The 55,083-nt window shown below is 60.9% G+C and carries 60 protein-coding genes, 1 tRNA gene and 1 pseudogene (2 of these 62 cut by a window edge); 33 read left to right on the top strand and 29 right to left on the bottom strand.

Going from position 1 to position 55,083, the window contains the following annotated elements; all coding sequences use genetic code 11:
• Positions 1-510 carry the 5' portion of a YebC/PmpR family DNA-binding transcriptional regulator gene (locus K3728_05285; GenBank protein UWQ96647.1) on the bottom strand. The gene continues 258 nt to the left of window position 1, outside the view, so only the first 510 of its 768 coding nucleotides appear in the window; the start codon lies at positions 508-510; the stop codon falls past the left edge of the window.
• Positions 511-645: 135 nt separating this feature from the next.
• On the opposite strand from K3728_05285, the gene K3728_05280 reads away from it, so the two are divergent.
• Positions 646-2,421, top strand: coding sequence for an SLC13 family permease (locus K3728_05280; GenBank protein UWQ96646.1), 1,776 nt, complete (start codon positions 646-648; stop codon positions 2,419-2,421).
• Between the two features lie 146 nt (positions 2,422-2,567).
• On the opposite strand, the gene K3728_05275 is transcribed toward K3728_05280, so the two are convergent.
• The 3 genes from K3728_05275 to K3728_05265 form a co-directional block, all read right to left on the bottom strand.
• Positions 2,568-4,349, bottom strand: coding sequence for an SLC13 family permease (locus tag K3728_05275; protein ID UWQ96645.1), 1,782 nt, complete (start codon positions 4,347-4,349; stop codon positions 2,568-2,570).
• A 139-nt stretch (positions 4,350-4,488) separates the two neighbouring features.
• Positions 4,489-5,292, bottom strand: coding sequence for a TIGR00282 family metallophosphoesterase (locus tag K3728_05270; protein UWQ96644.1), 804 nt, complete (start codon positions 5,290-5,292; stop codon positions 4,489-4,491).
• Between the two features lie 9 nt (positions 5,293-5,301).
• On the bottom strand, positions 5,302-5,880 hold the full coding sequence (locus K3728_05265; GenBank protein ID UWQ96643.1) for a 5-formyltetrahydrofolate cyclo-ligase: 579 nt from the start codon (positions 5,878-5,880) through the stop codon (positions 5,302-5,304).
• 76 nt (positions 5,881-5,956) lie between these two features.
• Between K3728_05265 and K3728_05260 the strand changes: the two genes are divergently transcribed.
• The 9 genes from K3728_05260 to K3728_05220 all read left to right on the top strand — a co-directional run bounded on the left by K3728_05260 (position 5,957) and on the right by K3728_05220 (position 13,844).
• Complete coding sequence (locus K3728_05260) at positions 5,957-6,571, top strand: VOC family protein (GenBank protein UWQ96642.1); 615 nt, start codon at positions 5,957-5,959, stop codon at positions 6,569-6,571.
• Complete coding sequence (locus K3728_05255) at positions 6,568-7,038, top strand: GNAT family N-acetyltransferase (protein UWQ96641.1); 471 nt, start codon at positions 6,568-6,570, stop codon at positions 7,036-7,038. The genes K3728_05260 and K3728_05255 overlap by 4 nt, the downstream gene beginning before the upstream one ends.
• A gap of 79 nt (positions 7,039-7,117) precedes the next feature.
• Positions 7,118-7,825, top strand: coding sequence for a molecular chaperone DjiA (locus tag K3728_05250; protein ID UWQ96640.1), 708 nt, complete (start codon positions 7,118-7,120; stop codon positions 7,823-7,825).
• Between the two features lies 1 nt (position 7,826).
• Entirely contained in the window at positions 7,827-8,828 is a 1,002-nt protein-coding gene (locus tag K3728_05245) for an endonuclease/exonuclease/phosphatase family protein (GenBank protein UWQ96639.1), read from the top strand.
• A 27-nt stretch (positions 8,829-8,855) separates the two neighbouring features.
• Entirely contained in the window at positions 8,856-9,206 is a 351-nt protein-coding gene (locus K3728_05240) for an AAA+ family ATPase (GenBank protein ID UWQ96638.1), read from the top strand.
• Between the two features lie 160 nt (positions 9,207-9,366).
• Entirely contained in the window at positions 9,367-11,190 is a 1,824-nt protein-coding gene (locus K3728_05235) for a M3 family oligoendopeptidase (GenBank protein UWQ96637.1), read from the top strand.
• The gene (locus tag K3728_05230) at positions 11,187-11,669 is read left to right on the top strand and encodes a GNAT family N-acetyltransferase (GenBank protein UWQ96636.1); all 483 of its coding nucleotides are present in this window, start codon (positions 11,187-11,189) and stop codon (positions 11,667-11,669) included. Before K3728_05235 ends, K3728_05230 begins: the two co-directional genes overlap by 4 nt.
• 23 nt (positions 11,670-11,692) lie before the next feature.
• A complete protein-coding gene (locus K3728_05225; GenBank protein ID UWQ96635.1) occupies positions 11,693-12,571 on the top strand; it encodes a M20/M25/M40 family metallo-hydrolase in 879 nt (292 codons plus the stop codon).
• An 85-nt stretch (positions 12,572-12,656) separates the two neighbouring features.
• Complete coding sequence (locus K3728_05220) at positions 12,657-13,844, top strand: membrane dipeptidase (GenBank protein UWQ96634.1); 1,188 nt, start codon at positions 12,657-12,659, stop codon at positions 13,842-13,844.
• Between the two features lie 15 nt (positions 13,845-13,859).
• Here K3728_05220 and K3728_05215 read toward each other — a convergent pair whose 3' ends face one another.
• The 6 genes from K3728_05215 to K3728_05190 all read right to left on the bottom strand — a co-directional run bounded on the left by K3728_05215 (position 13,860) and on the right by K3728_05190 (position 18,139).
• On the bottom strand, positions 13,860-14,165 hold the full coding sequence (locus K3728_05215; protein ID UWQ96633.1) for a DUF4389 domain-containing protein: 306 nt from the start codon (positions 14,163-14,165) through the stop codon (positions 13,860-13,862).
• Between the two features lie 72 nt (positions 14,166-14,237).
• Positions 14,238-15,206, bottom strand: coding sequence for a Gfo/Idh/MocA family oxidoreductase (locus K3728_05210; GenBank protein UWQ96632.1), 969 nt, complete (start codon positions 15,204-15,206; stop codon positions 14,238-14,240).
• 24 nt (positions 15,207-15,230) lie between these two features.
• Positions 15,231-15,665 (bottom strand): hypothetical protein, encoded by a 435-nt coding sequence (locus tag K3728_05205; protein UWQ96631.1) that lies wholly within the window; start codon positions 15,663-15,665, stop codon positions 15,231-15,233.
• Position 15,666: 1 nt separating this feature from the next.
• Positions 15,667-15,804, bottom strand: a complete 138-nt coding sequence (locus K3728_05200; GenBank protein ID UWQ96630.1) for a hypothetical protein — start codon at positions 15,802-15,804, stop codon at positions 15,667-15,669.
• Positions 15,805-15,986: 182 nt separating this feature from the next.
• Positions 15,987-16,883, bottom strand: coding sequence for an RNA polymerase sigma factor RpoH (rpoH, locus tag K3728_05195; GenBank protein UWQ96629.1), 897 nt, complete (start codon positions 16,881-16,883; stop codon positions 15,987-15,989).
• Positions 16,884-17,131: 248 nt separating this feature from the next.
• On the bottom strand, positions 17,132-18,139 hold the full coding sequence (locus K3728_05190) for an RluA family pseudouridine synthase (GenBank protein ID UWQ96628.1): 1,008 nt from the start codon (positions 18,137-18,139) through the stop codon (positions 17,132-17,134).
• Between K3728_05190 and K3728_05185 the strand changes: the two genes are divergently transcribed.
• Positions 18,138-18,452 carry a hypothetical protein gene (locus tag K3728_05185; GenBank protein UWQ96627.1) on the top strand — a complete coding sequence of 105 codons (315 nt, stop codon included), beginning with the start codon at positions 18,138-18,140 and terminating at the stop codon, positions 18,450-18,452. The genes K3728_05190 and K3728_05185 overlap by 2 nt on opposite strands.
• Before the next feature lie 18 nt (positions 18,453-18,470).
• Here K3728_05185 and K3728_05180 read toward each other — a convergent pair whose 3' ends face one another.
• The gene (locus K3728_05180) at positions 18,471-19,601 is read right to left on the bottom strand and encodes an amidohydrolase (GenBank protein UWQ96626.1); all 1,131 of its coding nucleotides are present in this window, start codon (positions 19,599-19,601) and stop codon (positions 18,471-18,473) included.
• Between the two features lie 190 nt (positions 19,602-19,791).
• Between K3728_05180 and K3728_05175 the strand changes: the two are divergent.
• Positions 19,792-20,070, top strand: a pseudogene (locus K3728_05175) (M20/M25/M40 family metallo-hydrolase).
• Positions 20,071-20,335: 265 nt separating this feature from the next.
• On the opposite strand, the gene K3728_05170 reads toward K3728_05175, so the two are convergent.
• Positions 20,336-20,412, bottom strand: a tRNA-His gene (locus tag K3728_05170).
• Between the two features lie 49 nt (positions 20,413-20,461).
• Complete coding sequence (locus K3728_05165) at positions 20,462-20,950, bottom strand: GNAT family N-acetyltransferase (protein ID UWQ96625.1); 489 nt, start codon at positions 20,948-20,950, stop codon at positions 20,462-20,464.
• Positions 20,951-21,021: 71 nt separating this feature from the next.
• Between K3728_05165 and K3728_05160 the strand changes: the two genes are divergently transcribed.
• Complete coding sequence (locus tag K3728_05160; GenBank protein UWQ96624.1) at positions 21,022-21,219, top strand: hypothetical protein; 198 nt, start codon at positions 21,022-21,024, stop codon at positions 21,217-21,219.
• A gap of 30 nt (positions 21,220-21,249) precedes the next feature.
• On the opposite strand, the gene K3728_05155 is transcribed toward K3728_05160, so the two are convergent.
• Positions 21,250-21,708: an MmcB family DNA repair protein gene (locus K3728_05155; GenBank protein ID UWQ96623.1), complete on the bottom strand. Its 459-nt coding sequence runs from the start codon at positions 21,706-21,708 to the stop codon at positions 21,250-21,252.
• 104 nt (positions 21,709-21,812) lie between these two features.
• Here K3728_05155 and K3728_05150 point away from each other — a divergent pair, with 104 nt between their 5' ends.
• The 4 genes from K3728_05150 (at position 21,813) to K3728_05135 (ending at position 24,949) form a co-directional block, all read left to right on the top strand.
• On the top strand, positions 21,813-22,133 hold the full coding sequence (locus tag K3728_05150) for a metalloregulator ArsR/SmtB family transcription factor (GenBank protein ID UWQ96622.1): 321 nt from the start codon (positions 21,813-21,815) through the stop codon (positions 22,131-22,133).
• Complete coding sequence (locus K3728_05145) at positions 22,130-22,537, top strand: SRPBCC domain-containing protein (protein ID UWQ96621.1); 408 nt, start codon at positions 22,130-22,132, stop codon at positions 22,535-22,537. Before K3728_05150 ends, K3728_05145 begins: the two co-directional genes overlap by 4 nt.
• A gap of 320 nt (positions 22,538-22,857) precedes the next feature.
• On the top strand, positions 22,858-24,150 hold the full coding sequence (locus K3728_05140; protein UWQ96620.1) for a hypothetical protein: 1,293 nt from the start codon (positions 22,858-22,860) through the stop codon (positions 24,148-24,150).
• Positions 24,143-24,949: a hypothetical protein gene (locus K3728_05135; GenBank protein UWQ96619.1), complete on the top strand. Its 807-nt coding sequence runs from the start codon at positions 24,143-24,145 to the stop codon at positions 24,947-24,949. The genes K3728_05140 and K3728_05135 overlap by 8 nt, the downstream gene beginning before the upstream one ends.
• On the opposite strand, the gene K3728_05130 is transcribed toward K3728_05135, so the two are convergent.
• The 7 genes from K3728_05130 to K3728_05100 all read right to left on the bottom strand — a co-directional run bounded on the left by K3728_05130 (position 24,938) and on the right by K3728_05100 (position 30,796).
• Positions 24,938-27,049: a methyl-accepting chemotaxis protein gene (locus K3728_05130; protein ID UWQ96618.1), complete on the bottom strand. Its 2,112-nt coding sequence runs from the start codon at positions 27,047-27,049 to the stop codon at positions 24,938-24,940. The two genes, K3728_05135 and K3728_05130, sit on opposite strands and share 12 nt — an antisense overlap.
• Before the next feature lie 61 nt (positions 27,050-27,110).
• A complete protein-coding gene (gene nusB / locus K3728_05125) occupies positions 27,111-27,596 on the bottom strand; it encodes a transcription antitermination factor NusB (GenBank protein UWQ96617.1) in 486 nt (161 codons plus the stop codon).
• Positions 27,593-28,141, bottom strand: a complete 549-nt coding sequence (locus K3728_05120) for a 6,7-dimethyl-8-ribityllumazine synthase (protein UWQ96616.1) — start codon at positions 28,139-28,141, stop codon at positions 27,593-27,595. Before K3728_05120 ends, nusB begins: the two co-directional genes overlap by 4 nt.
• Complete coding sequence (gene ribB, locus K3728_05115) at positions 28,141-29,271, bottom strand: 3,4-dihydroxy-2-butanone-4-phosphate synthase (protein UWQ96615.1); 1,131 nt, start codon at positions 29,269-29,271, stop codon at positions 28,141-28,143. The genes K3728_05120 and ribB overlap by 1 nt, the downstream gene beginning before the upstream one ends.
• A gap of 78 nt (positions 29,272-29,349) precedes the next feature.
• Positions 29,350-29,910, bottom strand: a complete 561-nt coding sequence (locus K3728_05110) for a hypothetical protein (protein UWQ96614.1) — start codon at positions 29,908-29,910, stop codon at positions 29,350-29,352.
• Positions 29,910-30,131: a hypothetical protein gene (locus K3728_05105; protein UWQ96613.1), complete on the bottom strand. Its 222-nt coding sequence runs from the start codon at positions 30,129-30,131 to the stop codon at positions 29,910-29,912. The genes K3728_05110 and K3728_05105 overlap by 1 nt, the downstream gene beginning before the upstream one ends.
• A gap of 74 nt (positions 30,132-30,205) precedes the next feature.
• Entirely contained in the window at positions 30,206-30,796 is a 591-nt protein-coding gene (locus K3728_05100; GenBank protein UWQ96612.1) for a riboflavin synthase, read from the bottom strand.
• Between the two features lie 156 nt (positions 30,797-30,952).
• Here K3728_05100 and K3728_05095 point away from each other — a divergent pair, with 156 nt between their 5' ends.
• The 3 genes from K3728_05095 to K3728_05085 all read left to right on the top strand — a co-directional run bounded on the left by K3728_05095 (position 30,953) and on the right by K3728_05085 (position 35,561).
• Positions 30,953-32,242: a capsule biosynthesis protein CapA gene (locus tag K3728_05095; GenBank protein ID UWQ96611.1), complete on the top strand. Its 1,290-nt coding sequence runs from the start codon at positions 30,953-30,955 to the stop codon at positions 32,240-32,242.
• Between the two features lie 181 nt (positions 32,243-32,423).
• Positions 32,424-33,497, top strand: a complete 1,074-nt coding sequence (locus K3728_05090) for a polysaccharide biosynthesis/export family protein (protein ID UWQ96610.1) — start codon at positions 32,424-32,426, stop codon at positions 33,495-33,497.
• Between the two features lie 9 nt (positions 33,498-33,506).
• Positions 33,507-35,561 (top strand): capsular polysaccharide biosynthesis protein, encoded by a 2,055-nt coding sequence (locus K3728_05085; GenBank protein ID UWQ96609.1) that lies wholly within the window; start codon positions 33,507-33,509, stop codon positions 35,559-35,561.
• 67 nt (positions 35,562-35,628) lie between these two features.
• Here the strand turns inward: K3728_05085 and ribD are convergent, their stop codons facing one another.
• The 3 genes from ribD to K3728_05070 form a co-directional block, all read right to left on the bottom strand.
• Positions 35,629-36,726, bottom strand: a complete 1,098-nt coding sequence (ribD, locus tag K3728_05080; GenBank protein UWQ96608.1) for a bifunctional diaminohydroxyphosphoribosylaminopyrimidine deaminase/5-amino-6-(5-phosphoribosylamino)uracil reductase RibD — start codon at positions 36,724-36,726, stop codon at positions 35,629-35,631.
• Between the two features lies 1 nt (position 36,727).
• Positions 36,728-37,198, bottom strand: a complete 471-nt coding sequence (gene nrdR, locus K3728_05075) for a transcriptional regulator NrdR (protein UWQ96607.1) — start codon at positions 37,196-37,198, stop codon at positions 36,728-36,730.
• Between the two features lie 246 nt (positions 37,199-37,444).
• Positions 37,445-38,086 (bottom strand): hypothetical protein, encoded by a 642-nt coding sequence (locus K3728_05070; GenBank protein ID UWQ96606.1) that lies wholly within the window; start codon positions 38,084-38,086, stop codon positions 37,445-37,447.
• 204 nt (positions 38,087-38,290) lie between these two features.
• Here K3728_05070 and rpmB point away from each other — a divergent pair, with 204 nt between their 5' ends.
• The 3 genes from rpmB (at position 38,291) to K3728_05055 (ending at position 39,669) form a co-directional block, all read left to right on the top strand.
• Positions 38,291-38,581 carry a 50S ribosomal protein L28 gene (gene rpmB / locus K3728_05065; GenBank protein ID UWQ96605.1) on the top strand — a complete coding sequence of 97 codons (291 nt, stop codon included), beginning with the start codon at positions 38,291-38,293 and terminating at the stop codon, positions 38,579-38,581.
• A 141-nt stretch (positions 38,582-38,722) separates the two neighbouring features.
• Complete coding sequence (locus K3728_05060) at positions 38,723-39,079, top strand: hypothetical protein (GenBank protein ID UWQ96604.1); 357 nt, start codon at positions 38,723-38,725, stop codon at positions 39,077-39,079.
• A 38-nt stretch (positions 39,080-39,117) separates the two neighbouring features.
• Positions 39,118-39,669, top strand: coding sequence for a copper chaperone PCu(A)C (locus K3728_05055; protein UWQ96603.1), 552 nt, complete (start codon positions 39,118-39,120; stop codon positions 39,667-39,669).
• Positions 39,670-39,768: 99 nt separating this feature from the next.
• On the opposite strand, the gene K3728_05050 is transcribed toward K3728_05055, so the two are convergent.
• Both K3728_05050 and K3728_05045 read right to left on the bottom strand, forming a co-directional pair.
• The gene (locus tag K3728_05050) at positions 39,769-40,032 is read right to left on the bottom strand and encodes a hypothetical protein (protein ID UWQ97455.1); all 264 of its coding nucleotides are present in this window, start codon (positions 40,030-40,032) and stop codon (positions 39,769-39,771) included.
• 270 nt (positions 40,033-40,302) lie between these two features.
• Positions 40,303-41,556, bottom strand: a complete 1,254-nt coding sequence (locus K3728_05045) for a hypothetical protein (protein UWQ96602.1) — start codon at positions 41,554-41,556, stop codon at positions 40,303-40,305.
• Between the two features lie 462 nt (positions 41,557-42,018).
• Here K3728_05045 and lepA point away from each other — a divergent pair, with 462 nt between their 5' ends.
• The gene (gene lepA / locus K3728_05040; GenBank protein ID UWQ96601.1) at positions 42,019-43,818 is read left to right on the top strand and encodes a translation elongation factor 4; all 1,800 of its coding nucleotides are present in this window, start codon (positions 42,019-42,021) and stop codon (positions 43,816-43,818) included.
• 165 nt (positions 43,819-43,983) lie between these two features.
• Complete coding sequence (locus K3728_05035; GenBank protein ID UWQ96600.1) at positions 43,984-45,006, top strand: hypothetical protein; 1,023 nt, start codon at positions 43,984-43,986, stop codon at positions 45,004-45,006.
• Between the two features lie 364 nt (positions 45,007-45,370).
• On the opposite strand, the gene K3728_05030 is transcribed toward K3728_05035, so the two are convergent.
• The gene (locus K3728_05030) at positions 45,371-46,129 is read right to left on the bottom strand and encodes an alpha/beta fold hydrolase (protein ID UWQ96599.1); all 759 of its coding nucleotides are present in this window, start codon (positions 46,127-46,129) and stop codon (positions 45,371-45,373) included.
• Positions 46,130-46,243: 114 nt separating this feature from the next.
• Here K3728_05030 and K3728_05025 point away from each other — a divergent pair, with 114 nt between their 5' ends.
• The gene (locus tag K3728_05025) at positions 46,244-46,615 is read left to right on the top strand and encodes a hypothetical protein (protein UWQ96598.1); all 372 of its coding nucleotides are present in this window, start codon (positions 46,244-46,246) and stop codon (positions 46,613-46,615) included.
• A gap of 18 nt (positions 46,616-46,633) precedes the next feature.
• Here the strand turns inward: K3728_05025 and K3728_05020 are convergent, their stop codons facing one another.
• Positions 46,634-47,545, bottom strand: a complete 912-nt coding sequence (locus K3728_05020; GenBank protein UWQ96597.1) for a pirin family protein — start codon at positions 47,543-47,545, stop codon at positions 46,634-46,636.
• An 88-nt stretch (positions 47,546-47,633) separates the two neighbouring features.
• Between K3728_05020 and K3728_05015 the strand changes: the two genes are divergently transcribed.
• Positions 47,634-48,143 carry a hypothetical protein gene (locus K3728_05015; protein UWQ96596.1) on the top strand — a complete coding sequence of 170 codons (510 nt, stop codon included), beginning with the start codon at positions 47,634-47,636 and terminating at the stop codon, positions 48,141-48,143.
• Positions 48,144-48,324: 181 nt separating this feature from the next.
• Here K3728_05015 and K3728_05010 read toward each other — a convergent pair whose 3' ends face one another.
• Entirely contained in the window at positions 48,325-49,758 is a 1,434-nt protein-coding gene (locus K3728_05010) for a Glu/Leu/Phe/Val dehydrogenase (protein UWQ96595.1), read from the bottom strand.
• A 273-nt stretch (positions 49,759-50,031) separates the two neighbouring features.
• Between K3728_05010 and K3728_05005 the strand changes: the two genes are divergently transcribed.
• The 6 genes from K3728_05005 to K3728_04980 all read left to right on the top strand — a co-directional run.
• Positions 50,032-51,885, top strand: a complete 1,854-nt coding sequence (locus K3728_05005; GenBank protein ID UWQ96594.1) for a hypothetical protein — start codon at positions 50,032-50,034, stop codon at positions 51,883-51,885.
• Positions 51,882-52,424, top strand: a complete 543-nt coding sequence (locus K3728_05000; protein ID UWQ96593.1) for a hypothetical protein — start codon at positions 51,882-51,884, stop codon at positions 52,422-52,424. Before K3728_05005 ends, K3728_05000 begins: the two co-directional genes overlap by 4 nt.
• Before the next feature lie 12 nt (positions 52,425-52,436).
• Positions 52,437-52,991 (top strand): pilus assembly protein, encoded by a 555-nt coding sequence (locus K3728_04995; GenBank protein ID UWQ96592.1) that lies wholly within the window; start codon positions 52,437-52,439, stop codon positions 52,989-52,991.
• Between the two features lie 124 nt (positions 52,992-53,115).
• Positions 53,116-54,369 (top strand): sarcosine oxidase subunit beta family protein, encoded by a 1,254-nt coding sequence (locus tag K3728_04990; protein UWQ96591.1) that lies wholly within the window; start codon positions 53,116-53,118, stop codon positions 54,367-54,369.
• Between the two features lie 13 nt (positions 54,370-54,382).
• Complete coding sequence (locus tag K3728_04985) at positions 54,383-54,646, top strand: sarcosine oxidase subunit delta (GenBank protein UWQ96590.1); 264 nt, start codon at positions 54,383-54,385, stop codon at positions 54,644-54,646.
• Positions 54,643-55,083 carry the beginning of a sarcosine oxidase subunit alpha family protein gene (locus tag K3728_04980; protein UWQ96589.1) on the top strand. Its footprint extends 2,490 nt past the window's final position, so 441 of the gene's 2,931 nt are visible here — the first part of the coding sequence; the start codon lies at positions 54,643-54,645; its stop codon lies off the right edge, out of view. The genes K3728_04985 and K3728_04980 overlap by 4 nt, the downstream gene beginning before the upstream one ends.

The following is a 55,083-nucleotide window of genomic DNA, read 5'->3' as shown; positions in this document are numbered from 1 at the left end:
GCCGTCGCCCTCATTGGTTTCCACGTCTTCCGCGCCCGCTTCGATTGCAGCCATCATCATCGTGTCAGCGTCGCCCACAGAAAGCGGATAGGTCACCTGCCCTTTGCGGTCGAACATGAAACCAACGCTGCCGGTTTCGCCCAGATTGCCGCCGTTCTTGGTGAACGTGGAGCGCACGGTGGAGGCGGTGCGGTTCTTGTTGTCGGTCATCGTTTCCACGATCACCGCGACGCCGTTGGGGCCATAGCCCTCATAGCGGATCTCGTCATAGTTCTCCGCATCGCCGCCGGTCGCCTTGGAAATCGCCCGTTCAATCACGTCCTTAGGGACGGAGACGGATTTCGCCTCTTTCACCGCCAGACGCAGACGCGGGTTCTTGTCCGGGTCCGGGTCGCCCATCTTGGCTGCCACGGTGATTTCCTTGGACATCTTCGAGAACACCTTCGCGCGCAGCTTGTCCTGCCGCCCCTTCCGGTGTTGGATGTTTGCCCATTTTGAGTGGCCTGCCATGGGTCGCTCCCGCCTTTATGAATAACCTGTCGGAGGCCCATATACGGCACGAGCGCCCCCCCGTGCAATGGCCCCCGCCGCCAGCCGCCCCGCTATCCGCGTGACGCGGCGTGGCAGCCCCGCTAATGTTCCCCCATGACCACAGATCAAATCATCCTCTTCACCCTCTTCGGAGCCGTCTTCGCCCTGCTACTTTGGGGACGTTTCCGCTATGATATGGTGGCTTTCTCCGCCCTCATGCTCGGCACCGTGTTGGGGGTTGTTCCCGCCTCAGATGCCTTCGCGGGTTTCGGCCACCCCGCGACGCTCGTGGTGGCGCTGGTGCTGGTGGTCTCGGCGGGCCTTGTGCGTTCGGGCGCGGTGTTTCTGATTACCCGCACCTTGGTGGATGCCTCTCGTTCCTTGGGGGCGCATATCACGATCATGGGGGCGATCGGCGGCGTGTTGTCGGCGTTCATGAACAACGTCGCGGCCCTTGCCCTGTTGATGCCCGTCGATATCGCGACCGCCCGGAAATCAGGCCGCTCTCCGGGCCTGTCGCTGATGCCGCTATCGTTCTGCACCATCCTTGGCGGTATGGTCACACTGATAGGCACGCCGCCCAACATCATCATCGCCACAATCCGTGAAGACCAGTTGGGCGCGCCTTTTCGCATGTTCGATTTCGCCCCCGTCGGCGGTGTCGCGGCCATCGCGGGCCTCGCCTTTGTGGCGCTGATTGGCTGGCGCCTAATCCCCAACCGTGACAGCGGCGTGGGCGGCGACCAACTCGAAGCGCTCGCCCCCTACATTGCCGAACTACGCCTGCCCGAAGACAGCAAACTGGACGGCACCCGCCTGCGCGACCTCCAAGGCGCCGCGGAAGAGGCCGACGTGGCCATCCTCGGCATCCTGCGCGATGGCAAACGTCGCTTCGGCACCGGGCGCAATCTGACCCTCAAACACGGCGACGTGCTGGTGCTAGAGGCCTCTCCCGAAGCGCTGGACGAATTCCGCGTCGGCCAGAACCTCGAAACCGCCGAGACAGAGAACGCTGCCGCCAATGCCATCGGCGACGGGGTCAGCTTCATCGAGATGGTGGTCCCTGACGATGCCCGTATCGCTGGCAAAACCGCCGAAAGCGTGGGGCTAGCTTGGCGCCAACGCACCACGCTGATGGGCATCGCGCGCAAAGGCACCCGGATCACGAAACGCCTGCGCAAAACGGTGGTGCAACCGGGCGATATCCTCCTGCTCCTCGCGCCCTCCGACAGTGCCGATGACGTGGTCAAATGGCTCGGCGGCCTTACGCTGGCGGACCGAGGCCTCACCGTCACCAACGATAGCAAAACCTGGGCCGCCATCGGTCTCTTCGCGGCCGCCGTCATCGCGGCGTCCCTTGGGATCGTCTACCTGCCCATCGCCCTTGGCATCGTGGCCGTGGGCTACGTTCTGATGAAAATCCTGCCCCTGTCCGAAATCTACGACCACATCGAATGGCCCGTCGTGGTGCTTCTGGGCTCCATGATCCCGCTCGGCGCGGCTCTCGATAGCTCTGGCGGCACCGAGCTCATCGCCAATTCCCTCGTCAGCCTCACCCAAGGGATGCCCGCCTGGGCGATCCTCACCGTTTTGATGGTCGTCACCATGACCATGTCCGATGTTCTCAATAACACCGCCACCGCCATCGTCGCCGCCCCCGTTGGCATCACCATGGCTCAATCTCTTGGTGTCTCCCCCGACCCTTTCCTGATGGCCGTTGCTGTCGCCGCCTCCGCCGCCTTCCTCACGCCCATCGGCCATAAGAACAACACGCTGATCCTTGGCCCCGGCGGCTATGGCTTCGGCGACTATTGGCGCATGGGCCTCCCGCTGGAAATCATCGTGGTCGCCGTCTCCATCCCCACAATCCTTTTGGTCTGGCCTCTCTGACAACCACCCCAATCGCGGCCTCCCCCTTCATCTTGGCAAGTACACCTCTGGGGGTCGCGCCTCCTTCAGGAGGCGCCTAAGGGGGCTAGCCCCCTTCTTAAAAATCGAATGCAGCTTTAGCTGCTCCGGTCTTGAAATGCCTCTTCCTACAGGGGCCAGATCAACGGGATCGTCAGGCAGACGACCACCCCCAACGACAGGTTCAACGGTACGCCAACCTTCAGGAAATCGCTGAACGCATATCCACCCGGACCGTAGACAAGCATATTCGTCTGATACCCAATCGGCGTTGCAAAACAGGCCGACGCCGCGATCATCACCGCAATCACCAAGGGCCTCGGGTCCACGCCCGTGGCTTGTGCCAAGGCAATCGCGATCGGGGCCATGATCACCGCAATCGCGTTATTCGATACCAGCTCTGTCAGCACAGTTGTGATGTAGTAGACCGCGAACAACAGCACCCATGTGGGCGCGCCCTCCAACCACGGGGCCATCGCCCCCACAATCAGGTTGATCCCGCCCGTATGATCCAACGCGGCCCCCACGGCGAGCATGGCGAAGATCAGCGCCAGCAAGCGGCCCTCGATGAAGCTGAACGCCTCTTCCGCGTCGATGCAGCCGGTCAACAAAACAACCGCCACGGCCACCACAGCCAGCGCCAGGATCGGGGCCACGTTCAACGCCGCCAACACCACGATCCCCGCCATGGCGGCAATCGCTATGGGGGATTTCTCGCGTCGGTAAGCCCGCTCCGAGGGATGCGTGACATCGACCAGATCCATATCCGCCGCCAAGCGCTGAATGTCTGCCGGATCTCCCTCCAGCAGCAGCGTATCCCCGATCCTGACCACCAGATCATCCAATTGCGTGCCGATGTTCTGGTTCCGCCGATGCACCGCCAATGGATACACCCCGTAGCGCCGCCGCAAACGCAGGTTCCCAAGGGACCGGCCGATCATTTTGCACCCCGGTGTGATCAGCACCTCGACCGTGGCCGTCGCCACCTGGCTCAGCTTATCGACCGTTTTCAGCTCCTTGGAGGCCTGCAACCCCAGTACCTCCGCCATATCGGTGCGCAGAACGACGCGGTCGCCCTCTTCCAGGGTCACCGCCTTCATATCGCGCCGCAAAGAGGCATCGCCGCGCAGCACGTCGATCAGGCGCACCCCGTCGCGGCGGAACAAGTCCACCTCTTGCACCGCTTGTCCGATCAGGGCCGAGCCCTGTGGCACCGCCACCTCGGTAAAAAACTTCGGCCTGGAGCTTCTGCCCCCCAACAACGATGCCATCGACGCCCTGTCCGGCAGCAAAAACCGCCCAATAAACGTCAGATAAATCATTCCCCATGCCACAACGACCAAGCCGATGGGAGTAACCTCGAATATGGTCAACGGCGCCAACCCCTGCGCCCTTGCCACCCCATCCACCAACAGGTTGGTGGAGGTGCCAATCAGCGTCAGCGTGCCCCCCATGATCGCCGCATAGGACAGTGGAATAAGAAACTTGGACGGTGATTTCCCGAGGATCTTCGAGATCTGAACGAAGACCGGGATCATGATGACGACAATGGGCGTATTGTTCATAAACGCCGACCCCACCGCCACGAACGCCAGCAAGCTGGCCACCGCAACGGCAGGCCTTGCCTTGGCATTGGCCTCGGCGAACTTGGTCAGCCGGTCCAGTGATCCGGTGCGCACCAAGGCCCCCATGACAATGAACATCGCCGCGATGGTCCAAGGCGCGGGGTTAGACAGCACGTCAATCGCGTTGTCATAGGGCAGCAGCCCCAAGATCAGCAAAACCGCGCAACCGCCAATGGCGACGACTTCCGTGGGCCACCGTTCCCACAGGAACATGGCGAACATGAACAGCAGGATCGCGAGGGTCAAAAGCCCCTCTCCGGTGTCTGATAGAGGCAAGGTCAGCATGATCTCTCCAGCAAGATGCGCGGATCAAGCATCCTCCAAGCGTCCCGCGCTCGCAAGGGTTTACGCGCCTTTCCGGCTTGGCTGCACAAGGAAGACGCGCAACTGCCCCATCCCTAGGGCCAGCAGCCCCTGCACCGGCCTAAGGCGTGGCCGATTGAAGGCGCCCGCCCTCTCGGATCGGGGTAATTGTCTTGGCGTGGCCGGTCTGGTCGTCGGTTTCAACCAAAACGCCAGAAAGTGTCGCCTCGCCCGTCGCCGGACTAAAGCGATCCTTCGGCATTCCGGTGATGAAGCGACGCAGAGGTTCGGTCTTTTCCATCCCGATAACCGAGTTGTAATCGCCGCACATGCCCGCATCGGTCATATAGCCGGTGCCGCCGGGCAGGATCATCGCGTCGCCCGTGGGCACATGGGTATGGGTGCCCACCACAAGGCTGGCACGCCCATCGCAGTAATGACCGATCGCCATTTTCTCTGAGGTCGCCTCGGCGTGGATATCAATGATCCGCACTTTCGCCTGCCCGCCAAGGGTCCTTAACGCGCTCTCAAGGGCTGAGAACGGATCATCGAAGGGGCGTTTCATGAACACCTGCCCCAGCGCCTGCGCCACCAGAACCTTACGCCCCTTCACATCAAACAGCCGCGCCCCTTTGCCGGGGGCGGATTTGGAGAAGTTCAGCGGGCGCACAATACGCGGCTCATGCTCGATGAATTGCAGCATGTCTTTCTGGTCAAAGGCATGATCGCCCAAAGTCAGACAATCGGCCCCGGCATCCAGCAGGGTCTTTGCATGCGCGCCCGACAGCCCCATGCCAGAGGTCGCATTTTCGCCGTTAACCACCACGAAATCGAGCTTCCAGTCAGCCCGAAGCCCCGCCAAACGCTGAGTGATCGCCGCACGTCCTGCGCGGCCCATGACATCGCCAAGATAAAGAATACGCATCCGAAGGGCTTAGGCGGGCTTGGCCGCGGCGGCAAGGGGGCCGTTTTCGGTAATCAACGCATCAAGCGGTTGATCGGTGGGTTCTTGCGGAACTTCGGGCAGTTCCTGCGCGGCGAAGGCAAAGCCAATGGCTCGCGTGGGGGCGGCGGCGCGAAGCTGTTCCAGCGTGCGGTCGTAAAAGCCGCCGCCATAGCCCAACCGGTTAAGCCCCGCGTCAAAGGCCACCAGCGGCACGATCAGCGTATCGGGCGTTAACCAATCACCCTTGGCCGGGACGGACGCCCCGAAAGGACCGGGGATCATCGCAGTTGTGGGCGTCCATTCCTGAAACGTCAGGGGCTGGCCGTTGGCCTCGATGATCGGCACGCAGATACGCGCACCGGCCTTGTGCAGCGCCTCCATGGCGGGCAACGGCGAAAGCTCGGTCCGCATTGCCATATAGCCCGCGATAATGCGCCCCTCCGCCGGGCCGATGGCGGCCAGAAGATGCCTGGTGGCCGAGGGAACAAGGGCCGAGGCCTCGGCGTGGGCGGCTTTGCGGGCGGCGAAGGCTGCGGCGCGCGCAGTGGCTTTGAGGTCCTGGATCATGGGGGCATCAAACGCCAAGCACGGCGCAAGTGCTAGGTGCTTTCCGACGCGGGGCGCATCGGTTACGACTAGGCCCATGCTGACCTTCGATCATATCGCTGTCTCTGCCGAGACCTTGCCCCGTGGCATCAAAGACGTGGAAGCCAGCCTTGGCCAACCGCTGCTTCCCGGTGGGGAACATCCCGACATGGGCACCCACAACCGCCTTTTGTCCTTTGGGCCGGAAGAATATTTTGAGGTGATCGCCGTCAATCCCGACGCCGATGGGCCGGATCAGCCGCGGTGGTTCAACCTTGATAACTTCAAGGGCCAAACGCGGGTGACGAACTGGATCTGCCGCTGCCCCGATATCGAGGCCGCGATTGCCGCCGCACCCGAAGGGGTTGGTGTGCCATGGCGGTTACAACGCGGGGATTTGCGCTGGTCCATGGCGGTGCCCAAGGACGGGAAGCTGCCGTTCGAGGGGCTGTTTCCGGCGCTGATCCAATGGCACGGGCACGTGCATCCGGCCCCCTTGTTGCAAGATAGCGGCGTGCGGCTGAAGGAATTGCGGCTGCATTCCCCCGACGCGGCCGCCCTTCGGGCGGCGCTCGACCCGCTCCTCCGTGACGCACGCGTCATCGTCCTCGCCGCTGAAACGGCTCGGATCGAGGCGCGGTTGAGCACGCCGTCGGGCGACGTAACCCTATGATTGAACGGGCCCGTGCCAGCGACGCGGCGGCGGTTTTGGCGCTGTGGAATGAGGTAATCTCTCAGACCACGATCACGTTCACCTCCACCCCAAAAACGGCGCAGCAGATCGCTGACTTGATCGCCACCCAGCCGGTTTTCATTGCCCGTGATGGCGACGATACCTTGGGCTTTGCTACCTATAGCCAGTTTCGCGGCGGCGACGGCTATCGCCTGACGCAGGAACACGCGATTTACCTGACCCAAGCCGCTCGAGGGCGGGGCATGGGTAGGGCGCTTTTGGCCACGGTTGAGGACCACGCTAGGGCGGCGGGAAACCACTCACTTATCGCGGGAATTTCGGGCGAGAACACGGGCGGACTTCGTTTTCACCAAGCGATGGGATTTGAGAAAGTCGGACAAATCCCGCAAGCGGGGCATAAGTTTGGTCGGTTTCTGGACCTCATCTTGATGGTTAAGCTTCTTTGACAGGCGAATCCGTGTGAAATCCTTGTGAACACGTGATTTTGCTCTGCCGCTTTTGGGTCGCTGCGGGTAAGCTGACGCCATGTCGCTCTGGACCCGCATATCCGAGGCGCTGGAGGCGCTGCGCCAAGGTGAAAGCCTGTCGGAGGTCTTTGGACGTTTGCGCACCCCGCCTGAACGGACGGTGGCCTTTACGATTGCGGTCATTGCGCTGTCGGCCAAAATGGCCAAGGCCGACGGTCTGGTGACCCGCGATGAGGTGACCGCCTTTCGCCGCGTGTTCCACATCCCCCCCGCCGATGAACCCGCCGCGGCGCGGGTCTTCAATATGGCGCGCGAAGACGTCGCGGGATTTGAGCACTACGCCAGCCGGATCGCAGGCATGTTCCGGGTCGAGGGCAAGCCCTGCGGCGCGGACAGCGTGTTGTGTGACCTGATGGAAGGTCTGTTCCACATCGCCACCGCCGATGGCGATTACCATCCGGCAGAAGACGCGTTCCTTGCCCGTGTGGCCGAGATTTTCGGGATGGACGACATCGCCTTCCGTCGCCTACGCGCGCGGCACGTGCCAGACATGGCGCCCGATCCCTATAGCGTGTTGGGCGTGTCGCCCGATGCCCCCCTTGATGACATTCGCGCAATCTACCGGGCCGAGGTGCGCCAGATGCACCCCGATCAGATGATTGCGCGGGGCGTGCCGGAAGAAGCCGTGAAGATGGCCGAACGGCGGATGCAGGCGATTAACCAAGCGTGGGAAGAGATTCAGGATAGCCGCCGGGAAATGGCCTGAAATGCGCATTGCGACCTACAACGTTGAATGGTTCTTCAAGCTGTTTGACGATGCCGGGAACCTTCTACGCGATGGCGATTGGTCGGGGCGTTGGAACGTCACCCGGGCCGCCCAAATTGACGCCTTGAGCCGTGTGTTTCAAGCCCTCGACGCCGATGCGATTTTGGTGGTGGAGGCCCCGGATACCAGCCGGGGCCGCGACGGGACAATTGCGTTGCGCAACTTCGCGGCCCACGCAGGGCTTCGCGCGAGAGAGGTATTGGTAGGCTTCCCAAACACGACACAGCAGGAATTGATGCTGCTTTATGATCCCGATGTCATCTCCGCACGCCATGATCCCCTGACCACGGGCGCACCGCAGTTTGATGGCGAATTCGCGATTGATCTGGACATCGACGCGACCGAAGATCTCGTGCGGTTCTCGAAACCGCCGTTGGAGGCTGCGCTGGAAACGCCTGTGGGACCGCTGCGCCTGATTGGCGCCCATGTGAAATCCAAAGCCCCCCACGGGGCGGTGACAAACGCCGATGTCATGCGGCTGGCGATTGCCAACCGGCGCAAGCAACTGGCCCAATGCATCTGGCTCCGCCGTCGGGTGGCGGCGCATCTGGATGCCCGCGAAACGCTGATCGTGGCCGGAGACCTGAACGACGGGCCGGGTCTGGATGAATATGAGGCGCTGTTTGGAAGATCGGGGCTGGAGATTGTGCTGGGAACAGCAGAGCCCGCGGATCGGCGGCTGTATGACCCCCACGCGGCCGAGGCGTTGCAGTCAAAACTATCAGCCGCGCCCACGACGGCACGGTTCTTCAAACGTCATGAGAACCGGTATCTTCAGGCACTGTTGGATTACATCATGGTGTCGCCCGCTTTGCGGCCTCGGGCGGATCAATGGCGGATTTGGCACCCCTTTGATGACCCTGAGTGTTGGGAGCGAAAGGATTTGCACGAAGCTTTGCTGACGGCGTCCGATCATTTCCCCGTAACGCTCGACTTGATCTGAAGGGGGGGCTGCCCCCATGTTGAACCTATGAAACACGCAGTCTCCGTAGGGATTTTGGCTGGCGCGCTCGCGATTGCAGCACCCGCAGCCGCACAAGATGACAGTGACTTGAGCGAAGGTCTTGGCCTGTTGGGCGAAGGGACTCGGCTGATCTTCGAGGGGTTGATGGAAGAGATGCGTCCGATGCTGGAGGAAGCGCGGCCGTATTTTGAGGATGAAGTGCTGCCGTTCCTGAACCGCATGGGCGAGTTGATGGACGATGTGACCTCGTACGAATTGCCCGAACGTCTGCCCAATGGCGATATCATTATCCGCCGGTCCCCTGATGCGCCTGAGTTTGTGCCTGAGGTGGGTGAAGACGGAGAGGTCGAGTTGTAGGCGCCGCTACGCGCCGCAAGGGGGCGCGGCCCCCTTGGCGGTTTTCCCAAGGAAAACACGCCTACCCCCGCGATATTTGAGAAAAGATGAAGGGGCGGGTTGAGACCTTGGCCGCGCGGGCGCATATCTGTGACGACGCTTGTTTTTAAGAGGAATTCCCATGCGCCTGTCGTTTCCCGCCCCCGCCCGCGATGCTGTGTCTGACACCGGAGGCGCGCCGTTGGAGGGTTTGCCGGAGTGGGATTTGAGCGACCTTTATGAAGGCCAGGACGCGAGCGATCTGAAGCGGGACTTGGATTGGTTGGAGGGGGCGTGCCGTTCCTTTGCCACCGATTACGAAGGGAAGTTGGCCGACTTGGACGCGGCGGGTTTGCTGGAATGCACCTTGCGCTATGAAAAGATCGACATGATCGCCGGGCGCATCATGTCTTTCGCCGGTCTGCGGTATTACCAGAAAACGACCGATGGCGAGCGGGCGAAGTTCATGTCCGACATGCAGGACAAGATCACCACCTACACCACGCCGCTGGTCTTTTTCTCTCTAGAGTTCAACCGCATTGAGGATGCGCCTTATGAGGCGATGATGGCGGAGAACGGAGACCTTGAGCGCTATAAGCCGGTGTTTGACCGGATGCGCGCGATGAAGCCCTATCAGTTGAGCGATGAGTTGGAGAAGTTTCTTCACGACAGCTCGGTCGTGGGGTCGTCGGCTTGGAACAAGCTCTTTGATGAGCAGATCGCGGGTCTGGTGTTTGAAGTCGATGGCGAGAGCATGGGCATCGAAGCGACCCTGAACCTTCTGACCGACAGTGACCGGACGCGGCGTGAGGCGGGTGCACGGGCGCTGGCCGAGAAGTTTGAAGAAACCGCGCCGCTGTTTGCGCGGGTTCACAACACCTTGGCGAAAGAAAAAGAGATTGGCGATCGGTGGCGCGGGTTGCCCTCGCCGCAAGCGAGCCGTCATTTGGCCAACCATGTGGAGCCTGAGGTGGTGGAAGCCCTGCGCAATGCCGTGGTCGCCGCCTATCCGCGCCTGTCGCATCGCTATTATGCGCTGAAGGCCAAGTGGATGGGGTTGGACAAGATGCAGGTCTGGGACCGCAATGCCCCCCTGCCGATGGAAGAAAACCGCATCGTAGGATGGGACGAGGCGCAGCGCGTCGTGTCCGAGGCCTACGCCGCCTTTGATCCGCGGATGGAAGAATTGGCGCGGCCCTTCTTCACCGACGGCTGGATTGATGCCGGCGTGAAAGAGGGCAAGGCCCCCGGCGCTTTTGCCCACCCAACCGTGAGCGACGTGCACCCTTACGTGATGCTCAACTACCTGGGCAAACCGCGCGATGTCATGACCCTCGCGCACGAGTTGGGCCACGGCGTTCACCAACGCTTGGCCGCAGGGCAAGGTGAGATGTTATCCTCTACCCCGCTGACATTGGCCGAAACCGCATCTGTATTCGGCGAAATGCTGACCTTCCGCAAGATGCTGTCCGAGGCCAAGGACGATGCTGCGCGCAAGGTGATGCTGGCGGGCAAGGTCGAGGATATGATCAACACCGTCGTGCGCCAGATCGCCTTCTACGATTTCGAGTGCAAGCTGCATGACGCGCGTCGAAATGGTGAGCTGACTGTCGATGACATCAACGCCCTGTGGATGTCGGTGCAAGGCGAAAGCCTTGGCCCAGTATTCGAGTTCATGGACGGCTATGAGACCTTCTGGGCCTACATCCCGCATTTCGTCCATTCGCCCTTCTATGTCTATGCCTATGCCTTCGGTGATGGCCTCGTGAACGCGCTTTATGCCGTCTATGAGGAAGGCGAAGAGGGCTTTGAAGAGAAGTATTTCGACATGCTGAAGGCGGGGGGATCAAAGCACCACAAGGAGCTTTTGGCGCCCTTCGGGCTCGACGCCAGCGATCCGGCGTTCTGGGACAAGGGCCTGAGCATGATCGAGGGCTTCATTGACGCGTTGGAGGCGATGGAGTGAGCGCGAGTGAAGGCGGCGTGACCCTGCGCCGCCTGACCGATACGGACCGCGCGGCCTTTGCCACAATCACGATACCGCCTGCACAAGAGACCTTTGGCGGGCGGCCCGAGGCAGCCTTCGATGATCTGCCAGAGCACATGGACCTTTACGGGATCGAAACCGCCGAAGGGCCTGCGGGCCTTTTCAGGATTGATCGGGGCTACGGGGCCTATGATTTTGCCGCCCAAGATGAGGTTGGTTTGCGGTATTTCATCGTCGACCATCGCCAACAGGGGCGCGGAATCGCAGCGGCGGCCTTGGGGCAATTACCAGACGTGCTGCGCCGCGATTACCCCGATGCGCCTTCCATTGCTTTGACCGTGAATTGCCGCAACTTGGGCGCTTACCGTGTCTATGAACGGGCCGGGTTCAAGGACACAGGTGCGCTCTATCTGGGCGGGGGCGCAGGACCGCAACATATCATGCGGTTGGGCCTGTGACTCTGGACCGACGGCATGTCCTGATGGGTGGGGCCGCCGCCCTGCTTTCCGGCCCCGTGGCCGCGCAGGCTGATCCGATTGCGGCGCTGGTCGATCAAGTCTCGACCGATGCGCTGGCGAACGTGATCCACGGGCTGACACGCTTTCCGACGCGCTTCACAGGCCATCCCAACTTCCCGGTTGTCGAAGGCTGGGTCTATGATCTGATGGCCCAACAGGGCGATGTCACGCGGTTTGGGTTCCAGATGCCCTCCGGCAAGACACGGCACAATTTCATTCTGGGCGATGCCAGCGATACACGCGGGGTGATCTTGATCGGGGCGCATTACGACAGCGCCTCGGAAGATCCGATGAACAACGCGCCCGGTGCCAATGATAACGCCACCGGCATGGCCGCGATGTTTGAGGCTTACCGCATCCTGTCAGGCGCGGGGCTTAACAAAAGCATCGTTGCGGTGGCTTTTGCGGGGGAGGAACAGGGGCTGTTCGGCTCCGCCGCGTTGGCGGAGTTTGCCCGGACCGAGGGCTGGCCGATCGAGATGATGGTGAACCTTGATATGTTGGGATGGCGCCCACCCAACCCGAACGCGCCGATGATCGTGGAATACGACATGGGCAATGCCGTGGCGGACAATGATGCAGCCTCTGCTGTTTTCGGGCAGCTAATGGCCCAGGTCGCGGCCCAATACACCACGTTGAACACCACCCATACAGACATATGGTCCAGCGATTACATGCCGTTCGAGGCGGCGGGTTTCCCAGCTATGGGGCTTTACGACGGCGGGGTGGAAAGCCCCCGTTACGGCACCAGCCGCGATATCCCTGAAGTCATCGACTACGGCCGGCTAGAGCAGGCGACGCGCATGGTCGTGGCCGGGGTGGCGCGATACTGTGGGGTGTAGAGTGACTTGTATCCTCGCGCCCATCGCTCTTGCGTAAAATGCGCGGGCGTGGCTACCTTGCGATGACATCGCGGGGAGGATGAACATGCGGGTTTTTGGTAAGTTTCTCGGACGGTTATTGCTGCTTGCGGTCGTGCTTTTCGCGGCCTTTTTGGCCTTTGGGCCGGGCTATGTGGAATCCCAACGCAACGCGGTGAACTGGCAAGGTCCCTACCCTGTTTCAGATGATGCCGCCGCCCTGCACGGGTCTTTGACCATCGGGGATTGGCACGCGGACAGCCTGCTTTGGAACCGGGATCTGACCCGCGAAAGCACCTTTGGCCACGTCGATGTGCCCCGCCTTCTGACCGGCAACGTGGCGCTGCAAGTTTTTACGGCCGTCACGAAATCTCCGGCCGGGCAGAATTACCACGAGAACACCGCAGATGCCCGCGACAACATCACCACACTGGCCATGGCGCAACTCTGGCCGCCGCGCACCTGGAACAGCTTGACCGAGCGCGCGCTTTATCAGGCCGAGCGTTTGCATGGTTTCGCAGAAACCTCGGACGGCGCGTTGCGTGTCATCACCACCGAGGCTGATTTGGACGCACTGCTATTGGCCCGCAGCCAAGGGGTGCAGGTCGTGGGCGGATTGTTGGGGATTGAGGGCGCCCACGCGCTGGAAGGCGATATCGCCAACCTCGACCGGATGGAGGACGCGGGCTACCGGGTCATCGGATTGCACCATTTCTTCGACAACGAATTGGGCGGATCACTGCACGGTGTCGGCGACCAAGGGTTAACGGCGTTCGGACAAGAAGTCGTGGCCGAGGTCGTGGCCCGCGGCATGGTGCTGGACCTTGCCCATTCCTCGGAACAAGTCGCCCGCGACGTGATCGCGGCCACGGATATTCCGCTGATTGTTAGCCACACGGGCCTGCGATCCGCCTGTGATGCGCATCGCAATTTCCCCGACGATCTGATGCGGGCGATTGTGGCCAACGGCGCGGATCAAGGGGGCGGCGTGATCGGGATCGGCTATTGGGCCGATGTGACCTGTGATGACAGCCCCGATGGGGTCGCCCGTGTGATTATGGCGGCGATTGAAGCGGTTGGGGTGGATCACGTCTCGCTTGGGTCGGACTATGATGGATCGGTTTCGGTGGGGTTTGTGTCGTCCGAATTGTCTGCCCTGACAGATGCCCTGCTGCGGGCGGGTGCGACGGACGATCAGATTCGCGCGGTCATGGGCGAAAACATGCTACGAGTTCTGCGGGCGCGGTTGAACTGATTGGTTAACGCGGCGCTAGTCTAGATCGGTCCAGGGCCAAGGCTTCACGTCCGAGGCCGCCGCTTGGTAACGGGCGGCCTTGGCCATCCAAATCCCCAGATCGGTGCCGAAATCGGCCAACCTTTCATTCGGCTCTCCCTTGGAGACGGCAATCACGATGAATTGGATCACGGTGATCGCTGTCAGAACCGTGCTGGCAAGGCTGAGCATGATGGCGATCAGGACCACATGTAGCAGCCGCTGCAAGATCGCATCACGCTCGCCCTCGGGCTGTTCGCCGTTCAGGCGGCCTTCTAGATTCTCGTCATCATTTCGGGCCATGGAAGGCGTCCTTTTTCAAGCGTCGGGCAGAGTTTAGCCGCCCGTCCGCGCGGCGACCAGCCCAGTCACGCCTTAACCAGTTGCTTGGGCAAAAATCGCGTCCAACACCGCTTGGGTGCCTCGAGATCGTTCCAGCGGACAAGCGAAAGCGGCACCGTCAAGGACATAGGCTGCCACGGCTTCAACCTGCGCGATGTATTGATCAACGCCGGGATAGCGGATCACCTGCACCTCAGCCCCGTCGCGTTCAATGATAATCTGCGCCTCGGCGTAAGAGCCGGGGTTGAACGGCGCGGGCACGCAAAGCGTCCCTTCAGTGCCGTGAAACATCATGGTTTGATAGCGCGAGGCGCGCATGGATACGTGGAAATCAAACCGCACGTTTCCCGCCCGTGACGACACCCAGGTCGAGGTGTCGACACCATTCTCGCGCACCATATCGACATGGACGGGCGCAGGCTCCAACCCCGTCGCAAGGCGGAAGGCCCCGATGGGATAGACCCCGATATCGCGCAACGCACCGCCGCCCAGATCAGCCGAAAGGCGGATGTTCGAAGGGTCGGCAAGGCCATAGGTAAACACGCCGGTCACATGATGCAGGCGCCCGATGGCGCCCTCGGCGATCAATTGGCGCGTGCGGTGCCATTGCGGGTGATGGGCCGGCATCCAGGCCTCTGCGATCAGGCGGCCTGTGGCCTCACGCGTTGCAATCAGAGTGTCGAAATCATCGGTCGACAGGCCAATCGGCTTTTCGCACAGCACGTGCTTTCCAGCCTCGGCGGCCTTAATGCTCCATTCCGTGTGCAGCGCGTTGGGCAGGGGGATGTAGACGGCGTCAATCTCGGGGTCACTCAAGATGGCGTCGTAGCTCCGCTCGACTCGCAACCCGGGCACGAGGTCTTCGAATGGGATCGCGCGGGCGGGATCGCGGGTGGCAATGGATTTCGGGCGGGTGCGGCGGGCGGCGTGGATCGCGGGAGCCATGGTTTTACGCGCAAAACCAGCGGCCCCGAGGATGCCCCATGTCAGATGTTGTGTCATGGGGCCAAGCTATCGCGCCGCGGTTCAAGCCGCCAGTGGCATCGTGTGGCTACGGGGGCCGTGAGCCTCGGCCAGCATCGTGGCAAGCACCGTGCCAATCACATCAGAATAGGCCTCTTCCAGCTCAAGATTGTGAGACAGATGTTCACAAACCGTATCCATTAGCGCCGCATGGATCGCCATATAGCCGCGCGGAGACATACCAGAGGCTCGCAATTCATGGGCCAGCCCGCCGACAAGCGCCCGCAAAGCGCCGGGATGATTGATCACGGCAACGGCGTTTGTGAGCATGGTGGCAGGGCACACAGGCAGGCGCTGCCCCATGGCAGGCGCGTAGCGGGCCAGATGCATCCGAAACGCCATTTCGGTCTGGGCAGGGCGTTGGCTGATGCGCGGGAGGGTCGCTTTCACCAAGGCGAGTTGCACAGGGGTAACGGGAGGCATGGTGGTCACAGACATATCACGCGTCTCCGGGCTGGGGCTGTTGCGCGGCGCGGGCAATGCTGAACTGCGGTAGAGCCGCAAGAAGGGCAAAGACATCCTCTTCAGCGGTGCCCTTGGGGGCGGCTTTAGGCAGGGTAAAGAGGCGGCGAAGCATGGGGTGTGTCCGATGTTGTTGGGCGCTGTCTGTGAACAGTTATGCCCCCTACCCGCGTGTCCCGAAAGGCAGGGTTTCCGTACCCACAGTCCCATCCCCAGCATGGAAAAGACCCACACGGGTGAACCGCATGGGCCTTCTGTCTTGGGCACGCCTTGGGCAAACGCGCCCTATCTTTTGCCTTACGCGGTGGCCAACATGCCTTGTTCCCGCGCCAGGTCGCGCATCCGCTTTTGCAGCTTTTCAAACGCCCGCACTTCAATCTGGCGAATGCGTTCGCGGCTAACATCATAAACGGCGGACAGCTCTTCAAGCGTCACGGCTTTTTCCTGCAAGCGGCGCTGGGTCAGGATATCTTTTTCCCGCTCGTTCAGCACTTCCATCGCCTCCGCCATCAGGGCCATGCGGCTTTGGTATTCGTCCCGCTCTGCGTAATCGGTTGCTTGATCGGCGTCTTCGTCTTCCAGCCAATCCTGCCACTGCGCCGTGCCGCCGTCTTCCGAGCCGACCGTCGCGTTGAGCGAGGCATCGCCCCCCGACATACGGCGGTTCATGGAGACAACTTCCGTCTCGGTCACGCCAAGGTCATTGGCGATCCGCGCAACGTTTTCCGGGCGCAAGTCACCCTCTTCCAGCGCGCCGATACGGGCCTTGGCTTTACGCAGGTTGAAGAACAACTTCTTTTGCGCGGATGTCGTGCCAAGTTTCACCATCGACCACGACCGCAGGACGTATTCCTGAATCGCGGCGCGGATCCACCACATGGCGTAGGTCGCCAGGCGGAAGCCCTTTTCGGGGTCAAATTTCTTGACCGCCTGCATCAGGCCCACGTTCGCTTCCGAGATCACCTCGGCCTGAGGCAAGCCGTAGCCGCGATAGCCCATGGCGATTTTAGCCGCCAAACGCAGGTGGGACGTGACCATCTTGTGCGCCGCGTCCGTGTCTTCGTTTTCGACCCATGCCTTTGCGAGCATGTATTCTTCTTCAGGCTCCAGCATCGGAAACTTGCGGATTTCCTGAAGGTAACGATTTAGACCGCCCTCGGGCGTTGGGGCGGGAAGATTTGCATAATTGGCCATGACTGGTTCCCCTCGTGCGATTGTCCCGATTTACGGGCCGGGCGCGTTGATGCGCTTTCCGGTATGATATGGCATGTAAATACGATTAACTTAACTTCAAGAGGTCGCGTTTACATTTTGTACAAAGGATATGAACCTCTCGGAAAAACAAGGCAACTGGCCAGAACGCGCAGTAACGTGCATTTGCGCACATGTGATACTTTTCAAACCATCCCCTCAGCCGCGTGGTTAGTCAGGAATTGTTGCGATTACGTTAATGCCGCCAGCAAATCGCGAAAATCATCCGGCAAGGGGGCCTCAAAGCTCAGAAATTCCTTAGTGACCGGGTGCACGAACCCCAGCGTCGCCGCGTGCAGGGCTTGGCGCGGGAAGGTATTTAACTTCTCGGCTCCCAGCACTTTGGCGCTGACCCGTCGGCGCCCCCCATAGGTCTGATCGCCGATCAAAGCATGGCCCGCGTGGGACATATGGACCCTAATCTGGTGCGTACGTCCGGTTTCCAAACGGCACGACACCAGCGAGACCGGGCCATAGGCCTCGACCACACGCACGCGGGTTACGGCGTGACGGCCCCCGGTGAACAGCACCGCTTGACGCTGTCGGTCGGTCTTGTGGCGGGCAAGTTGCGTGGTGATCTTCACGGTAGAGCCCTCAAAACTCACGCCTTTGACACCGCGCAGGCGTGGATCTGCACCATCGGGGGCCCCGTGGCAAAGCGCCAGATATTCCCGCTCCATCGAATGATCGGCGAATTGCGCCGCCAATCCGTGATGGGCGCGATCAGACTTGGCCACCACCAACAGCCCCGAGGTATCCTTGTCGATCCGGTGCACGATGCCGGGGCGCTTTTCGCCCCCCACGCCCGACAGTTTGCCCCCAAAATGATGCAGTAACGCGTTCACCAATGTCCCCGAGGGCGAGCCCGGCGCGGGATGCACCACCATGCCAGCGGGCTTGTTGACCACAATCAGGTCTTCATCTTCGTGGATAATGTCCAAGGGAATATCCTCGGCCACCGTTTCCACTTCGGCGGATTCCTCGACAGTGATCGTGACCACGTCGCCTTCGACCACCTTCGCCTTGGGATCCGTCAGAACCGCGCCATTCAAGGTGACGGCGCCCGCCGGGATCAGTTTGGCCAACCGTGTTCGGCTAATCGCCTCTGCCTCTGGCACGGCGCGGGCCAGTGCCTTATCAAGGCGCGGACCCGGCTCGGGTCCAATGGTAACTGAAACGACACGTGTGAGGCCGGACATGGCGGAAGACTTTCCCGAAGAAGACGGCCCCCTGCCCCCCAACCTGCGCTTCCTGCGCATGTTGGTGACGGTGCTGACCGCGGTGATGATCCTCGGCGTCATAACCATCGTGGCGCTGCTTGTCATCCGGTTGGCTGATAATGGTCAGCCGATCCTGGTCCACCCTGAGGTGTTCGAGATCCCCGAGGGGGTCAACACGTTAGGGTATAGTGTGGTGGATGGCTACACGGTGATCGTCGGCGACGACCAGGTGATCCGCGTTTTCGCCAGCGATACGCGGGAGTTGGTGGATCAATTGGACCTTGCGCAGTAACGCAGCATTCGCGGGCGGTTAGGCAGGCAAACGGTCGCGCACCAATTGCGTCCAGAAATCTCGCCCGATGGGCAAAAGCGCATCATTGAAGTCATAGTCCGAAGCGTGGAGAGGTTGTCCATGCGCCCCGCTTTGCCCATTCCCGAGAAGTAGGAAACACCCCGGCACCGCCGCCGAGAAATGGGCGAAATCTTCTGAAAAGCTCATCGGCTCACGGTCGCCAATGGTCTCCAACCCCAAGGTTTGCGAGACAGAGATGACCGCTTGGGTCGGCTCAGCGGCGTTAATCGCTTCGATGAATTCGGTGTTGAACGTGGTGGACACGCTGACCCCATGGGCCGCCCCGATCCCTTCGGCCATCTGGCGCATCAGGCGGGCGACGTCTTCGCGGTGCTCTGGCAGCCGCGCCCGCACGTCGCCCTTCAACGCCGCACGCCCCGGCAACACATTGCGCTGCCCATCGGTCAGAAACTCGGTCACCGACACCACGACGCCCGCACCGGGGGGCATCTTGCGGGCCACGATGGTTTGCAACGCCTGCACAATTTCGGCCCCGATGGTGATCGCATCGCGTCCTACATGGGGCATGGAGGCATGACCGCCCTGCCCCTCGACCGTGATCTCAAACAGGCTTTCGCTGGAGCAGATTTGCCCCACACGGGTCGAGATTTGGCCAATGGGCGCGCCGGGCAGGTTGTGGATTGCGTAAATTTCCTCGACAGGAAAGCGGTCCAACACCCCTTCGTGGATCATCGCCTGTGCGCCCAGGCCATGTTCCTCGTTCGGTTGAAACAGGAACACGACCGTTCCGTCGAAGCCTCGGTCTTTCGTCAAGGTCTCAGCGGCCCCCAAAAGCATCGCCATATGCCCGTCGTGGCCGCACGCGTGCATGACGCCGGGCGTCTCGGAAACATAATCGTGGCTGCTGGTCTCGGTAATCGGCAACGCATCCATATCGGCCCGCAATCCAATCACGCGGTTTCCGGTGCCGTTTCGCAATACGCCCACAACTCCCGCGCCTTCCTCCACCTCTAGCCCCAAATCGCGCAAATGCTGCGCAATCAGGGCCTTGGTGGCCTTCTCGGCGAAGCCAAGTTCCGGCGAGCGGTGCAACCTGTGGCGCAGGTCTATCAAGTCCTGATCGGTCAAGGGCACCTCGGGGTTGGGGGACAGGGCATTGCGCAAACAGTCGCACAGATCGCCGCCTTCGCAAAGCGACGCAATTGCGCCCACGCCACGAGGCACCTGTTAAACACGCCGTTCCTTTGCTACGGCGCCCCAAGGTTATTTGCGAGAACACACCCCATGCTGACAAACCGTGACCTGATCGAGCTTACCGAATTTCGCCGCTTCCATTAACGACGCCGAGGCCTACGGCGTGGCAGTAAACGCTGTGGAGGCAATTGGCGTCCCCCATGGCGAAGAAAACGTGCCAATGCGTGCGTCAGAGGATTTCGGTGTATTCGGATGGAGCGCAAGAGCCGCGATGCTGTGTCTGGGACCGGGCGAGGATTACGCCGCCCTACACAACCCGGATTACGACTTTCCCGATGACCTGATCCTCATCGGAAGCGCCATCTTTGATCGCATCGCCCGCGATCTTTTGGGCACCGCATAGCAAAAAGGGGGCGGGAATTCGTATCGCAGAACTCGCACCTAAAATGCACAGTCTGCATGGCGTTCGGATCAGTACTCTGCCGGAGAGAAATTGGAGGGGGTATCTGTCCGCCCGGTCAAACCTTTACGAGCTGGACCCTAGGGGCCCCGAAGCATTGGTTCGATTTCTGCCTAAAGGGTTCGCCTGAACTGCAAAGTCCCGGTCGATTCTTGCAAACACGCGCAAGAAAGTACGAAAGCGCCACGGTTCAGTGATTTCTGTGAAATGGTACCAGCGCCCCGGCTCGAACGGGGGACCTCCTGATCCACAATCAGGCGCTCTAACCTACTGAGCTACGCCGGCATCCTATCGGGGGCGGGGATAGCGCCCGTTTGATGCGATTGCAAGAGGGTCAATCGCTAAGATTAATCGTCCATTCTTGTTCAACCAAATCCACCCCGAACGAGGTCACGGGCCGCGACTGGGTGCAGGTGAACCCGTTGGCCGCATACAGCGCGCAAGCGGCGCGGTGGCTTTCGTGGGTCCAAAGGCTCAACTTTGCGAACCCATGGCTGCGGGCATGATCCAAACACAGGTGCAACAAGCGCTTGCCCAACCCCTTCCCTCGCGCGGCGGGGGTCAACAAAAACAGGCGTAGTTTCGCGGTGTCAGGCACTGGTCCTTTTACGCAAAAGATCGACCCAAGCCGTTGCCCGCCTTCCCAAGCGATCCATGCTCTCTCTACCGGGGCGTCGCGATGGTCGATGAAATCGGCAAGAATGCGGGCCACCAGCGCCTCGAACGAGGCGTCAAAACCTTCATCGCGGGCATAAAGGGTGCCGTGTTGCTCTATTAACCAACCGGCGTCGCCGATTGCTAAATCTCGAAACTCGACGGCCATTTCAGCGCTCCCTTGCCACGACCTACGCCGCTACGGTAGGGCATAGGTATCACATTCATGCGGAGGGCCCCATGGGGATCAATAGCGAAAACGACCTGGCTGCCGATCTACAGATCGGGCCAACAACCCTTGGCATGGTGCGCATTTACCTTGTGGGTGACGGCATCGACCTGCCGATGGATTTCGACCCGGACGAGGCGGAAGACATCGCGGAAGAACTGCGTGCCGCCGCCGCTGCCGCACGCAAATCGGGCAAGAAGCGCAAGTAATTTAGCGCGGTCAGTGCGGAGGAGTTCGCCCTACAGCGCCCTTCCCACGCCGGGATCTTTCAACGCCTGCAACCGAAGCGCCGCCGCACGGGCGAATTTTTGCGCCACGGCCTTGCGGCGGGCCCCTGCCAGCTTGGTTTCTGGGCCCATGCGCAGGATCTCTGCATCATAGGCGTCGGCGATAATCAGGCCGGTGTCATCGGGCAACAGCTCGGTCGGGAAATCTTCGTCCACGGCCCAGAAATATCTGTCCCCCCATTCCAGATACCCCTCCCACTTGCTGTCCGAGGTGAAATCGACGCGGGACGACTTGCATTCGATCACCCAGAATTCCCCCTTCGGCCCCAACGCCATAACGTCGAGCCGCTTGCCCCGTTCGGGGGTGAATTCTTCCAATGACACGAAATCATGGGCCAGCAGGTGGCGGCAGACACCTCGGGCCAGCAATTGGCCGGGCATGAGGGGCGCGATTGTGAGAGACTCTTCCATCACGAAAACATGAACAATAGGTGAACAAAATGCAAGAAGCTTGGCGGGGTTGACATGATACCATTTGGTTTCTTATAAATTGCGAAACCAAATGGTATCACATTATGACCCCTGACCCTCAATCCACCTTCAAGGCCCTCGCCGATCCTACGCGCCGCGATATTCTGGGGCTGCTCAGCACCCAAGACATGACCATTGCGCAGGTGGCAGGCCATTTCGACATGACCCGCCCCGCCGTGAAAAAGCACCTCGCCGTGCTGGAAAGCGGGCGCTTTATCACTGTCTCTGCAAAGGGGCGCGAACGGATCAACGCGATCAATCCTGACGGGTTTCGTGCGTTGGAAAGCTGGCTGAACATCTTTGACCGCTTCTGGGATGATCGCCTCTCTGCCCTCAAGACAGCCGTTGAAAAGGACGCAAAATGACCACCCACACCATCGAAAAGACGCTGATTCTGGCCGCCACGCCTGCCGATGTCTGGGCGTTCCTGACTGTGCCCGACAAGCTGGCCCTCTGGTTTCACCGCCCCGATGCAGCCCTCTCTGCGCCCGGCCCGTTCTCCATGACCGGCGAAGACGGCGCGCCCTTGGTCTGGGGCGAGGTGCAAGACGCGACCGCGCCTGAAAGCCTGACCTACAGTTTCACCGCCCGTCCGATGGGCGGCCACATGACCGAGGTTTCTTGGACCCTAACGGCGGTGGAGGCCGGAACCCGACTGCACCTTGTTCATTCCGGCGTCCCCGCCGGGGCCGAGGCTTTCGGCCTGCTCACCGCCTTTGACGCGGGATGGGACGACCACTTGGTTCGGTTTCGCAAAGCCCTGTCCTAAGCAATCTAAACTGCCCCTTGCCGCAGGCCCCTTCGCCGCCTATCTGCATGGGTGGCGGATCTACCCTTCTCGTGCCTGTGGCAACATTCCAGTGGCCTTAAGCAAATCCGAGGGAGCTGGCTCTGGCTTGACCGTGGTCATGCTATCTGGCGCCCACCTGTACATACAGGTCCTCGGGAATAAACGCCTCTACGGAAGCGGTGGTCCCCGCCACTTTTACCGCCGCCCTTGGCGAACCCTTGCCAAGGGTTCCGGCGCACCTTGGGCAACCTGCGGCCATAGACTATATGTTAATCAGACATTTAGTGGAGCCGCCCCCAATGCCCGATCAGACAGCCCCCCAAACCAACCCCCACGGGTTGGCCCATGCCCGTGAATTGCAGGGGCACCTGAGCGCGCTTGATAGCTTCTCGGGCACCGCCTTGGCCGTTTTGGCGACCGCGTCGGGGATCTACACGTACCTTGGCGTCTCCTCCCTGTTGGATGATACGGGCGCGCTGTCGTTCTTTGCGGCCTCGGCCTATTCGATCGCGGTGTCGGTGGGTATTTTCGTGTTCTGGTCCTACCTGATGCGACTGATGCCAGCCATGCGCACGACCGGCGCGAAGCTGAAGCTGATGGGGGCGATGGCATTGGGATCACTGGCCATTATCGCCATGTCATCTTGGCTGAACGCGGCCGCTTTGGCGGGATCGGCGGCGGTGGAACAGCACTTGGCCCAAACGGTCCAAGAATACCAAGAAGCACTGGAACACGCGCACGACACCGCCGTCAGCGCGCAAGCTCTGGAGCGTGATGTCGCCCGTGTGCGTCAGTCCTTTGAGGATCTGTCCGAGCAGGAGGCGGCAGGCGATCTTTCCGGCCTTGCGGGTCGCGGCGCGGTGTTCCGCGTGTTGCGCCAGAAGGCCGAAGAACTCGCCGCCCTAGAGGTTCAAATTCAGGCGCAATCGCCCTTGATTGAGGCCGCGTTTGAAGAGGGCAACGCGATCTTGTCGCGGATGCGGGCGTTGATCGTGGAGCCCGGCGCGGTTGAGGCGCGCTCCGTCGCGTTCTCGGAAGACGCCGTGCGCCTTGCGGGGCTGGTGTCGTCCTTGCGGCAACTGTCCGTGGCCCCCTTGGTGGACCGCGCGGCCGAGGATCTGTCGGCCTCCGTCGTGTTGCCGGAACTCGATTCCACCGTCGCCGGCGGGCAGGCGGCGCAGCAATCAACCATCACCTCGGTCCTGCAAGTTCTGGCCCTTCGCGCCCAATCATTGGAAGACGCCGCCGAACAGGTACTGGCCCTGCCCCCCGCCCCACAGGTGAGCTACGCGCCGATTTCCTCGGCCGATGCGGTGATCCTTTATGCCGGCAACTTCGTGCCGTCATGGGCAGGGGCCATCGCGATTGATCTGTTACCTGCCGTGTTGGTGTTGATCCTGATGGTGACCCAGGGCGCGATCCGCACGGGGCGCGGCGACCTGCCCGCCGAGGACGCGCTGACCTTGGCCGAGCTGCGCTCTGCCCTCCATGCCATGCGCGAGATGGAGGCGTTGGACACGCCCCCCGCCCCCTCGCCCTCAGCCGAAAACGTGCAGCCCATAGCGCCCCAGCCGGTGCGCTCGAATGACTGACACGACGGCGATTTCAAAGCGCGGCGGCGGCTTCACCGTCAAACGCGCGATGACCGCCATTCTGGCGTTTCAAATCGGCATGGCTGTGGTCTTGGCCGGGTCCGATTTGCTAGGCGCTTTGCCGCAACTCTTGTCCGGGCCTAACGCCCCCGCGATGGATGCCCCGATTGCCCCCGGCGACCAAGTGCGCCGTTTTCGGCCCGGCGATTTGCCGCAAAGGGATCAGGGCAATCCGGATCGGCAGACCCCTATTCCAGACCCCGGCGATATGCCGACGCGGCTGCGCTTCTCGGTCGAGCAAGACGTGGCACTTTTGACCGGGCAGATCGCCCCCGGCGATGCCGCTCGGTTCACGGAATGGTTGGACGCCGACGCAACCTTTGACACCATCCGCCTGCATTCCCCCGGTGGCTCCGTCGCGGACGCCTTGGCCATCGGACGCACGATCCGCGAAGCCGCTTTGGCCACCATGATGGAGCCCGGAGACATCTGCCTTTCCGCCTGCCCCTACGTGCTTGTTGGCGGCACGACCCGCAGCGTGCCCGACGACGCGATGGTTGGCGTGCACCAGCATTACTTTGGCGAGAACACCGCCCTGCCTGCGTTCCTTGCCATCGAGGACATTCAATTCGGCCAAGGAGAGGTGATGGCCCACCTCGACGACATGGGGATCGACGTGCGCCTGATGCAGCACGCGCTGACGACCCCGCCAGAGGCGATTTACCTGCTTCTGCCGGATGAGCTGGAGCGATACGGCGTCACCGTGCCCGAAGACGCGCCTGCCCCCTCAGGCGGCTGATCGGCCTTTGGTCCCATGGGCGTCGGGCAGCTTGAAGTCGCTCAACAAATCATTGACCCTTTGGGACAGGGCCGAGGTTTCCCGCGCGGTGCGGCTAGAGGTGTCCGCCATGGTGGAGTTATGGGCGGCAAGATCATTTACATCGGCAATCTCTCCTACCAGATCATGCAACCATTGCGATTGGCGGGTTGATCCTTCTGCAAGACGGCTCAAGACCTTGTCCACGTTGGTAATCTTGTCCGATACTTCTGTCAGAACCATACCCGCCTCGCGTACCAGCGTGACCCCTTCCGAAACATTGGCCGTGCTGTCGTCGATCATCGACTTGATCTCCTGTGCAGCGCTGCCGGACCGTCGGGCCAGATCGCGCACTTCGGACGCCACGATAGAGAACCCCCTGCCCGCTTCGCCTGCGCGGGCAGCCTCGACCCCTGCGTTCAGCGCCAGCAGGTTGGTTTGGTGTGATATCTCATCGATCAGCATGAGCACCCTGTCGATCTCTCGCGAGGATGCGGCGATGCGGTCCATCGCGTCGGTCACGGCAACCACGACCGCGCCAGAGCGGTCAACATTCGCCTTGGCCGTGCTGGCCAGATTTGCCGCCTGTTGCACGTCGCCTGCGTAGTTTTTCACTTCCTCCGACAACACGATGACCCGGTCGCTTGTGGCATTCAGAGTGGCGACCTGTTGGCTTGTACGCGCTTCAAGGTCTGCGGCAGATTGGGCCATGATTTGCGCCCGCGTGCCCAGATCGCCCGTGGCTTGCGAGATATCATTCATGACGTCGCATAGGCGTGTGGTGGCGGCGTTGAAATCCGACCGGATCGAATCGTATTCCGGATCGAGGGGGACGTCGAAATAGCGGGTCAAATCCGCACGGGCCAAATCGGCCAGCCCTTCGGTGACCAGTTCAACGACCTTCTGCGCCTTCCCCAATATCTGCGCCTCATCCGCGGCTTTCAATTCGGCCGCGTCGCGGCGCAGGGCCAGGGTATGCTCCTTAAACTCATGCACGGCGGCGGCCATTTCCCCCACCGCATCCCCGTGATCCGTATCAGGGATCACGACGTCAAACGCGCCAGTCGTAAACTGCTTCACCGCCCCCGTGATCCGCTTCACCCGCCTGATAAGGCTTTCAAATGTGGTGACTGCCATCGCGGTCGCCCCGGCTGCCACACACAGAGCAAGGGTTAGCTGCAACCAATACACCCGTTGCGCCGAGGTCAGCACACCAAGGGCCGTAGCACTGACATCGCTCATCAAATCTTGCTCAACCGCGCGCAGGTGGTCAATCCATTCTGTCGCGGCCCCAAACCAATCCAACGGGCGCCGCCCTGAAACACCGTTGCCCGTCATCGCCCGATCAATCGAGCCGCGAAACAGCGCCACCTCTTCTCCGCTAGGATGCGCCGTGATCCGCTCTGTCAGTTCCGGTGAATGGCTCGCCTGTCCCGCACTTCGCAGCAGTGTTTCCATGCCCCCGCGCAGCATCAGGAACTCCGTATACAACTCAGGCGGAAACTGCGCCCGCCCAAGACCCGCTGCCCCGATGGCCCGCTCCAACCCCGCCGCTTCCTTCGCAATCGTCAGATGTAGCGCCGCCTGAAGATCACCCATGACCTCATATTCAGTTATCAGCCCCGCCAACTCTGTTTGAATGCTCTGCATGAGAAGGATCGGGCCCGTATAGAACGCGATAATCTCGGGCACGCTTAACGAAACTTGGGTAATCGCCGCGCGTTGCGCCCCCAATTGTGCCAAATCGGATTGCAACGGGGTGATGTCTTCAGGGAAACGCGCCGCCAAAGCCTCCAGCGTTGCCTGCGTTTGCATCAAGGCCGCATCGGTGTGCAGCCTTTGGGCGTTCAGTTCATCGGTAAAAACCCGGCCATTGGTCGTCGTAAAGCCCGCCGAAAGCCCCCGTTCGCGCTGCAATTCATGGACAAGGTCGCTCAGCCCCGAGAATTCCAGCGTCACGATATGGGTCGTCCGCGCATTGCGGAAATCTGCGCGCAGAACTGACAGCTCCAACCAGCCGAAATACCCCAATGCGATCAGAAGCGGCGCAATCATCAACGCCATGCGCGTCCGCAAATTCATGTACGACACTCCGATTCGAGGGTTCCCCCGACAGGATTAGCCGCAACTCACTAACGGTTGTTTAAAACGCTTCGGGCTTCGCTTCGCGTGCCATGTGGTCCAACACAGCGTTCACAAACTTCGCTTCCTTCCCTTCGGGAAAGAACGCGCGGGCCACGTCAACGAATTCGGTAATCACCACCTTGGGCGGCGCATTGCCCGCAACCAATTCTGCCCCCGCTGCGCGGAACACGGCCCGCAAAGTCGGGTCAATCCGATCAATCGGCCATTTTGCCACCAGCGCGCGGTCGGTCATCTGGTCAATCGTGCCCTGTTTGCTGACGGCATCCTCAAGGGTTTTGCGGAACAGGTTGGGATCGCCTTCAGCCATCTCATCCCCTTCATAAACCTCACCAAAACGGTAGTCCTCGAACTCCACCCGCACTTGGTCGTAGGTCTGATTGGAATGCTCCATCTGGAACAAGGCCTGCACCGCATATAGCCGTGCCGCCGAGCGCATCTGGCGCTTTTCGTCCCGAGAGGGGCCTTTGGATTTCTTGTCGCTCATGCTGTGCTTGATCCGTCTGCGATCTCGATGGTGTCGCCCGAAAGCCCTCCGGGCTTGAAGCCGAGGTTCCCCTTAGGCGCGCCGTACTTCCGCGTCAACGCGATCAAGTGCAATGCCGCCTCAGCCGCGCCGCCCGCCGTGTTTAAACGCGCTCCATCGGCGCGTTCTTCGGCTTGGTCGCGGTTTTCGACGGTAATGATCCCATTGCCGATGCAAAGACCCTGCAATCCCAACATTGTTAACGCACGAGAGCTTTCGTTCACCACAACGTCGTAGTGCGAGGTCGCCCCCCGGATCACACAGCCCAAGGCCACGAAACCGTCGAAATTGCTCATTCTATGAGCGATTCCAATGGCCGTTGGCACTTCCAGCGATCCGGGCACCTCAATCGTTTCATGGGCCACGCCCGCGCGGTCCAGCACACCCCTTGCGGCTTCCAGCTGCGCGTTGGAGATCGCGGTGTAGTAGGGCGCAATCACAATCGCCACTTTGACGGACTTGTCGAAGGAGGGAAGCCCCAGATCGTTGTCGGAATGACCAGCCATTAACCAAGCTCCGAAATCTTGCGCGTGCCGACGATCGACAAGCCGTATGCGTCCAAACCCACAACCTTGGGTTGCGGGGAATTTGTCAGAAGGATCAAGTCGCTCAATTCCAGCGACGACAGGATCTGCGCGCCAAGCCCGTATTGGCGCAAGGTCTGCGGGCTGACCTCATCGTCAGCCACCAGCTTCATGGTCAAATCCCGCAGCAGCACCAGAACGCCCCGGCCTTCCTCTGCAATCAGGCGCATCGCATCGCTAAACTCGGCCGCGCGTCCCTTGGGGCCAATGCCCACCACATCCAGTAGCGGGTCCATCGCGTGCATCCGCACCAGCACGGGATCATCGCCGCTGATATCGCCCTTGATCAGCACGATATGTTCAGCACCCTGGGTCTGGTCGGTATAAATCCGCATCGTCCAGTCGCCGCCGAACTCCGAGGTGATAGCCTCTTCCTGCTTCACCCGCACAAGGTTGTCGTGACGGCGGCGATAGGCGATCAAATCGCTAATCGTGCCAATCTTCAGGCCGTGACGTTGGGCAAAGGCAATCAGGTCCGGCAGACGCGCCATGGAGCCATCATCGTTCATCACTTCACAGATCACGCCCGAGGGATTCAACCCTGCGAGGCGAGAGATATCAACCGCCGCCTCCGTGTGACCGGCGCGGACCAATACTCCGCCATCCTTGGCGCGCAGCGGGAACACATGGCCCGGCGTCGCGATATCCTGTGCGCCCTTGCCGGCATCAATGGCCACCGCCACCGTCCGCGCCCGATCATGGGCGCTGATCCCCGTGCTCACGCCTTCGCGTGCCTCGATGGAAATCGTAAACGCTGTCTCGTGGCGCGAGGAATTGTTGGTGCTCATCAGGCTCAGGCCCAAGGCGTCAATCCGCTCTCCGGGCAACGACAGACAGATCAACCCGCGCCCATGGGTCGCCATGAAGTTGATCGCTTCCGGCGTTGCCATCTGCGCCGGGATCACAAGATCCCCCTCATTCTCGCGGTCCTCATGATCCACCAGAATGAACATCCGTCCGTTACGTGCGTCGTCAAGGATCTCTTCCACCGAAGAAATCGCATCGGACCAATCCTTCTCGACCGGACCGGGAGTTTCAAAAGCTTGCGTCATAAAGCGACATCCCCTTTGCACGTCAGACATAAGGGCAGATAGTCGAACCCGTGCGCATTGAAAAGGGATCGCGGCCCCTCAGCTTGGGAACATCACGTCCCTTGGGATCGTTCCGCCAAGCCCCGCGGTGGCGCTCCACTCTTTCTCCAGCGCCGTGGCCGCGACAACGACCAAGCCATCATAGGGAACCGAGGCCTCAGCCGCCATGGCCCTCAACCCTTCTCTGGCATCGCGCCAACTCGCCATCATGCCCGGCGCCCGCCCCGCGCCGTCAATCACGCCCGACTCCAGAAAAGCTGCCGGATCGCCGGGCCCATGAACCGCAATCAACCGGGTCGCCGCCCCTTCCAAATCCTGTAACCTAGCCCGCTCAGCCTCAGGCACCGCCCCTCCGCGCCGCACGCCCAAAGCGTTGTCCGAGAACAAGAACCCCACAATATCGCGCCCGGTCACGGCTCTTACAGTCGCATAGGTCTTATACGGCAAACCCAACCTCTGCGCCCGCTTCACCCGCAATCGCACAACCTCTAACGGCAACGCCGGCAGCAATGCCGCCCTCGCCTTACCCCAGGCCACTTTCCGAAACCCAAATCCAGCTTCCAGACTTGGCCCCCGATTATGCCCAATCATCCCTGCCATCACTCACTCTCCATCCATGGCACAGACGCTACCGCATCCGCCGTCGCCTCTACTTCGCTGACAAAACCGCCCTCGCCAACCCCAAGAAACCGCCACCCATGGGCATCCTCCGGGTCTCTTCGGCACTCTGCCCAGGAAAACAGCCCCTCCGGCTCCCTGCGCACATCCACGCAACGCTGCCCGGACCAATCCTCAATGGAACGCACTACCAACCGCTTCATGCCCGCTCCTTCATCTTGGCCAATACAACTCAATCCCGAACCAGCCCCGCGCGCCTCGGTCGGCGTTAACTCCCTCAGGCCTTCCAATCCGCCAACCGCGCCACGTATCTCGCCAGCGTATCAACCTCGAAGTTGACCAGGTCGCCCACTTTCGCCCCGCCCCATGTGGTGACCTCCTTGGTGTGCGGGATGATATTCACCCCGAACTCTGCGCCATTCACCTCGTTTACCGTCAATGACGTGCCGTTCAGCGCGACCGAGCCCTTGGGCGCCACAAACCGTCCGAACTCTCCCGGTGCGCGGAAGGTGAAACGCGTGCTGTCGCCCTCGTCTTCCACCGCGATGATCTCTGCCACCCCGTCCACATGGCCCGACACGATATGCCCGCCCAATTCGTCGCCCACCTTCAAGGCCCGCTCCAAATTCAACCGCGCCCCGACGGCCCACGACCCGATATTGGTCTTGGACACCGACTCGGCTGAGATATCCACGTCGAACCAATCCGGCCCCATCGCCACAACCGTCAGACACACCCCGTCGCACGCGATAGAGGCCCCCATATCCACCGTGCTCATATCGTAGCCGGTGCCGATCCGCGCCCTCAGATCCCCGCGATACTCTAGCGCGCGCACCTCGCCCAGATCGGTGACTATTCCTGTAAACATCTGCAAACTCCCGTGCTTCCCTTCCCTGATATCTCTCTCCGTGCCGCAAGGTCCAGCCACGCAGATGTCACATTTCAGCCCTCAGACCGCCCTTCCGCTTTGCTCTTGTTAACGAAATCCGGCTACACAGAACCACGACCGAAGGATCATTCACCGATGGCCCCCAGCCACGCCCACCGCACATTTCTGTTTCTGCAAGGCCCCCATGGGCCGTTCTTCTCTCGGCTGGCCGGGATGCTGTCGAACGCGGGCGCTCAGGTTTGGCGGGTGGGCTTTAACCGCGGCGATGATGCGTTTTGGCCCGATAAATCGTCCTACATTCCCTTTACCGCCGCATCCGAGACTTGGTCCGACCACGCCGCCCAGCTTCTCGATGAAAAGGGCATCACCGATCTGGTGCTCTACGGCGACACGCGCCCCATTCATGCCCAAGCCATTGCCCATGCCAAGGCCCGTGGCATCACCGTTCATGTGTTCGAAGAAGGCTACCTGCGCCCCTATTGGGTCACCTATGAACGCGGCGGCGCCAACGGCCATTCCCGCCTGATGGATACGCCCGTGGCCCAAATGCGCAACGCCCTGAAGGATCTGGACCTTGATCTGCCTGATGCGCCCGCCAAATGGGGCGATATGCGTCAGCATGTGTTCTACGGCGCGCTCTACCATTGGTTCGTGATGAGCCGTAATCAGGAATACGCCTCGTTCCGCCCCCATCGGGCACTGACCGTGACGCAAGAATTCCGCCTCTATTTGCGCCGCCTCGCGCTGATGCCTTTGCTTTGGCTCGACCGGGTGCAGGCCACGTACCGGATCAAGACCGGTGGCTTCCCCTATCACCTTGCTCTCCTGCAATTGGCCCATGACGCCAGCTTCCGCGATCATGGCCCGTTTGAGAGCATGGCCGAGTTTCTAGAGGTTCTGATTTCCGGCTTTGCCGACGGTGCCCCCTCTCATCATCATCTGGTGTTCAAGGCCCACCCCTTGGAAGACGGACGCACGCCGATCCGCGCCGATATCATCCGCCTTGCCGCGCAATATGGCGTCTCGGACCGCGTCCATTACGTGCGCGGTGGCAAACTGGCCCGCCTTCTCAACGATGCGCGTTCTGCCGTGACGGTGAACTCCACCGCCGCGCAACAGGCGCTATGGCGCGGACTTCCGCTGAAGGCTTTCGGCCAAGCCGTCTACCTCAAGCCCGAGTTTGTCTCGGATCAATCCCTGCCCGCTTTCTTTCAAAACCCTTCGCGCCCCGATAGCCGCGCCTACCGCGATTATCGCCATTATCTGTTGGAAACCTCGCAGATCACCGGCAGCTTCTATTCGGCACGCGGGCGTCGCCAATTGTTGCGGCAGGTAGTGGATATGATGCTTTCCAAGGAAGACGCCTACGACGCGCTCGACGCGGGCAGACCGGCACCAAGGCAACACCTTTCGTTGGTAAAATAACGCATTACTTGCAAGGGGCTTCCGTGAGCCTGCCTTTTTAGCTAGTCTGCAAAAAAACGAGAATAAAATATCTGAGGCAGTTCAGGCTAAAGGAGCCATCCCCGTGACATCGAGGGTTCCCCGTTTCGCGCGCATCATTGCGCTATGCACTTGTGTTGTGTCGCTCACCGCTTGTGATGTGATGACACGCGTTCTTCCATCCGCTGGTCCGACCCGTAACCAGATTTTTGCAGGTTCCGTCCAGAACGAGGGCGACGCCTTCGTGGTCGAGGTCAACCAACGCGTGACCGCCGCTACGTCGCTGGTGCCCACCTTGGGTTTCCCGCCCGCGTTGCTGAATGCAGGCGTCTCCAATACCGACGTGATCAGCCCCGGCGATACGCTGACGCTGACCGTGTTTGAGAACGTGACCGATGGTCTTCTGGCGGGCGAAGGCGCAAACGCTGCGCAGTTGTCTACGCTTCAGGTTGATACCTCCGGCCATATCTTCATCCCCTACGCAGGCCGCATTCGCGCCGCTGGCAACACGCCGGAACAATTGCGCGAAATCATCACCCGTAGCCTTGATGAGCAAACTCCAGACCCGCAGGTCATTGTCACGAGAGAGCCCGGAAACGGTGCCACCGTGGTTGTCACCGGCGATGTGAACGGCCCCGGCATCTTCCCGATTGAACGTCCGACGCGCACGCTCTCAGGCATGCTCGCCGCAACAGGCGGCACGACGATTGATGCGGAAATCACCCGCGTTACGCTGGTACGTGGCGGTCAAACTGGCACCGTTTGGTATCAGGACATCTTCCGTGACCCCTCTATCGACGTGGCCCTGCGCGCCGACGACCGGATCTTGGTCGAAGGCGATACCCGGCAATTCACCGCCCTTGGCGCGACCGGCGCACAAACCGTTGTGGATTTCGACAGTCAGGTCATTTCCGCCATTGATGCGATTGCCTCCGTTGGCGGCCTGAACCCTGCGCTGGCTGACCCTACGGGCGTCTTCGTGCTCCGTAATGAGCCCGAGGAACTGGCAAATCTGGTCCTTGCCCGCAATGACCTGACGGGCTCGCAACGGATGATCTATGTGCTTGATCTGACGGCCCCGACCGGCATGTTCGAGGCGCGAGATTTCGTGATCCGCGATGGCGATACCGTTTATGTCACCTCTGCGCCGATCACCCAGTTCAACAACGTGATCTCTGCCCTGACAGGCACGCTGACGGGTGTTGCAAGCGTCGCATCGACGCTCGCCGATACGTGACGCCAGCCGATGGCTGACACAGGCGCTTGGGGCGGTGGGTCTGATGACACATCCGCCCCGCCCGCCCGCCGACATGCCTACCACTTCAACGCGGGTTTTCTCACGAACGCCCGCGTCCGTCGCATCCTTTCCCTTGCTGGCTACGACCTGAAACTGGGCAAACCCGGCGCGCAGGATGATGTTGTCGTCTGGGGCCATTCCCCCTACGCCCCGCGCGGCGAAGCCGTGGCCGAGGCGACCGGCGCCCATCTTGTCCGGGTCGAGGACGCCTTCCTACGCTCCCTCCACCCCGGCCGCTCGGGGGAGCCGCCCCTGGGCCTCGTGATTGACCGCCGTGGCATCTATTTCGACGCCACACAGCCCTCGGACCTCGAACATATCCTCTCCACCCATCCCTTCGATGACACCGCCCTGCTTGATCGGGCCCGGGATGTGATGGCCCGCATGGCCGAGGGGCACCTGTCGAAATACGCAGCCATCGATCCGGCGCTTTTGCCCCCCGATCCCGGCTATGTCCTGCTGATTGACCAGACCAAAGGCGATGCGTCGATCCAGCTTGGCCAAGCCACCCCCGATAGTTTTGCCGAGGCGCTGGCTTGGGCCCGTGAAGATCACCCCGACGCCCATATCGTGATCAAGACCCACCCCGAAACCCGTGACGGCCACCGTCCGGGCCACTTTGACCCCGACGCGCTGCCCCCCAATGTGTCGCTCGATGATCGCCCCATCAGCCTTTGGCGCATGTTTGAAGGGGCCCGCGCTGTTTATACCGTGACCTCCCAAGCGGGGTTCGAGGCGATACTCGCAGGCCATAAACCCGTTACCTTCGGCGTGCCGTTCTATGCCGGATGGGGCCTCACCGATGATCGCAGGCCCACGCCCGCCCGTCGCCAACGGGTGCTGACCCGGGCGCAATTGGTCGCCGGTGCCTTGCTGCTCTACCCCACGTGGTACGATCCCTACCGTGATGCCTTGGGCACGGCCGAAGACGTGATCGGCGCGTTGGAAGCACAATCCCGTAGCTGGCGGGAAGATCGCTTGGGCTACACCGCGCTGGGCATGCGCAGCTGGAAGAAGGGCCACCTGAAGGCGGGTTTCGGCCAACATGGCCCCCTGACCTTCGCCGATACGCCCGCCCCACCGCAGCCCACAATCATCTGGGCGGGCCATGAAACTCCTGCAATTGTTGCCGCCTGCGCCGATGCACCCCTTCTGCGGATGGAGGATGGCTTCCTGCGCTCTCGCGGCCTTGGGGCCGAACTCGTCCCCCCCCTTTCGCTGGTCCTCGATGACCTCGGCATCTACTACGATCCAACCCGCGAAAGCCGCCTAGAGCATCTGATAGCAGAAGCCGCCGCCCTGCCTTTGCCGCGTTTGGAACGGGCCGAAAAGCTGATCCAATCCCTGCGCCGCGCCGGGCTGACCAAGTATAATATCACCGGCGGCACCCTGCCTGACCTGCCGCCCGATCGCCCGGTGATCCTCGTCCCCGGACAGGTCGAGGATGACGCCTCCATCCGCCTCGGCGCGGGCCCGGTGAAAACCAACGCGGCCCTCTTGCAGACGGCACGCACTCTACATCCCGATGCCTTCCTGATCTACAAACCCCACCCAGATGTGGAGGCTGGTTTGCGCGTCGGCGCCCTACCCGACGTGGCCCGCGCCTTGGCCGATCACATCGCCGATCATACCGGGGCCGAGGCGCTTTTGTCCGTCGCCCACCGCGTTGTCACCATGACCTCCGCCATGGGGTTCGAGGCGCTGATCCGCGGCGTTGATGTCACCACCCTCGGCGCCCCCTTTTATGCTGGATGGGGCCTCACCACCGACCACGGCCCCGTGCCGTCGCGCCGTGTTGCGCGGCCCTCTCTGGCCGCGCTCATCCACGCCGCATTAATCACCTATCCGCGCTACATGGACCCGGTCACGGGCCAACCCTGCCCCGTCGAAATCGCGGTAGAACGTCTATCCACGGGTGAGGGCCTATCAGGGAAACCGACCCTCCGAGCCTTGGCAAAACTCCAAGGTTGGATGGCTGGGCAAAGCTGGATCTGGCGCAGGTGATTGCACAAATACCATGTGAATTTACCCTATCCACAGGTTTATCCACAGAAATAAGTATAATTTCGAACTAATCCGATTGCCGCGCCCAAAGGCTCAACCCGTCAGCGCCAACCTGCTCGACTTGCTCCAACTTGAAGCTCGGCGCCTCGGCCAGCGCCGCAATGCCCATCGCGCTCACCGCTGGCGTGCCCTCTGCGCCCAGGATCAGCCCGCCTGAAAAGACCGCCAGCCGATCCACCAGATCAGCCGCCAGAAGCGAGGCCGCCAATGCGCCCCCGCCCTCGCAGAAAACCCGTGTCAGGCCCGCCTCTCCCAACCGGTGCAACACGGCCCCGGCATCCACCTGACCGCTCGCGCCCAAGGCGCATTCCATCAGCACCGCACCCGTGGCGTCCCATGCCTCTCGCGCGGCCTCCGGCGCATCCGGTCCGTGCAACAACCACACCGGAACCTCCCGCGCGCTACGCCCCAAAACGCTCTCCACCGGCACATCCAGCCGACCCGAGACGACAACCCGCACCGGCTGTGGCACCTCGCCCATGCCGCGCACCGTCAGGGACGGATCATCGGCCCTCGCCGTCCCCGCCCCGACCATCACCGCATCGTGCCGCGCCCGCATCCCGTGCACGCGCCGCCGCGCTTCCGGCCCGGTGATCCACTGGCTCTCGCCACTCGCCGTGGCAATCCTTCCGTCCAACGAGGTCGCAACTTTCAGCGTTACCATCGGGCGGCCCTTTTGCAGCCGCGAAAAGAACCCCTCATGGGCTTGCAGGCCCTCATCCTCAAGAACGCCGGTAACAACCTCAATGCCCGCCGCCCGCATCCGCTCGATCCCGCCGCCCGCAACCCTCGGGTCCGGATCTTGGCAGGCGACCACAACGCGGATCACGCCTGCGTCAATCAGCGCTTGGGCGCAGGGGCCGGTCTTTCCGGTGTGATTGCATGGCTCAAGGGAAACATAGGCACATGCGCCCTGGGCCAAAGCACCCGCCTGCGCCAGCGCCTTTACTTCCGCGTGGGGCCGCCCGCCGATGTCGGTCCAGCCGCGCCCGACGACGCGGCCGTCTTTCACCAAAACGCAGCCGACCGCCGGGTTCGGCCAAACCCGGCCCAACCCTCGGGCGCCCAGCGACACCGCCAGCGCCATCCAGCGCCGGTCACTCATCTCAACTATCTGTGGAAGGCGTGGGCGGACGCAGCTCGGACAGGAAGTCCTCGAAATCGCCTGTCGCCTGGAAGTTCTTGTAAACGCTGGCAAACCGCACATAGGCGACCGTATCAATCGCCGCCAGACGTTCCATCACGATCTCACCGATCACCTTGGATTGCACGTCCGTCTCTCCAAGGCTCTCCAGCCGTCGCACCATGCCGGAAATCATCTGATCCACCCGATCCGGGTCAACCGGGCGCTTCTGCAACGCCATCCGGATCGAGCGTTCCAGCTTCGTCCGGTCAAAATCTTCGCGCTTCCCGCTGGATTTGATCACCACCAAATCGCGCAACTGCACGCGCTCATACGTCGTGAAGCGCCCCGCGCAGGCCGGACAAAACCGCCGCCGCCGGATCGCCACATGATCCTCAGCCGGACGCGAGTCCTTTACCTGAGTGTCCACATTTCCGCAAAATGGGCAACGCATGGCGCAGCCTCCTGTCCCTAATGCGCATAACAGCTTACTGCCGCGCCTGCCTCTACCTTGGGGCTTATGCCCACTTATCCACAGGCACTATAGGGAGCCCCCCCCGCCTTGTGTAGACCCAATCCGCCCCCACAGGATATAGCGACGCTCGACCTGTTGCACTCCGGTCAACATGCCCTTCATCTTTTCACAAATATCGAAGAACCACCTCTCCCCCCTCGCAACGCCGACGAGGGCCACAACCCGTCATCCAGAAACGGCACTCCGCCCGGCCTCGCTTAACCGATAAACACCCTTGGACACCTTATCGAACCAACCGTAGTGGTTGTTGCGCATGATCATTGTCGCTTTCGCCACGCCCGTAGACTTCGCCACCTCTGCGCCCTTGGCCTCCCCAGCCAGCGCCAGAAACTCGGCACACAAAGTGGCCTCCTGCCGATACGCCGTGATCCTCGCGCCCTGAAGCCCCCCCATATTCGGGTCGCCGTCTCGGCGCTCGAACTCGCCCACCATCGCGCGTTTCTTGCGGGCCACCTTGCGTGGCGCATAGGGGCCGGGGTCGCAGTAAACCTTCACCGTGCCCGCCACGATATCCACAGCCATCACGCCCAGGCCCAGCCGCCGCGCCATGCGCACGTTCTCCCTCAACGACTTCAGCCAGGGCCGCCCCTTCCCCTTCGACACGGCCACATAAACGCAGTCGCAAACCGCCAATCGCGCGATCCCCTGATGAAACAGCGTGAGAGAGAATCCCTTCTTCAACTCCACCACCACCATCTCGTCCCCGCGCAGGCCCATCACGTCCGCCGGGCCGATTTCGCCCTTCACGGCGTAGCCCTGCGCCTCTAAATGCGCCTTTACGGGCGGATATAAGTCGGTCTCTTTCATCGCGAACCACGCTACGCGCAAACATTGGCCCCGTGAATCCCCGAAACGCGCCCCCTAGGGCCGATTCACGGCTTGACACCCCGCCCCTGCCTTCGTACTTCCCAATCCAGATTTTCCGGGCGCAGAGTCTTCTCCGCGCCCTATTGGTTTCAAAGCCCCACGGCATCCGCCCCGGCTTTGCATGAGATACGAAGAGGACACCCCATGTCGCGCGTCTGCGAACTGACCGGCAAAGGCCCGATGACGGGCAACAACGTAAGCCACGCCAAGAACCGTACCCGCCGTCGGTTCCTGCCGAACCTGAGCGATGTTACGCTCGGTTCCGACACTCTGGATCGCCGCTTCAAGCTGCGCATCTCCAACGCGGCTCTGCGGACCGTCGACCACCGTGGTGGCCTCGATGCGTTCATGGCAAAAGCCAAGGACACCGAGTTGAGCGAACGCGCCCTCAAGATCAAAAAAGAAATCGCGAAAGCCCAAGCCGCTCAGGCCTGATCTTTTCGTCAGATTATCTGCATCGCCCCGCCGGGAAATCCCGCGCGGGGCTTTGTTGTTCCTGCAATCCGCCGCCCCCCCTGCCCGCGCTTCCCTTATTGTGGCATGGCCTCCCCCGATCCGCCGCGCTACACAGGCGCCATGATCCGCCGTGTGTTCCTTCATACGCTTCTTGCGCTCGCGCTTGTGCTCAGCAGCTTGACTGCTGTTGTCGCGGAAACCCGTATGGCGATCTCGGGCGGCTATTGCGGCCTGTCCGCGCCCGCCCTTCTGCTCGATGTGTCCGGCCTGCCGATTCTCGACGATGACGGCGCGGCCATCGCCGCCCCCGATTGTCCCGCCTGTCACCTGACAGTTGCGGCCCTTTCGGCCCAGCCCCCGCACGTCATCGCGCCCACCCATTTGCTCCCCACGGCAGAGCCTTCCGCCCGCCCCCTCCCGCCTCTTTCCGTCGTTCGGTTAAGCGGCCATGCCCGTGCGCCCCCGCGCCTGGGCTGAGCCCAACCCCTTAACCGACAACACAAAAAGAGACGACAATGACCTTCAAAACAACGCTTCTCGCAACCGCTTTCGCGGTTCTCCCTGCCCTTGCCTCGGCCCATATGGTGATCGAGGACGCCTATGCCCGCGCCTCCAGCCCCGTGGCCCAATCCGGGGCTACCTTCCTGACGCTGTTCAACCATTCCGACCAAGATGACGTGCTAATCGGAGTCACGTCTACGGCGGCAGAGCGGTTGGAGCTGCACACCCACATCCAAGAGGACTCCGGCATCATGCGCATGGTTGAGGTGGAGGCGGGCTTCCCCGTCGCCGCCGGCGAGCGCATCCATCTGGTGCGCGGCGGCATGCACGTGATGATGCTCGGCCTGACCGAGCCCCTGGTGCAGGGCGAAGAGATCGAGATCACCTTCACCTTCGAGCAGGCCGACCCGGTGACCCAAACCATCATCATCGACAATGAACGCCAGCCCGATGCGGGCGGCCATGGCGATCATGGCGACCATTCCGGCCATGGCGATCACGAAGAGATGGAGATGGAAGGCGACGACCACTCCGATCACGACGCCGACCACGATCACGACAGCTGAAACGAAAAGCGGCCCCGCCGGAGTTCCGGTGGGGCCTGCCTCTCTCGCCTCGGGTTCAACGCCCGACGCGCCTCTCATTTCATCAACAGTTACAGACCGCTAGCCGCAGCTCTGCTCTGCCAGGGTCGAGAACGTGCGCCACGCCGACCACATCTCTTCGTCCCGCTCCCGGTCCGATTGCCGCGTATCCTGCGCGCGCTGAGGGTCGTCAAACCACCTCGCGCCCATGCGCATTTGACTGCGCGACAACGTCTCATCAGCCGCATCACCGATGCATGAACACAAGCTGCGCGACACATTGCGCTCCGACGCCAAACAGGCGCGCTGAATGGGGTTCGCCTCTGCGGAGTCTGGAACGACCATAAATGCCGCCGCGATGACGGGGTAAATCAATCTCATTGCAAATGCCTCTGGGTTAAACGGGTCTTTTCGCCCGGTCTGCTCTGCGCCCATTATGCCAGAGGCAAGGTATTTCGGTCAATTCACGACTTTGCGGGGGGGCTAGTCGCGCCGCGCCCCGCGCCCCCCGTGCCACGAGCTTTTTCTCGGACAAAGTTGCCTCGAGGGGGTCGTCATTTGGTAATGGCACCGGGACCTGCGGCCCTAGTTCCGTGCAGGGGTGCGTTGGAACGATCACTTCAGAAGTCCGACACCCCACAGAACCAACGAAACGAGCATCGACAGGATATCCCCACGCGAAACTCGATGCTTCTCTTCAAGCCTATCAAGCAGCTCATTTCCCCCTGCGCGAACTTCAGTCAGCATTTTGCTGGCCCGCCCGAACACGCGCACTTTCTCATCATAGCCCGCTAGAACCGGATTCCGCTCACCCTCAACGAATGCACGCGGCGGCCCGGCCCGCATCTCCACTGTCAGATACAAAATGTCCTCGTGGAACTCCGCTGCCAACTTTGGCTCGGAAATCAGCTCCAACATCGGCTGGGCCTCGGTCAACGCGGCACGTGCCTCTTCCGGCAACTCTCGCAACGCTTGCTCCGTCAGGATACGGCGGTTCTCTGCAATGTCAGGGTGAACCGCCCGAATGCCTTGGGCGGCCTCCTGTAATGCCGATTGCAATGCAAGATTGTCCTCGGACGGCGGCAAGTCCTCCGTCACTGTCATCTGCCGCGTGAGAGAGCGATATTCGTTAACGCAATCCGTCTCCACCCGTTGCGGATTGTTACTGTACCGTTGGATCATGCGGCGCAGAACCCGCGTCGTGCGCGAACGTACTGTCAGGCCATTGGACGGTTCTGAAAGCGCGTCCTCCAAGGCGTCAGAGACGGCATCCAACGTCGCGCCCAACAAATCCGGCTTGGCCGATACCACGGGCTCAACACGGAAAGTAGCAGCGTCGTCGTCAAACTGAATGGTCTCACTCAGCGGCATCGCGCCCAAAAGAAACGCCCGCTGAAGCTTTTCGATCTCTGCCGCCACCGCGTCCGGCCCGGCCTCCCAAACAACATCGTCGATCAGCGCGATCTGTTCCTGCAACTTCCAATCCAGCGGCTCACCCGCCATCGCACGGGCATACCATTCGGCCCAGAAGGCCCACGGTCCGCCGGATCGAAGCAAATCAATGCGATGCCTTACCCAACTACCGACAGTCTCATCAAAGTCTTCCGGAATTGAGATCCGACCATTTGTTAGCTGTTCGACAGACAACTCTGAATCCAATTGGGCCAAACGGAAAACTGCTGCTACTTCCGCGCCAAGCTCTCCACCTCCACGGTGAGCGTACCTCGGATTAGCATAGGATACTTTGTAGAAAGCCAACGCCGCATCGTCGATTGTTGCCGCAACTGCACCGCTTTTTGTGGCGGTGGCAGCGGCGGCAAATGATGCTGTGGCATGAAGTGCAATGGTGACGCTTGGACGAGATGACATCGCCGTCCCAACGGCTCTGATGTCTTTTAGGCCCCGGAGATCCTTCACATCACGGATGCTCGCTGCTGAAGCATCACCAGCCTGACGAGCCGCAATCGCCGCTGCTTTGGATGCCGTTGAAGTCGAGGGACTGCGGACCTCGATATGGCACCCACCACTAATACAAGCTCGCAGAGCCGCTAATGCGTAAAGGGCGTTACGCGGGCTGTCGACATCAACAACGGTAACCAATGGTAGCACCCGCATCGCGGCACGATACGCAATGCCCCTACCAACATTCATAGGCAGCGCCGACAGCCACTTAAGAACTTCCGCATTATCTTCGTGCGACATTATTTTTGCCCCTTCACGCTCAAAATAAGCGCATGGTCAATTCCCGCAACGGTAAACACATCATCCCCTTCCCCCGCCGCGCCCAACACGCTACATCCCCTTGAAACCCTGCATTTCAAGGCCGCGCCCATGACCGACCTCAACCGCATTCGCAACTTCTCCATCGTGGCCCATATCGACCACGGTAAATCCACTTTGGCGGATCGTCTGATCCAGCTGACCGGCACCGTGGCCGCCCGCGATATGCAGGCGCAGCTGCTCGACCAGATGGATATCGAGCGGGAGCGCGGCATCACCATCAAGGCCAACACCGTCCGCATCGAATACCCGGCGCAGGACGGCCACACCTATATCCTCAACCTCATCGACACCCCCGGTCACGTCGATTTCGCCTATGAAGTCTCGCGCTCCATGCAGGCTGTGGAGGGCTCGCTTCTGGTGGTCGATGCCTCCCAAGGGGTAGAGGCGCAGACGCTGGCCAACGTTTACCAAGCCATCGACGCCGATCATGAGATTGTGCCGGTGCTCAACAAGGTTGACCTGCCCGCGGCCGAGCCCGACCGGGTGCGCGAACAGATCGAAGATGTGATCGGCATCGACGCCTCGGAAGCTGTTGAGATTTCAGCGAAAACCGGCATCGGCATCCCCGATGTTCTGGAAGCCATCGTCACCCGTCTGCCCGCCCCCAAGGGCGACCGCGACGCGCCCCTGAAGGCGATGCTGGTGGACAGCTATTACGATAGCTACCTGGGCGTTGTGGTCCTGATCCGCGTGATTGATGGGGTCATCAAGAAGGGCGACAAGATCAAGATGATGCGGACCGGTGGGCAGTACCCCGTGGACCGTTTGGGTGTGTTCACGCCCAAGATGAAGGACATCGCCGAGCTTGGGCCCGGCGAGATGGGGTTCCTGACGGCCTCCATCAAACAGGTACGTGATACGCGGGTGGGTGACACGATCACCCACGACAAACACGGCGCGACGGAGCCGCTTCCGGGCTTCAAGCCTTCTCAACCCGTTGTTTTCTGCGGGTTGTTCCCGGTGGACACGAACCAGTTCGAAGATCTGCGCGACGCGATCGAGAAGCTGGCCCTGAACGACGCCTCTTTCAGCCACGAGATGGAAACCTCTGCCGCGCTTGGCTTTGGTTTCCGCTGTGGCTTCCTTGGCCTGCTGCACCTCGAAGTGATCCGCGACCGGCTGGAGCGCGAATATGACATCGACCTTATCACCACGGCGCCGTCGGTGATTTATCACGTCCACATGCGCGACGAGACAATGGTGGACCTGCACAACCCCGCCGACATGCCCGACCCGGCCCATATCGACCGGATCGAGGAGCCGCGCATCAAGGCCACGATCCTTGTGCCCGATGAATACCTCGGCGACGTGCTGAAACTGTGCCAGGACCGCCGCGGCATCCAGATGGACCTGACCTACGCGGGCACCCGCGCGATGGTGGTTTACGACCTCCCCCTCAATGAAGTTGTGTTCGATTTCTACGATAGGCTGAAAAGTGTTACCAAAGGGTATGCGTCGTTCGATTATCAGATGATCGGCTATCGCGAGGACGCTTTGGTCAAGATGCAGGTCTTGGTTAACGATGAGCCGGTCGACGCGCTCTCCATCATGGTGCACCGCGAACGCGCCGAGGCCCGTGGCCGCGCGATGGTTGAGAAACTCAAGGAACTCATCCCCCGCCACATGTTCAAAATCCCGATCCAAGCCGCCATCGGCGGCCGCGTGATCGCGCGCGAGACCCTATCGGCCATGCGCAAAGACGTGACCGCAAAATGCTACGGCGGCGACGCGTCCCGGAAACGGAAGCTGCTGGATAAGCAGAAAGCCGGTAAGAAAAAGATGCGGCAGTTTGGTAAAGTCGAAATTCCCCAGAGTGCCTTCATTAGTGCGCTTAAGATGGACAGTTAGCACGCAAAGGGGCCAGCCATAGCTGGCCCCTTTGCGTGACGGTGGGCGACAGCGGTTTTTGCTTGCAAAAACTAGCGGCCCATACAGAATTTAGGTGTTGGGCACATCCGCAACACTTTCTTGGTGCGCTAAATCTTTTAATGAAGGCTTTGGTCGAGATCCGCAATGAACGATAGACCAGATATTTATCTGCCAAGCGGCGGTTCAATCTCAAATCTTGCAGCATTTTCCAGATCGATACAAAACGCCCCCAAACGAGAAACGCTGCATATCGGCGCCGGGCACGTAAAATTCCTTCGCCCTACATGCATGATACTTTTAGCAAAAGTGTGCAGAACTCGCGGCCGAAAGTACAAAGATGAAACTCTTACTTATCATGGTTTGAACAAACTCGGGTACGCGAACAATATGGGCTTCTCTGAAGCTCTGAGTCTAGACGACAACCCGTTTCCGCAAGGAGCATTCGGGGGCGAAAGCTACATACCTCTGAGCGTTATTTCGCTTGAAAGCCTTCAATCAGACATGAGCGAAAACGGTGGCGAACTCGGGGACGCTATTGAGAGACGTAGTCGGGATATCGCATTGATTGTTTCACAAGATCGATCGACTGAGCTAAGGGATATTCTCGCAAGGTCTTTTCGTGAGATTTTTCGAAACTGCTTCGAACATGGCGATGCGCAGAACGCGGTGTTTTGCGCTCAGTATTGGAAGAACTTGGACACCGTAGAAATATGCATTGCTGACCGGGGAATAGGCGTTTGCAAATCACTCAACCAAAGCAAACACACCAAGCCTGAAACCGACGAAGAAGCATTAGCGTTCTCTTTAATGCCTGGGGTTTCCTCAAAGGCGTACCGACAAAAAAAACAGAAACGAGCCAACCAACATTCTTCATGGAACAACTCAGGATACGGGCTCTTTTTCGCCCATCAACTTTTTGGAAAACTGGGCCACTTTTATATCGCAAGTGGCGAATCTAGTCTCTATCTAACCCGTGAAGGTTATCAAACTTTTCCTTGCTCTATTGAAGGTACGCTAGTCTCAATGCGAATGAGCTTGTCGAACGAGAATGAGATAACTGGCGCAATAACAGAAATCCGGAATCGGGCGGAACGAGTAAAAGCACGACTCGGCGTCAAAAGCTTGGCCTACAAAAGCGTTCAGGCATTTCTCAGTTCCGGGGAATAACTGCCAAACACCCCCGCCCGGCTATGCCGGGCAGCGCCCGAACCGCCCCCACGGGGCGGGCGCTTCTCGCCCACCCCATCGGTTCGGGCGCGGCGGTACCAATTGATGTTGCGAAACACGCAACGCCCCCGGGGCTCCGCCCGTTCACGGCTGAACCGGTCCACTGGACCGCTTCCGAGACGCCGCTCACCCCCATCGGCTCAGACGCGGCGCTCTCCATCAATGTTCCGAAAAAGGCAACGCCCCCGTGGCTCCGCCCGTTCACGGCTGAAACGGTCCACTGGACCGTTTCCGAGACGCCGCTCACCCCAAACCCCACCCGCGTCCAGCGGTGTACGGGGTGTGTACGCGGTGTGCACAGGTGTCACGCGGCCAAGAACGCCTCACAGGCCGCCTCGAACTCGCGCGGTTTTTCGGCGTGGAGCCAGTGCCCCGCCTCGGGGATTTTCGCGAAGCGCGCCTGCGGGAAAAGCGTCTTCACCCGCGCGCGATGCTCGGGCAAAACGTAGTCCGACGCCCCGCCCGACAGCATGAAAACGGGGCCCTCGAAACTGCCCGTCACCTCGGGGAAACTCAGCACCGCCGCCATGTCCGTTTCCAGCTGATCCAGGTTCAACCGCCAGCGCTTTGCGCGCACATCCAAGGACTGCAACAGGAAGGCCCGCACGCCCGCCTCCTCCACCGCCGAAGCCAATTGTCGGTCCGCGTCGCCTCGGGTCTCGACGGCCTCCAGGTCCACGGTGCGCATGGCGTCGATCATGCCTTGTTGGGTGTGCCCATAGGCCACCGGCGCGATGTCCGCGACGACCAGCTTGCGCACTGCATCGGGTGTTTGAAGGGCCAACATCATCGCCGCTTTCCCGCCCATGGAATGGCCAATGACGTCGGCCTGCCCGCCGAATTGTTCAATGACTTCAGCAAGATCGCCTGCCATCGCAGGGTAGCTGTGGGGCGCGGCCCAAGGGCTGGCGCCATGGTTGCGCATGTCGACAGAGATGACACGGCGCGTCTCGGACAGGCGCTTGGCAATGACGTTCCAATTGCGGGCAGACCCGAACAGGCCATGGGCAATCAGAACCGGAGGGAGGGCGGCATCGTCGCCGAAAGTGTAGGTTTCCAACATGGGACCAGAGTTACGGCCCCTTGGCGCGAATTGCCAGCCATGAGGGCCGCAGGGGTTGAGAGGCCGGGGCCTTCGCCGTAGGTTTTGCGCAGATTGCGTGGGGAAGGCGATTCTATGGATCAGGCGGGCTACCGAACAGTAACAGAAGAATTGCGCAGCCTGATGGCAGAGCGCCTGTCGGTACGGGCCCCAACCTTCCCCGGAGCGGTCCGAAAAGCAGGGCGGTTGCTGCCGGCGTCGGCCCGCTCGGCGGCGCAAGAGCTGGTGGCGTTGGAATCCCGGATGGCGAACCCAAAGCTCGCCGCCCGCACCGATCCCGCCCAAGCCAAACGGGCCGCCGACACAATCCGAAACAGCCTGTCGCGCCACCGCCCCGGCGCCCGCGCCGCGCAACGCCGCAGCCTTCTTGCCGCCGAAATCGGCTTCCGCGCGCTGGTCGTGATTGGCGTGGGGTTGGCTATCGCGCAATGGTACGGTTCTGCCTAAGGCAGTCCCCTTCCCCCCCTAGTGCGCGGGCTTGATAAACGTCCCGTTCTGTAAGTCACGCATCGCCTGCTGCAACTCGGCCTGGGTGTTCATCACGATTGGCCCGTGCCACGCCACAGGCTCCTCTATCGGCGCGCCTGAGATCAGCAGAAAACGCACGCCTTCCTCACCGGCTTGCACCGTGACCTCGTCTCCATTTCCGAAGCGGACCAAGGTGCGGTCACCGGACATGTCGCGGATGTTAACCTCTTGTCCCATAACCTCTTTTTCCAACAGAACGCCTTGCGGGCCCGAGGCATCAACGAACACTCCCGCCCCCTGAAAAACATAGGCGAAGGCCCGGCGGTAGGTGTCGATCTTGAACGTCTTCTTCACCCCCGGCGGCACCGATATGTCCAGATATTGAGGGTCCGCAGCAATCCCGTCGACCGGCCCACGCTGGCCCCAAAACGCACCGGTGATGACACGCACATGCACGCCGTCATCGTCGGTCACCTCGGGAATATCGGCACCGGTAATGTCCTGATACCGAGGCGCTGTCATCTTGTCTGCGGCCGGTAGGTTGCCCCATAATTGGAATCCATGCATCTGCCCCTTGGCGTTGCCTGATGGCATTTCCTGATGCAATATCCCCGACCCGGCCGTCATCCATTGCACCGATCCCGGCCCCAATTCGCCCGAGTTGCCAAGGCTATCGGAATGCGCGACCGTGCCTTCCAGAACATAGGTAATCGTCTCGATCCCGCGATGGGGATGCCAAGGGAACCCCTTGGCATAGAACGCTGGGTCATCATTGCGGAAGTCATCGAACAAAAGGAACGGGTCCAATTCGCTCGGGTCTTGGAAACCGAACGCGCGATAAAGATGAACGCCCGCGCCTTCCATCGTGGCTTGCGCCGGGCGAGTCTCTAGAATGGGACGAATGGACATGGATCAGCCTCCTTGCGGCAATTGTCCAGCCTAGGTAGGACCGGAGAAAGCCTTCGTCTATTCTGCACGGCGGCACGAAAGGTGTGCAATGGCGCGTAAACATAAGAAAATTGACCCCAACGAAGTGCTAGCCACGATCGAGCCGCGTCCCCTGCGCCGAGGCGTAGCCGTAGCCTTCGTCGTGTCGCTCGCCGTGGTCGTTTGGACCGTCGCCGCCCTGCGCCCGCCGGAGTACTTTAGCTACATGCTGTTTCTTGTGTTCTTCGGCGCCAGTTGCTTCTGGTTGGGCTATGCGATGTGGCAGGCAAGCAGCAAAACCATCGAGCTCACCCGTTCAGAACTGCGCGAGGTCGGCGGCCGCGTCCTTTGCACCATCGACAACGTGGCCCGCGTGGACCGCGGCGCCTTCGCATTCAAACCCGCCAGCGGCTTCCTTGTCCGCCTGAAAGAGCCCCATGCCCCCCGCGTCTACGCGCCCGGCGTCTGGTGGCGCTGGGGTAAAACACTGGCAGTGGGCGGTGTCACCGCGCGGCAAGACGGCAAGAATGTCGCCGACATGATGATCGTCATGCAGGTCCAAAGCGGCCAAGACGTCTAAACACTCAGACGGCTCCTCGGGGCCTTCCGCCCCCTCCTCGCCGCTTCCAGACAAGGCGCAGAACTGCTCCCTCCTTCATCTTGGCAAATACACCTCCGGGGGTGTTGCGCATCCCTTGGATGCGCAGAGGGGGCAGCGCCCCCTTTGCACAGGCTTATCATCAAGGCGCAACGTCCGCGCCTCAGATCCCTTTCGCTTGATAGCTCGACGCGACCCGGCTGATCGACACAAGGAAGCCTGCCGTGCGCAGATCGTGCACATCGTCGCGCTCATACCAGACCTCACGCATCGCGGCATAGGCCTCTCGCATGGTGTCATCCAGACCTGAGCGAACCAGCTCCAACTCTCCGGCTCCGCGTAGATACTTCTGCTTGAAGTCCGGTGTCATGGACCACGCGCCGCCCAGATGCTTGTCCAATCGCTCCAGTTCGTCGACGATCAACTGGTGGCGAGCTTCTTCCTGGCGCCGTTGCATCCGACCAAAACGGATATGGCTCAAGTTTTTCACCCACTCAAAATAGGACACCGTCACGCCGCCCGCGTTGGCATAGAGGTCAGGGATAATAACCGCGCCTTTCTCCAACAAGATATCATTCGCCCCTGCCGTCACTGGGCCATTGGCGGCCTCAATAATCAGCGGCGCTTTGATTCTGGCGGCGTTGTCGAGGTTAATCACCCCCTCCAATGCGGCGGGGATGAGGATGTCGCACGCTTCTTCCAACGCCGCTGTTCCATTCTCATGGTAGCTCCCGTTGGGATAGTTCTTCACGCCATTATGCTCCGCAATCCAATGGCGCAGATCGTCGATATCAATGCCGTCGGCGTTGTGAATGGCTCCGTCGCGTTCAATCACGTGGGTGACGATGCTACCGTCTTCCTCGCTCAAAAACTTTGCCGCGTGGTAGCCCACGTTGCCAAGGCCCTGCACGATCACGCGCTTGCCATCCAGTGATCCACTGAGCCCCGCCTTGGCGACATCTTCGGGGTGGCGGAAGAATTCCTGCAACGCATATTGCACGCCGCGCCCCGTCGCCTCTACCCGGCCTTGGATGCCGCCGGCGTGGGGGGGCTTGCCTGTCACACAGGCGCGCGCGTTGATGTCTGTGGTGTTCATGCGCGCATATTGATCGGCCATGATCGCCATTTCCCGCTCTCCCGTCCCCATATCCGGGGCGGGGACGTTCTGGGCCGGGTCAATCAGGTCACGCTTAATCAGCTCGTAGGCGAAACGGCGGGTGATTTTCTCCAGCTCATCGGCATCGTATTCCCGTGGGTCGATACACAACCCGCCCTTGGAGCCGCCAAACGGAGCCTCCACCAAAGCGCACTTATAGGTCATCAGGGCGGCCAGCGCCTCTACCTCATCCTGGTTCACGCCAAGGGAGTAGCGGATGCCCCCTTTCACCGGTTCCGTATGTTCGGAATGGACCGAGCGGTAGCCGGTAAACGTGCGCACTTCCCCGCGCAATTTCACCCCAAAACGGACCGTATAGGTGGAATTACAAACGCGAATCTTCTCTTCCAGACCCGGTGGAAGCTCCAACAACGCCGCTGCGCGGTTGAACATCAAATCGACGGATTGTCGGAAACTGGGCTCTGCCCGGTTGGTCGTCATGGCGCGTCTCCCTTCGCGTTCACCTACAGACATCACGCCTGTAGACATTGGTGCCGCGGGGCCCGCGCGCACCCAAGATTACAAGGCCACAGCATCGGCCAGAGTGCAACAGCACCTTACCCCGTACGTCCAAACTCCTCGTATAAGAATTTCGTAAAGAACCCGTTTACTCCACGTCTCCGCCGCATTTCTGCCTTGCTTTCGAAAGACAACGATCCTCGGTGCCGTGGGTCTTGCCTATGGATCGGTTTTTTTATGATTGGGAGTAAAGGCATGTTCAGCCTTTTCCACAAAATGCAAAGTTCTGCCGGGGCGATTACCGCCCGACTGGCCCCTTCGCGCTTCATAAAGCGCGAGGACGGGACGATTACGGCCTTTGCTTTGATGCTCTTTGTTTTGATGGTTGGCGCCAGCGGCATTGCAATTGACGTGATGCGGTACGAGACGCAGCGGACCCAACTTCAGTATACCTTGGACCGCGCCGTTCTGGCCGCGGCCTCTCTGACACAGCCCTATGACCCGGAAGGCGTTGTACGTGACTACTTCTCCATTGCAGGCATTGAAGGCTACCGCCTTGATGTACGTGTGGATGAAGGGATCAACTTCCGCCGGGTCCACGCCTATGCGGAACTCGAAGTGCGCTCGCTGTTCATGCAAATGTTTGGGGTGCGGGTCATGACCTCGCCCGCGATCGGGGCCGCCGAAGAACGGGTGCGCCGGATCGAGGTTTCGATGGTGCTCGATATCTCGGGCTCCATGGGGGACAACAACCGCATGACGAACATGCGCCCCGCCGCGCGGGACTTCGTGACCGAAGTTCTGAACGCCAATGACAACGTCAACAACGAGCTTCTCGTCTCGGTATCCATCATCCCCTACAACGGGCGGGTGAATGGCGGCGACTTGATCGACAGCGTTTTTGCATTTGAAGATACCCACAACTACTCCAACTGCGCCCGTTTCGGCTCGGCTGACTATGCCAGCACCGTGATCGACCCCGCAGTGCCAATCCGCCGTATCGCCCATTGGGACCGGGACCGTGAAGGCAACGACCAGGGATTCAACAGTCCATATTGCCAGACAGATGAATACGCTGCGATCTTGCCGTGGGAATACCGCGAAAACGTACTGCACGACCATATCAACGCGCTGAACTCCGGTGGGTGGACAGCGATCGACATCGGCATGAACTGGGCCGTCGGCCTTCTGGACCCCACAGCGGCCCCCGCGGTGGATGGGCTTATCGCATCAAACAATGTCCATGCTGACTTCGGCGATCGCCCCGCGCCCTACCGCGACAATGATCCGAACACGACGCTGGATGATGAAACGATCAAAGTCGTCGTGATGATGACGGACGGCGAAAACACCAACCAATACGACCTTCGCGATGTTTGGATGGCGACTGATAACCGGTTGATCTACACGCCGGAAACCGGCGCCTCTGTGGTGCCGGAAACGGGCGCCATCTACATGGGCTTCCGCGAGGGTTATTCGCAGGTCTTCCTTCACGAAGGCGCAAGCAACGCCACTTGGGACGACCGCTACTCAGTTTGGTGGGAGCCGCAGAACCAGTTCTGGATTCCCTTGGGGGATCCCCGTGATGCCAACGGCATCTGGTCGAATGAACCCTTTGGGGGTTGGGCCGCCTACGGCATGCTTGACCTGAGCGACCTTCAGGTCGTGGATGAATGGAACACGCTGCGCCACAACGCCTTTGACCCAGATCGCAACAACGACGGCGTCGCCGATGTGTTGGACGGCAGGGTTCTGGCTTGGGCGGATTTGTTCGCGAATTACACCGCTGAATGGATCTCCGAGGAATGGTACGAAGAACCTGCCCGCGCTAATGGCGACTGGCGTTTGCATGACGCTGTCGCCAACCCCAGCTTTCTATCGGCAGGCGGCTCTGAGGCTGACACCAACCTGCGTGCCATCTGTGACGCGGCCAATAACGCCGGTATCGTTGTCTTCTCCATCGGGTTCGAGGCCCCATCGGGCGGCCAGGAAGTGATGCGCTACTGTGCCTCGTCCGACGCCCATTACTACGACGTGGAAGGGATCGAGATTTCGCAGGCCTTTGCCTCGATCGCGCGGACCATTAACCAGCTGCGGTTGATCCAATGATTTTGCCCCTGCGATACCAGATCCGCGAATTCTGGAAGGACGAGACGGCCACAGCGACGCTGGAATTGGTCATCGTCTTCCCGCTTCTGATGATTGTGTTCATTGCCGCCTTCGAAACGGCGATGATCCTGACCCGACAGATCATGTTGGAACGCACTCTGGACATGTCCGTTCGGGTGCTGCGCTTGGCCCAAGGCGTCATCACCGACGCCGATACGGTGCGCGATACCATGTGCGCCAATACCAACCTGTTGCCGAACTGCGAAACGCTGCTGACCATCGACCTGCAATTGATTGACCGCACGTCCTACGACATGCCCTCCAATGACGAGGTCTGCGCGAACCGTGGCAATGATATCGTCATTGCCCCTGACAACGAATTCCAAGTTGGGGCCGACAACGATTTCCTACTGATCCGCACCTGCTTGATCGTTGACCGCATTCTGCCCTTCTCGGGCTTTGGCCTGAACCTGACGCGGGACGATTCCGGCGGTATCCATATGATGGCGTCAACCATCTTCGTGAACGAACCGAATTGAGGGGCAAGAGCGATGAAACGCCTTATTATAAACTACCTCAAAGACACCACCGCCGCCGTTTCACTGGAAACCGTGATCGTGTTCCCAATGCTGACATGGGCATGGGTCGGCACATTCGCCTTTTTCGACGCCTACCGCGTCTACAATACGTCGATCAAAGCGACCTTCACGATTGCGGACCTGATCTCTCGTCAAACCTCTACGGTTTACGGCTATGACATTGAGGGCATGGCCGGCATGCTCGAGTCGATGATCCGCGACACCGATGGCGTCGAAATGCGTGTGACGCAAATCTTGCGGGATACCGATGGAGACTACCGCGTAGACTGGAGCCATGGCACCGGCACGCAGGCGCAGCTATTTACGGCCAACCTCGCCGCGATCGAAGATCGCCTCCCCGATATGGCCAACGGAGAGCGCGTCGTTTTGGTTGAAAGCTTCGTGGATTATGATCCCGCCTTCAACATCGCCATCAACGACCTGACATTCGACAACTTCACCCTGACCCGCCCCCGCTATGCCGGTCAGGTGCCCTACGACGACGACATGACACCGCCGTCGAGCTAATTTTTAAGCGGGCGTCGCGGGAATACATACCCGTGTCGCCCGTGGGCCTTTTCCTTCCCTACTTTCTACCGTTAGTTTAGCCCAACCGGCCCGCTCCTTGGCCGTTTTCAAAGGTAGGTGACGGATGCGATATTCTGGGCTTCAGGTGCTTTGGCAAGGCCTGACGGGAAACAAGGGCTGGACGCCAGCCTGGCGCGATCCTGATCCGAAGCCCGAATACGATATCATCATCATCGGGGGCGGCGGCCATGGTCTGGCGACCGCCTATTATCTAGCGAAAGAGCACGGCTTGACCAACATCGCGGTGTTGGAGAAGGGCTATCTGGGCGGCGGCAACGTGGGCCGCAACACCACCATCGTGCGCGCCAACTATATGCTACCCGGCAATTCCGAGTTCTACAGCCATTCCTTAAAACTGTGGGAGGGGTTGGAAGAAGACCTCAACTACAACGTGATGCATTCGCAGCGCGGGATCATCAATCTGTTCCATTCCGATGGCCAACGCGACGCCTATGCGCGGCGCGGCAATGCGATGGCGAACCAAGGCGACGATGCGATCCTTCTGGACCGCGAGGGCGTGCGGAAACACGCGCCGTTTCTCGATTTTGAACAGACCCGTTTCCCGATTTTCGGCGGACTGTATCACCCGCGCGGCGGCACCGCGCGTCACGACGCAGTGGCTTGGGGTTTTGCCCGCGGCGCGGATCAGCGGGGCGTTGATCTTATACAAAATTGCGAAGTCACCGGGATTGATATCGAAAATGGTGCCGTGCGTGGCGTGCAAACAACCCGCGGAGCGATCCGCGCCAAGAAGGTCGGCATGGTGGTGGCCGGGCGATCTTCCCAAGTAGCGGCCATGGCCGGGATGCGTCTGCCGATTGAAAGCCACGTCCTACAGGCCTTCGTGACCGAGGGACTCAAGCCCACCATCGACAACGTCATCACCTATGGCATGGGCCACTTCTACATCAGCCAATCCGACAAAGGCGGCCTGGTCTTTGGCGGCGATCTGGATTTCTATTCCAGCTACGCCGCGCGCGGCAACCTGCCTATGGCTGAACATGTGGTCGAGGCCGGAATGACCCTGATGCCGATGATCGGCAAAGCCAAAATGTTGCGCTCTTGGGGCGGGATCATGGACATGAGCGCCGATGGCTCTCCTATACTCGATAAAACTCATATCGACGGGCTCTATTTCAACGGCGGCTGGTGCTATGGCGGGTTCAAGGCCGTGCCTGCCTCGGGCAATTGCTTTGCCCATCTGATGGCCACAGGCCAGCCCCACCCCGCCGCCGCCAAGCACCGTCTGGATCGCTTCAACACGGGCCGTGGCCTGTTGGATGAAGAAGCGACCGGCAGCCAACATAACCTACATTAAGGAGGCGCTAGATATGCATATCCCCTGCCCCCTTTGCGGCGACCGCGACCTGCGGGAATTCACTGTCCGTGGCCATTCACTGGGCGCCGCCCGCCCGGAAGGCGAGGTCTGGTCCGACGCGTGGGATGACTTCATCCACAACCGCGAAAACCCCGCCGGGCGCACCCAAGAGCTGTGGTATCACCATGGCGGCTGTAGTTCCTGGTTGATCGTGGACCGCGACAATACCACCCACGAGATTTTCGGCGCACGGCTGGCATCGGAGTCCAAAACATGAGGCTTGATAACAAGGGCTTGGTAGACCGCTCTGCCCCGGTTCGGTTTCATTTCAACGGTACGCCCTATTCGGGGTTCAAGGGCGACACCGTCGCCTCTGCGCTCATGGCTAATGGCGTGAAGCTGATGGGGCGCTCATTCAAGTATCACCGCCCCCGTGGCGTGCTCACCGCCGGGTCCGAGGAACCCAATGCCCTGATCCAAGTGGGTGCGGGCGACGCCATGCTGCCCAACGTCCGCGCGACCGTGCAAGAGATCTACGCAGGGCTGGAGACGACCAGCCAGAACCACATGGGCCCGCTTGGGTTTGATGCCCTCAGCGTCAATGATCTGCTGCCCAACTTCCTGACCGCGGGCTTTTACTACAAGACCTTCATGTGGCCCCGTGCTTTCTGGGAACGTCTGTACGAGCCGGTCATTCGCCGTGCCGCGGGCTTG

The sequence above is a fragment of the Rhodobacteraceae bacterium M385 genome, from assembly GCA_025141835.1.
Taxonomy (GTDB): Bacteria; Pseudomonadota; Alphaproteobacteria; order Rhodobacterales; family Rhodobacteraceae; genus Gymnodinialimonas.
The sequence above is the reverse complement of the archived record's forward strand: the minus strand, read 5'-3'. Positions and strand labels throughout refer to the sequence as shown.

Bases quoted from the DNA above. Each gene is read 5' to 3' on its own strand.
- K3728_05250 (UWQ96640.1), top strand. From the start codon at position 7,118: ATGTCGCTCTGGACCCGCATATCCGAGGCGCTGGAGGCGCTGCGCCAA.
- K3728_05010 (UWQ96595.1), bottom strand. From the start codon at position 49,758: ATGACGACCAACCGGGCAGAGCCCAGTTTCCGACAATCCGTCGATTTG.
- K3728_05205 (UWQ96631.1), bottom strand. From the start codon at position 15,665: ATGTCTGTGACCACCATGCCTCCCGTTACCCCTGTGCAACTCGCCTTG.
- K3728_05090 (UWQ96610.1), top strand. From the start codon at position 32,424: ATGACACGCGTTCTTCCATCCGCTGGTCCGACCCGTAACCAGATTTTT.
- K3728_05060 (UWQ96604.1), top strand. From the start codon at position 38,723: ATGATCCGCCGTGTGTTCCTTCATACGCTTCTTGCGCTCGCGCTTGTG.
- K3728_05265 (UWQ96643.1), bottom strand. From the start codon at position 5,880: ATGATCCAGGACCTCAAAGCCACTGCGCGCGCCGCAGCCTTCGCCGCC.
- K3728_05160 (UWQ96624.1), top strand. From the start codon at position 21,022: ATGGGGATCAATAGCGAAAACGACCTGGCTGCCGATCTACAGATCGGG.
- nrdR (UWQ96607.1), bottom strand. From the start codon at position 37,198: ATGCGTTGCCCATTTTGCGGAAATGTGGACACTCAGGTAAAGGACTCG.
- K3728_05240 (UWQ96638.1), top strand. From the start codon at position 8,856: ATGAAACACGCAGTCTCCGTAGGGATTTTGGCTGGCGCGCTCGCGATT.
- K3728_05070 (UWQ96606.1), bottom strand. From the start codon at position 38,086: ATGAAAGAGACCGACTTATATCCGCCCGTAAAGGCGCATTTAGAGGCG.
- lepA (UWQ96601.1), top strand. From the start codon at position 42,019: ATGACCGACCTCAACCGCATTCGCAACTTCTCCATCGTGGCCCATATC.
- ribD (UWQ96608.1), bottom strand. From the start codon at position 36,726: ATGAGTGACCGGCGCTGGATGGCGCTGGCGGTGTCGCTGGGCGCCCGA.
- K3728_05155 (UWQ96623.1), bottom strand. From the start codon at position 21,708: ATGGAAGAGTCTCTCACAATCGCGCCCCTCATGCCCGGCCAATTGCTG.
- K3728_05275 (UWQ96645.1), bottom strand. From the start codon at position 4,349: ATGCTGACCTTGCCTCTATCAGACACCGGAGAGGGGCTTTTGACCCTC.
- K3728_05270 (UWQ96644.1), bottom strand. From the start codon at position 5,292: ATGCGTATTCTTTATCTTGGCGATGTCATGGGCCGCGCAGGACGTGCG.
- K3728_05005 (UWQ96594.1), top strand. From the start codon at position 50,032: ATGTTCAGCCTTTTCCACAAAATGCAAAGTTCTGCCGGGGCGATTACC.
- K3728_05130 (UWQ96618.1), bottom strand. From the start codon at position 27,049: ATGAATTTGCGGACGCGCATGGCGTTGATGATTGCGCCGCTTCTGATC.
- K3728_05085 (UWQ96609.1), top strand. From the start codon at position 33,507: ATGGCTGACACAGGCGCTTGGGGCGGTGGGTCTGATGACACATCCGCC.
- K3728_05190 (UWQ96628.1), bottom strand. From the start codon at position 18,139: ATGTCCGGCCTCACACGTGTCGTTTCAGTTACCATTGGACCCGAGCCG.
- K3728_05235 (UWQ96637.1), top strand. From the start codon at position 9,367: ATGCGCCTGTCGTTTCCCGCCCCCGCCCGCGATGCTGTGTCTGACACC.
- K3728_05255 (UWQ96641.1), top strand. From the start codon at position 6,568: ATGATTGAACGGGCCCGTGCCAGCGACGCGGCGGCGGTTTTGGCGCTG.
- K3728_05185 (UWQ96627.1), top strand. From the start codon at position 18,138: ATGGCGGAAGACTTTCCCGAAGAAGACGGCCCCCTGCCCCCCAACCTG.
- K3728_04990 (UWQ96591.1), top strand. From the start codon at position 53,116: ATGCGATATTCTGGGCTTCAGGTGCTTTGGCAAGGCCTGACGGGAAAC.
- K3728_05045 (UWQ96602.1), bottom strand. From the start codon at position 41,556: ATGTCATCTCGTCCAAGCGTCACCATTGCACTTCATGCCACAGCATCA.
- K3728_05095 (UWQ96611.1), top strand. From the start codon at position 30,953: ATGGCCCCCAGCCACGCCCACCGCACATTTCTGTTTCTGCAAGGCCCC.
- K3728_05020 (UWQ96597.1), bottom strand. From the start codon at position 47,545: ATGTCCATTCGTCCCATTCTAGAGACTCGCCCGGCGCAAGCCACGATG.
- rpoH (UWQ96629.1), bottom strand. From the start codon at position 16,883: ATGGCCAATTATGCAAATCTTCCCGCCCCAACGCCCGAGGGCGGTCTA.
- nusB (UWQ96617.1), bottom strand. From the start codon at position 27,596: ATGAGCGACAAGAAATCCAAAGGCCCCTCTCGGGACGAAAAGCGCCAG.
- K3728_05200 (UWQ96630.1), bottom strand. From the start codon at position 15,804: ATGCTTCGCCGCCTCTTTACCCTGCCTAAAGCCGCCCCCAAGGGCACC.
- K3728_05280 (UWQ96646.1), top strand. From the start codon at position 646: ATGACCACAGATCAAATCATCCTCTTCACCCTCTTCGGAGCCGTCTTC.
- K3728_05140 (UWQ96620.1), top strand. From the start codon at position 22,858: ATGCCCGATCAGACAGCCCCCCAAACCAACCCCCACGGGTTGGCCCAT.
- K3728_05210 (UWQ96632.1), bottom strand. From the start codon at position 15,206: ATGACACAACATCTGACATGGGGCATCCTCGGGGCCGCTGGTTTTGCG.
- rpmB (UWQ96605.1), top strand. From the start codon at position 38,291: ATGTCGCGCGTCTGCGAACTGACCGGCAAAGGCCCGATGACGGGCAAC.
- K3728_05015 (UWQ96596.1), top strand. From the start codon at position 47,634: ATGGCGCGTAAACATAAGAAAATTGACCCCAACGAAGTGCTAGCCACG.
- ribB (UWQ96615.1), bottom strand. From the start codon at position 29,271: ATGACGCAAGCTTTTGAAACTCCCGGTCCGGTCGAGAAGGATTGGTCC.
- K3728_05215 (UWQ96633.1), bottom strand. From the start codon at position 14,165: ATGGCCCGAAATGATGACGAGAATCTAGAAGGCCGCCTGAACGGCGAA.
- K3728_05030 (UWQ96599.1), bottom strand. From the start codon at position 46,129: ATGTTGGAAACCTACACTTTCGGCGACGATGCCGCCCTCCCTCCGGTT.
- K3728_05245 (UWQ96639.1), top strand. From the start codon at position 7,827: ATGCGCATTGCGACCTACAACGTTGAATGGTTCTTCAAGCTGTTTGAC.
- K3728_05150 (UWQ96622.1), top strand. From the start codon at position 21,813: ATGACCCCTGACCCTCAATCCACCTTCAAGGCCCTCGCCGATCCTACG.
- K3728_05145 (UWQ96621.1), top strand. From the start codon at position 22,130: ATGACCACCCACACCATCGAAAAGACGCTGATTCTGGCCGCCACGCCT.
- K3728_05110 (UWQ96614.1), bottom strand. From the start codon at position 29,910: ATGGCAGGGATGATTGGGCATAATCGGGGGCCAAGTCTGGAAGCTGGA.
- K3728_04995 (UWQ96592.1), top strand. From the start codon at position 52,437: ATGAAACGCCTTATTATAAACTACCTCAAAGACACCACCGCCGCCGTT.
- K3728_05050 (UWQ97455.1), bottom strand. From the start codon at position 40,032: ATGGTCGTTCCAGACTCCGCAGAGGCGAACCCCATTCAGCGCGCCTGT.
- K3728_05120 (UWQ96616.1), bottom strand. From the start codon at position 28,141: ATGGCTGGTCATTCCGACAACGATCTGGGGCTTCCCTCCTTCGACAAG.
- K3728_05105 (UWQ96613.1), bottom strand. From the start codon at position 30,131: ATGAAGCGGTTGGTAGTGCGTTCCATTGAGGATTGGTCCGGGCAGCGT.
- K3728_04985 (UWQ96590.1), top strand. From the start codon at position 54,383: ATGCATATCCCCTGCCCCCTTTGCGGCGACCGCGACCTGCGGGAATTC.
- K3728_05225 (UWQ96635.1), top strand. From the start codon at position 11,693: ATGGGTGGGGCCGCCGCCCTGCTTTCCGGCCCCGTGGCCGCGCAGGCT.
- K3728_05000 (UWQ96593.1), top strand. From the start codon at position 51,882: ATGATTTTGCCCCTGCGATACCAGATCCGCGAATTCTGGAAGGACGAG.
- K3728_05025 (UWQ96598.1), top strand. From the start codon at position 46,244: ATGGATCAGGCGGGCTACCGAACAGTAACAGAAGAATTGCGCAGCCTG.
- K3728_05165 (UWQ96625.1), bottom strand. From the start codon at position 20,950: ATGGCCGTCGAGTTTCGAGATTTAGCAATCGGCGACGCCGGTTGGTTA.
- K3728_05035 (UWQ96600.1), top strand. From the start codon at position 43,984: ATGAACGATAGACCAGATATTTATCTGCCAAGCGGCGGTTCAATCTCA.
- K3728_05220 (UWQ96634.1), top strand. From the start codon at position 12,657: ATGCGGGTTTTTGGTAAGTTTCTCGGACGGTTATTGCTGCTTGCGGTC.
- K3728_05260 (UWQ96642.1), top strand. From the start codon at position 5,957: ATGCTGACCTTCGATCATATCGCTGTCTCTGCCGAGACCTTGCCCCGT.
- K3728_05135 (UWQ96619.1), top strand. From the start codon at position 24,143: ATGACTGACACGACGGCGATTTCAAAGCGCGGCGGCGGCTTCACCGTC.
- K3728_05055 (UWQ96603.1), top strand. From the start codon at position 39,118: ATGACCTTCAAAACAACGCTTCTCGCAACCGCTTTCGCGGTTCTCCCT.
- K3728_05100 (UWQ96612.1), bottom strand. From the start codon at position 30,796: ATGTTTACAGGAATAGTCACCGATCTGGGCGAGGTGCGCGCGCTAGAG.